63 protein-coding genes, 4 tRNA genes, 2 rRNA genes and 1 pseudogene (2 of these 70 running past the window's edge) are annotated in these 56322 nt (G+C 43.5%); 11 read left to right on the top strand and 59 right to left on the bottom strand.

Going from position 1 to position 56322, the window contains the following annotated elements; translation table 11 throughout:
* Positions 1-100, top strand: the 3' portion of a protein-coding gene (ispB, locus tag AC0L3Y_RS06645; RefSeq protein ID WP_473470032.1) for an octaprenyl diphosphate synthase. The gene continues 881 nt to the left of window position 1, outside the view; only the last 100 of its 981 coding nucleotides appear in the window; its start codon lies beyond the left edge, outside the window; the stop codon is at positions 98-100.
* A 75-nt stretch (positions 101-175) separates the two neighbouring features.
* On the opposite strand, the gene AC0L3Y_RS06640 is transcribed toward ispB, so the two are convergent.
* On the bottom strand, positions 176-1066 hold the full coding sequence (locus AC0L3Y_RS06640; RefSeq protein ID WP_473470031.1) for an alpha/beta fold hydrolase: 891 nt from the start codon (positions 1064-1066) through the stop codon (positions 176-178).
* A 299-nt stretch (positions 1067-1365) separates the two neighbouring features.
* Here AC0L3Y_RS06640 and fabA point away from each other — a divergent pair, with 299 nt between their 5' ends.
* A complete protein-coding gene (fabA, locus tag AC0L3Y_RS06635) occupies positions 1366-1881 on the top strand; it encodes a 3-hydroxyacyl-[acyl-carrier-protein] dehydratase FabA (protein WP_036163180.1) in 516 nt (171 codons plus the stop codon).
* Between the two features lie 27 nt (positions 1882-1908).
* Positions 1909-3123 carry a beta-ketoacyl-ACP synthase I gene (gene fabB / locus AC0L3Y_RS06630; RefSeq protein WP_473470030.1) on the top strand — a complete coding sequence of 405 codons (1215 nt, stop codon included), beginning with the start codon at positions 1909-1911 and terminating at the stop codon, positions 3121-3123.
* An 83-nt stretch (positions 3124-3206) separates the two neighbouring features.
* Here the strand turns inward: fabB and AC0L3Y_RS06625 are convergent, their stop codons facing one another.
* From AC0L3Y_RS06625 to AC0L3Y_RS06605, 5 genes are all read right to left on the bottom strand, one after another.
* The gene (locus tag AC0L3Y_RS06625; RefSeq protein WP_473470029.1) at positions 3207-3962 is read right to left on the bottom strand and encodes a lysophospholipid acyltransferase family protein; all 756 of its coding nucleotides are present in this window, start codon (positions 3960-3962) and stop codon (positions 3207-3209) included.
* A gap of 18 nt (positions 3963-3980) precedes the next feature.
* Positions 3981-5087, bottom strand: coding sequence for a 1-acyl-sn-glycerol-3-phosphate acyltransferase (locus AC0L3Y_RS06620; RefSeq protein ID WP_473470028.1), 1107 nt, complete (start codon positions 5085-5087; stop codon positions 3981-3983).
* A 50-nt stretch (positions 5088-5137) separates the two neighbouring features.
* Positions 5138-8059 carry an insulinase family protein gene (locus tag AC0L3Y_RS06615; RefSeq protein ID WP_473470027.1) on the bottom strand — a complete coding sequence of 974 codons (2922 nt, stop codon included), beginning with the start codon at positions 8057-8059 and terminating at the stop codon, positions 5138-5140.
* Between the two features lie 151 nt (positions 8060-8210).
* Positions 8211-8792, bottom strand: coding sequence for a DNA endonuclease SmrA (smrA, locus tag AC0L3Y_RS06610; RefSeq protein ID WP_473470026.1), 582 nt, complete (start codon positions 8790-8792; stop codon positions 8211-8213).
* Positions 8793-8903: 111 nt separating this feature from the next.
* Positions 8904-9293: a VOC family protein gene (locus AC0L3Y_RS06605; RefSeq protein ID WP_473470025.1), complete on the bottom strand. Its 390-nt coding sequence runs from the start codon at positions 9291-9293 to the stop codon at positions 8904-8906.
* Positions 9294-9418: 125 nt separating this feature from the next.
* Here AC0L3Y_RS06605 and AC0L3Y_RS06600 point away from each other — a divergent pair, with 125 nt between their 5' ends.
* From AC0L3Y_RS06600 to AC0L3Y_RS06590, 3 genes are all read left to right on the top strand, one after another.
* Positions 9419-9613 (top strand): hypothetical protein, encoded by a 195-nt coding sequence (locus AC0L3Y_RS06600; protein WP_473470024.1) that lies wholly within the window; start codon positions 9419-9421, stop codon positions 9611-9613.
* Complete coding sequence (locus tag AC0L3Y_RS06595) at positions 9613-9999, top strand: hypothetical protein (protein ID WP_473470023.1); 387 nt, start codon at positions 9613-9615, stop codon at positions 9997-9999. Before AC0L3Y_RS06600 ends, AC0L3Y_RS06595 begins: the two co-directional genes overlap by 1 nt.
* Before the next feature lie 93 nt (positions 10000-10092).
* On the top strand, positions 10093-10362 hold the full coding sequence (locus AC0L3Y_RS06590; RefSeq protein ID WP_473470022.1) for a hypothetical protein: 270 nt from the start codon (positions 10093-10095) through the stop codon (positions 10360-10362).
* A gap of 201 nt (positions 10363-10563) precedes the next feature.
* Here the strand turns inward: AC0L3Y_RS06590 and ssb are convergent, their stop codons facing one another.
* On the bottom strand, positions 10564-11307 hold the full coding sequence (gene ssb, locus AC0L3Y_RS06585; protein WP_473470021.1) for a single-stranded DNA-binding protein: 744 nt from the start codon (positions 11305-11307) through the stop codon (positions 10564-10566).
* 37 nt (positions 11308-11344) lie between these two features.
* Positions 11345-12703, bottom strand: a complete 1359-nt coding sequence (locus AC0L3Y_RS06580) for an MFS transporter (RefSeq protein WP_473470019.1) — start codon at positions 12701-12703, stop codon at positions 11345-11347.
* A 155-nt stretch (positions 12704-12858) separates the two neighbouring features.
* Between AC0L3Y_RS06580 and uvrA the strand changes: the two genes are divergently transcribed.
* Positions 12859-15681, top strand: a complete 2823-nt coding sequence (gene uvrA / locus AC0L3Y_RS06575) for an excinuclease ABC subunit UvrA (RefSeq protein ID WP_473470018.1) — start codon at positions 12859-12861, stop codon at positions 15679-15681.
* Positions 15682-15822: 141 nt separating this feature from the next.
* Here the strand turns inward: uvrA and rplQ are convergent, their stop codons facing one another.
* From rplQ to AC0L3Y_RS06330, 49 genes and pseudogenes are all read right to left on the bottom strand, one after another.
* Complete coding sequence (gene rplQ / locus AC0L3Y_RS06570) at positions 15823-16200, bottom strand: 50S ribosomal protein L17 (RefSeq protein ID WP_036163156.1); 378 nt, start codon at positions 16198-16200, stop codon at positions 15823-15825.
* Between the two features lie 42 nt (positions 16201-16242).
* The gene (locus tag AC0L3Y_RS06565; protein ID WP_473470017.1) at positions 16243-17247 is read right to left on the bottom strand and encodes a DNA-directed RNA polymerase subunit alpha; all 1005 of its coding nucleotides are present in this window, start codon (positions 17245-17247) and stop codon (positions 16243-16245) included.
* A gap of 33 nt (positions 17248-17280) precedes the next feature.
* The gene (rpsD, locus tag AC0L3Y_RS06560) at positions 17281-17901 is read right to left on the bottom strand and encodes a 30S ribosomal protein S4 (protein WP_473470016.1); all 621 of its coding nucleotides are present in this window, start codon (positions 17899-17901) and stop codon (positions 17281-17283) included.
* 16 nt (positions 17902-17917) lie between these two features.
* Entirely contained in the window at positions 17918-18310 is a 393-nt protein-coding gene (gene rpsK, locus AC0L3Y_RS06555; RefSeq protein WP_012071913.1) for a 30S ribosomal protein S11, read from the bottom strand.
* Between the two features lie 66 nt (positions 18311-18376).
* Positions 18377-18733 (bottom strand): 30S ribosomal protein S13, encoded by a 357-nt coding sequence (gene rpsM / locus AC0L3Y_RS06550; protein ID WP_473470014.1) that lies wholly within the window; start codon positions 18731-18733, stop codon positions 18377-18379.
* A 128-nt stretch (positions 18734-18861) separates the two neighbouring features.
* Entirely contained in the window at positions 18862-18975 is a 114-nt protein-coding gene (gene rpmJ, locus AC0L3Y_RS06545; RefSeq protein ID WP_012071915.1) for a 50S ribosomal protein L36, read from the bottom strand.
* Between the two features lie 24 nt (positions 18976-18999).
* Entirely contained in the window at positions 19000-20328 is a 1329-nt protein-coding gene (secY, locus tag AC0L3Y_RS06540; RefSeq protein ID WP_473470013.1) for a preprotein translocase subunit SecY, read from the bottom strand.
* Entirely contained in the window at positions 20329-20763 is a 435-nt protein-coding gene (gene rplO, locus AC0L3Y_RS06535) for a 50S ribosomal protein L15 (protein WP_473470012.1), read from the bottom strand.
* Between the two features lies 1 nt (position 20764).
* Positions 20765-20950 carry a 50S ribosomal protein L30 gene (gene rpmD, locus AC0L3Y_RS06530; protein ID WP_036163144.1) on the bottom strand — a complete coding sequence of 62 codons (186 nt, stop codon included), beginning with the start codon at positions 20948-20950 and terminating at the stop codon, positions 20765-20767.
* 6 nt (positions 20951-20956) lie between these two features.
* Positions 20957-21457, bottom strand: coding sequence for a 30S ribosomal protein S5 (gene rpsE / locus AC0L3Y_RS06525; protein WP_473470011.1), 501 nt, complete (start codon positions 21455-21457; stop codon positions 20957-20959).
* A gap of 10 nt (positions 21458-21467) precedes the next feature.
* Complete coding sequence (gene rplR, locus AC0L3Y_RS06520; RefSeq protein ID WP_036163139.1) at positions 21468-21818, bottom strand: 50S ribosomal protein L18; 351 nt, start codon at positions 21816-21818, stop codon at positions 21468-21470.
* Positions 21819-21828: 10 nt separating this feature from the next.
* Positions 21829-22362 (bottom strand): 50S ribosomal protein L6, encoded by a 534-nt coding sequence (rplF, locus tag AC0L3Y_RS06515; RefSeq protein ID WP_473470010.1) that lies wholly within the window; start codon positions 22360-22362, stop codon positions 21829-21831.
* 8 nt (positions 22363-22370) lie between these two features.
* Complete coding sequence (rpsH, locus tag AC0L3Y_RS06510) at positions 22371-22763, bottom strand: 30S ribosomal protein S8 (RefSeq protein ID WP_473470009.1); 393 nt, start codon at positions 22761-22763, stop codon at positions 22371-22373.
* A 129-nt stretch (positions 22764-22892) separates the two neighbouring features.
* Positions 22893-23198, bottom strand: coding sequence for a 30S ribosomal protein S14 (gene rpsN / locus AC0L3Y_RS06505; RefSeq protein ID WP_473470008.1), 306 nt, complete (start codon positions 23196-23198; stop codon positions 22893-22895).
* Between the two features lie 12 nt (positions 23199-23210).
* Positions 23211-23750 (bottom strand): 50S ribosomal protein L5, encoded by a 540-nt coding sequence (gene rplE, locus AC0L3Y_RS06500; protein WP_036163132.1) that lies wholly within the window; start codon positions 23748-23750, stop codon positions 23211-23213.
* A gap of 17 nt (positions 23751-23767) precedes the next feature.
* A complete protein-coding gene (rplX, locus tag AC0L3Y_RS06495; protein WP_036163130.1) occupies positions 23768-24085 on the bottom strand; it encodes a 50S ribosomal protein L24 in 318 nt (105 codons plus the stop codon).
* A 17-nt stretch (positions 24086-24102) separates the two neighbouring features.
* Positions 24103-24471: a 50S ribosomal protein L14 gene (rplN, locus tag AC0L3Y_RS06490; RefSeq protein ID WP_473470007.1), complete on the bottom strand. Its 369-nt coding sequence runs from the start codon at positions 24469-24471 to the stop codon at positions 24103-24105.
* A 50-nt stretch (positions 24472-24521) separates the two neighbouring features.
* The gene (gene rpsQ, locus AC0L3Y_RS06485; protein ID WP_473470006.1) at positions 24522-24782 is read right to left on the bottom strand and encodes a 30S ribosomal protein S17; all 261 of its coding nucleotides are present in this window, start codon (positions 24780-24782) and stop codon (positions 24522-24524) included.
* Between the two features lie 2 nt (positions 24783-24784).
* Complete coding sequence (gene rpmC / locus AC0L3Y_RS06480) at positions 24785-24976, bottom strand: 50S ribosomal protein L29 (RefSeq protein WP_024023521.1); 192 nt, start codon at positions 24974-24976, stop codon at positions 24785-24787.
* Positions 24977-25390: a 50S ribosomal protein L16 gene (rplP, locus tag AC0L3Y_RS06475; protein ID WP_036163123.1), complete on the bottom strand. Its 414-nt coding sequence runs from the start codon at positions 25388-25390 to the stop codon at positions 24977-24979.
* Between the two features lie 10 nt (positions 25391-25400).
* Positions 25401-26081 (bottom strand): 30S ribosomal protein S3, encoded by a 681-nt coding sequence (gene rpsC / locus AC0L3Y_RS06470; RefSeq protein ID WP_036163122.1) that lies wholly within the window; start codon positions 26079-26081, stop codon positions 25401-25403.
* A 14-nt stretch (positions 26082-26095) separates the two neighbouring features.
* Positions 26096-26428: a 50S ribosomal protein L22 gene (rplV, locus tag AC0L3Y_RS06465; protein WP_012071931.1), complete on the bottom strand. Its 333-nt coding sequence runs from the start codon at positions 26426-26428 to the stop codon at positions 26096-26098.
* A gap of 14 nt (positions 26429-26442) precedes the next feature.
* Positions 26443-26718 (bottom strand): 30S ribosomal protein S19, encoded by a 276-nt coding sequence (rpsS, locus tag AC0L3Y_RS06460; RefSeq protein WP_036163121.1) that lies wholly within the window; start codon positions 26716-26718, stop codon positions 26443-26445.
* Positions 26719-26733: 15 nt separating this feature from the next.
* Positions 26734-27558, bottom strand: a complete 825-nt coding sequence (gene rplB, locus AC0L3Y_RS06455; protein WP_024023526.1) for a 50S ribosomal protein L2 — start codon at positions 27556-27558, stop codon at positions 26734-26736.
* 14 nt (positions 27559-27572) lie between these two features.
* The gene (gene rplW, locus AC0L3Y_RS06450; RefSeq protein ID WP_036163119.1) at positions 27573-27869 is read right to left on the bottom strand and encodes a 50S ribosomal protein L23; all 297 of its coding nucleotides are present in this window, start codon (positions 27867-27869) and stop codon (positions 27573-27575) included.
* Positions 27866-28471: a 50S ribosomal protein L4 gene (gene rplD / locus AC0L3Y_RS06445; protein WP_473470005.1), complete on the bottom strand. Its 606-nt coding sequence runs from the start codon at positions 28469-28471 to the stop codon at positions 27866-27868. Before rplD ends, rplW begins: the two co-directional genes overlap by 4 nt.
* Before the next feature lie 12 nt (positions 28472-28483).
* Positions 28484-29122 (bottom strand): 50S ribosomal protein L3, encoded by a 639-nt coding sequence (gene rplC, locus AC0L3Y_RS06440; protein WP_473470004.1) that lies wholly within the window; start codon positions 29120-29122, stop codon positions 28484-28486.
* Positions 29123-29249: 127 nt separating this feature from the next.
* Entirely contained in the window at positions 29250-29561 is a 312-nt protein-coding gene (gene rpsJ, locus AC0L3Y_RS06435; protein WP_009834626.1) for a 30S ribosomal protein S10, read from the bottom strand.
* A 207-nt stretch (positions 29562-29768) separates the two neighbouring features.
* Positions 29769-30992, bottom strand: a complete 1224-nt coding sequence (tuf, locus tag AC0L3Y_RS06430) for an elongation factor Tu (RefSeq protein WP_473470002.1) — start codon at positions 30990-30992, stop codon at positions 29769-29771.
* A gap of 35 nt (positions 30993-31027) precedes the next feature.
* Positions 31028-33121, bottom strand: a complete 2094-nt coding sequence (gene fusA, locus AC0L3Y_RS06425) for an elongation factor G (protein ID WP_473470001.1) — start codon at positions 33119-33121, stop codon at positions 31028-31030.
* 21 nt (positions 33122-33142) lie between these two features.
* Positions 33143-33616 (bottom strand): 30S ribosomal protein S7, encoded by a 474-nt coding sequence (gene rpsG / locus AC0L3Y_RS06420; protein ID WP_473470000.1) that lies wholly within the window; start codon positions 33614-33616, stop codon positions 33143-33145.
* A gap of 99 nt (positions 33617-33715) precedes the next feature.
* Positions 33716-34087 carry a 30S ribosomal protein S12 gene (rpsL, locus tag AC0L3Y_RS06415; RefSeq protein ID WP_013659444.1) on the bottom strand — a complete coding sequence of 124 codons (372 nt, stop codon included), beginning with the start codon at positions 34085-34087 and terminating at the stop codon, positions 33716-33718.
* A gap of 137 nt (positions 34088-34224) precedes the next feature.
* A complete protein-coding gene (gene rpoC, locus AC0L3Y_RS06410) occupies positions 34225-38427 on the bottom strand; it encodes a DNA-directed RNA polymerase subunit beta' (protein WP_473469999.1) in 4203 nt (1400 codons plus the stop codon).
* A gap of 65 nt (positions 38428-38492) precedes the next feature.
* Positions 38493-42594, bottom strand: a pseudogene (gene rpoB, locus AC0L3Y_RS06405) (DNA-directed RNA polymerase subunit beta).
* A 187-nt stretch (positions 42595-42781) separates the two neighbouring features.
* Positions 42782-43153 (bottom strand): 50S ribosomal protein L7/L12, encoded by a 372-nt coding sequence (gene rplL / locus AC0L3Y_RS06400; protein WP_473469998.1) that lies wholly within the window; start codon positions 43151-43153, stop codon positions 42782-42784.
* A gap of 81 nt (positions 43154-43234) precedes the next feature.
* The gene (rplJ, locus tag AC0L3Y_RS06395) at positions 43235-43735 is read right to left on the bottom strand and encodes a 50S ribosomal protein L10 (RefSeq protein ID WP_473469997.1); all 501 of its coding nucleotides are present in this window, start codon (positions 43733-43735) and stop codon (positions 43235-43237) included.
* Between the two features lie 233 nt (positions 43736-43968).
* Positions 43969-44670 (bottom strand): 50S ribosomal protein L1, encoded by a 702-nt coding sequence (gene rplA / locus AC0L3Y_RS06390; RefSeq protein ID WP_473469996.1) that lies wholly within the window; start codon positions 44668-44670, stop codon positions 43969-43971.
* Positions 44670-45104, bottom strand: coding sequence for a 50S ribosomal protein L11 (rplK, locus tag AC0L3Y_RS06385; RefSeq protein ID WP_473469995.1), 435 nt, complete (start codon positions 45102-45104; stop codon positions 44670-44672). Before rplK ends, rplA begins: the two co-directional genes overlap by 1 nt.
* A gap of 49 nt (positions 45105-45153) precedes the next feature.
* Positions 45154-45687, bottom strand: a complete 534-nt coding sequence (nusG, locus tag AC0L3Y_RS06380) for a transcription termination/antitermination protein NusG (RefSeq protein ID WP_473469994.1) — start codon at positions 45685-45687, stop codon at positions 45154-45156.
* A gap of 9 nt (positions 45688-45696) precedes the next feature.
* The gene (secE, locus tag AC0L3Y_RS06375) at positions 45697-46065 is read right to left on the bottom strand and encodes a preprotein translocase subunit SecE (protein WP_473469993.1); all 369 of its coding nucleotides are present in this window, start codon (positions 46063-46065) and stop codon (positions 45697-45699) included.
* A gap of 40 nt (positions 46066-46105) precedes the next feature.
* Positions 46106-46181, bottom strand: a tRNA-Trp gene (locus tag AC0L3Y_RS06370).
* 116 nt (positions 46182-46297) lie between these two features.
* Positions 46298-46373, bottom strand: a tRNA-Thr gene (locus tag AC0L3Y_RS06365).
* A gap of 2 nt (positions 46374-46375) precedes the next feature.
* A tRNA-Gly gene (locus tag AC0L3Y_RS06360) sits at positions 46376-46449 on the bottom strand.
* A gap of 3 nt (positions 46450-46452) precedes the next feature.
* A tRNA-Tyr gene (locus tag AC0L3Y_RS06355) sits at positions 46453-46536 on the bottom strand.
* A gap of 74 nt (positions 46537-46610) precedes the next feature.
* Positions 46611-47315, bottom strand: a complete 705-nt coding sequence (locus AC0L3Y_RS06350) for an SPOR domain-containing protein (RefSeq protein WP_473469992.1) — start codon at positions 47313-47315, stop codon at positions 46611-46613.
* Entirely contained in the window at positions 47312-48052 is a 741-nt protein-coding gene (locus AC0L3Y_RS06345; protein ID WP_473469991.1) for a type III pantothenate kinase, read from the bottom strand. The genes AC0L3Y_RS06350 and AC0L3Y_RS06345 overlap by 4 nt, the downstream gene beginning before the upstream one ends.
* The gene (locus AC0L3Y_RS06340) at positions 48036-48989 is read right to left on the bottom strand and encodes a biotin--[acetyl-CoA-carboxylase] ligase (protein ID WP_473469990.1); all 954 of its coding nucleotides are present in this window, start codon (positions 48987-48989) and stop codon (positions 48036-48038) included. The genes AC0L3Y_RS06345 and AC0L3Y_RS06340 overlap by 17 nt, the downstream gene beginning before the upstream one ends.
* Before the next feature lie 27 nt (positions 48990-49016).
* The gene (locus tag AC0L3Y_RS06335; protein WP_473469988.1) at positions 49017-49907 is read right to left on the bottom strand and encodes a phytanoyl-CoA dioxygenase family protein; all 891 of its coding nucleotides are present in this window, start codon (positions 49905-49907) and stop codon (positions 49017-49019) included.
* A 23-nt stretch (positions 49908-49930) separates the two neighbouring features.
* A complete protein-coding gene (locus AC0L3Y_RS06330) occupies positions 49931-51106 on the bottom strand; it encodes an alpha/beta hydrolase (RefSeq protein WP_473469987.1) in 1176 nt (391 codons plus the stop codon).
* A 91-nt stretch (positions 51107-51197) separates the two neighbouring features.
* On the opposite strand from AC0L3Y_RS06330, the gene AC0L3Y_RS06325 reads away from it, so the two are divergent.
* The 4 genes from AC0L3Y_RS06325 to AC0L3Y_RS06310 all read left to right on the top strand — a co-directional run bounded on the left by AC0L3Y_RS06325 (position 51198) and on the right by AC0L3Y_RS06310 (position 54678).
* Entirely contained in the window at positions 51198-51632 is a 435-nt protein-coding gene (locus tag AC0L3Y_RS06325) for a GNAT family N-acetyltransferase (protein WP_473469986.1), read from the top strand.
* Positions 51633-51759: 127 nt separating this feature from the next.
* Positions 51760-53106, top strand: coding sequence for a GH1 family beta-glucosidase (locus AC0L3Y_RS06320; protein ID WP_473469984.1), 1347 nt, complete (start codon positions 51760-51762; stop codon positions 53104-53106).
* Positions 53107-53279: 173 nt separating this feature from the next.
* Positions 53280-54521, top strand: a complete 1242-nt coding sequence (locus AC0L3Y_RS06315) for a uracil-xanthine permease family protein (protein ID WP_473469983.1) — start codon at positions 53280-53282, stop codon at positions 54519-54521.
* Positions 54493-54678, top strand: coding sequence for a hypothetical protein (locus tag AC0L3Y_RS06310; protein ID WP_473469982.1), 186 nt, complete (start codon positions 54493-54495; stop codon positions 54676-54678). The genes AC0L3Y_RS06315 and AC0L3Y_RS06310 overlap by 29 nt, the downstream gene beginning before the upstream one ends.
* A gap of 464 nt (positions 54679-55142) precedes the next feature.
* Here AC0L3Y_RS06310 and rrf read toward each other — a convergent pair.
* Both rrf and AC0L3Y_RS06300 read right to left on the bottom strand, forming a co-directional pair.
* A 5S ribosomal RNA gene (gene rrf, locus AC0L3Y_RS06305) occupies positions 55143-55257 on the bottom strand.
* Positions 55258-55482: 225 nt separating this feature from the next.
* Positions 55483-56322: ribosomal RNA gene (locus AC0L3Y_RS06300) — 23S ribosomal RNA — on the bottom strand (it continues 2057 nt past the right edge of the window).

Here is a 56322-nt window from a genome sequence, read left to right as displayed (position 1 = left end):
AGCTAATTTCGCCATTGCGGCCATTGCCAATCTTGCCGAATCAGAATACAAAGCGGCACTAATAACTTTGGCTCACGCATCAATAAAGCGACGCAATTAAATACATTGAATCAAACACAGAGTATTCTGTGTTTGATTCAAACTCTCTTATCTATTTCACCCTAATTTAATATAATTAGCTTTTCAATATACCCAAAACAGCTTGCGCTGAAGCTGCCGAATCCTGCTGCATAAAGCAATGACCACCATCCACCTCCACCACATGAATATTAGGATTTAATTCAGCAGCAAAACGATAAGCTTCTTTAAAATAATCAAATGTATCCTTACCCTGAACTATGTAAGTAGGCACAGATATTTTAGCAATCGCTCGCCACAACCCTTTTGGATAACTGGAAAAAATAGCAGCTTCCATCCATGAAGGACAACCTAATTTGTATCCACCATTTTCATCAGGTCTGATCGACGAAGAAATATAATCATCTAAACACTCGTCTTCCCAACCCTTGAAAGTCCCTCGCCCAAAAAAGTTTTCTCGCACTTGTTCAAGATCATCCCAATGAGTCCGACGACGACGCGCCTGTCGAGCCAAAGGTATCTGACTCTTCAAACCAGCATACTTCACACCTCGCATCATCCATATTAATCGAGGCGGAAAAAGCGCTGGATCCAATAAAACCATACGATCAAAAACGGGGGTCTTGTGCTGATTCATTAATACAGTCATACAACCACCAAAACTATGCCCCATACCAATGAGTTCAGTCTTAGGTAAAGCCTCACGTTGTATATTTAATGACTCTAAAAAGTTCGATGCCGTAGCATTCCAACCAATAAAGCGCTTCCCAATTGAAGAATCTCCATGACCTGCAGCATCCTGCATAATCAGATTATATCCATCAAGTTGCTTTAAAAAGCGGGAGTAGGTTTTCACAGAAAAGCCATTACCATGAAGGAAATGCACAGTTGGCTTATGATCACATATTTGGTTCACATAACCTTGAATGTGGCCACGGCCAATCTCACTACGCCACGCTCTGAAACTTTCATTACTTTTTAAATCCATATAAGGCACTCAAAAGAAGCTAGATATTACCGAAACACATATGCTAACAGAAAAAACCAATAAATCAGGTAATAACATACATAGCCAAAACTTACGTTCCAAACTCGCAACCTACTAAAATATATAGAAATAACGGAAAAATGATCATTTTTCATGCAGGTAATTTGGTTTTTTTGGCTCAAACGTTCATATTAAGGTTTCAAACCGATATAATCAGCAAGATTTTATACTGAAAACTGGACCACACAAATCCACCAGACTTTTTTGAGTCATCGGCTGGATGTGGATATAGGATTACAATGACTACAGCTTCATCTTTTGAAAAAGACGAACTATTAAAATGCGGCCACGGTGAAATGTTTGGTGCAGGCAATGCCCAACTTCCTGTCGGCAATATGCTAATGATGGATCGCATAACTCACATCTCGGCTGAAGGCGGGGAACATGGCAAAGGCGAAATTATTGCTGAGCTAGATATTAACCCTGACCTTTGGTTCTTTGCATGCCATTTCCCAGGTGACCCAGTTATGCCTGGCTGTCTTGGTTTGGATGCAATGTGGCAATTAGTTGGTTTCTTTCTTGGTTGGAAAGGCAACAAAGGTCGTGGTCGTGCTTTGGGCTCCGGAGAAGTAAAATTCACTGGCCAAATACTTCCAACAGCCAAAAAAGTAACTTTCCATATTCAGCTTAAACGCGTTATTGAGCGCAAGTTGGTTATGGGCATAGCAGACGGAAGCGTTAAAGTTGACGGGCGTGAAATTTACACAGCGAAAGATTTGCGTGTAGGTTTATTCACATCAACTGAAAACTTCTAAAAGATTAAGAATGAAAGAGGCACATTTATGCGTCGTGTAGTAGTAACAGGTCTTGGTATTGTCAGCTGCCTAGGTAATGACAAAGAAAGCGTTCTAAATTCCTTGCACGAAGGCAAGTCTGGCATTCGTTTCGCTGAAGACTATAAAGAATATGGTTTTCGTAGCCACGTTTGTGGTCGTATTGATTTAGATGCCGAAAGCATTGATCGCAAAGTTCGCCGCTTCATGGGCGACGCTGCAACTTATGCTTACGTTTCTATGCAACAAGCGATTCTAGATTCAGGCCTTACAGAAGAACAGGTTTCTAATATTCGTACTGGCTTGGTAGCTGGGTCTGGCGGAGCATCCGCTAAAAATCTCGTTGACTCTGCAGACACACTTCGCGCAAAAGGCGTTAAACGTGTTGGTCCATACCGTGTAACTCAAACTATGGGTAGCACAGTATCAGCCTGCTTAGCGACTCCTTTTAAAATCAAAGGCGTTAACTACTCTATTACCTCTGCTTGTTCTACCAGTGCTCACTGTATTGGTAACGCAATGGAGCTAATCCAACTAGGCAAACAAGATATCGTTTTTGCTGGCGGCGGCGAAGAAGAAAGCTGGACTCAAACTTGTATGTTTGATGCGATGGGCGCTCTATCCTCAAAATACAACGACACACCAGAAAAAGCATCTCGCGCATACGATGCAAACCGTGATGGTTTCGTTATCGCCGGCGGCGGCGGCATGTTAGTGATCGAAGAACTAGAACATGCTAAAGCTCGCGGTGCAAAAATCTATGCTGAACTAGTAGGTTACGGTGCAACATCTGACGGCTACGACATGGTTGCTCCTTCTGGTGAAGGCGCAGTACGTTGTATGCAGATGGCAATGAGTACAATTGATGGCGACATCGATTACATCAACACTCATGGCACAAGTACTCCTGCTGGAGATATGAAAGAACTACAAGCCGTCAATGAAACATTTGGCGATAACATCCCGCTAGTAAGTTCTACTAAGTCTCTATCTGGTCACTCTTTGGGTGCCGCAGGTGTTCACGAAGCAATCTACTGCTTGCTAATGATGGAAAACAACTTCATCACTGCATCAGCAAACGTTGACGAACTAGACGAAGCAGCAGGCAAAATTCCTGTTGTGACAACTCGTAAAGACAACGTTGATCTAAACTTGATCATGTCTAACAGTTTCGGATTTGGTGGTACAAACGCTAGCCTAGTATTCAAAAAATACTCTGCGTAATCCCAACATCTGCTAGACAGTATGGATCACAAAAAAAGCCGCATTTAATGCGGCTTTTTTATTGTCTATAAAATAATTTATCTTCAATCAGAAAACAGAGCATTGCCTTTCGGTAGCTTCGCCATCTCTGCACGCATCCAAGCATCCATCTCGTCATGTAATGTCGATGTCTTCTTACCTTCGGATTCAATCACAGGACCAATGACGACTCGAATAGAGCCCGGAAACTTGCGCCAGCGCTTACCAGGCCAAGTGTAACCCGCATTATGGACAACAGGCAGGATTGGCACATTAGCAGACGTAGCTAACATTGCTGCACCTTTGTTAAAGGCTTGTTCCGCGTTCGGTGCAATTCTCGTCCCTTCAGGAAAAATCAAAACAGAGCGACCATCTTCCAATCGCTCTTTTCCTTGGCTAATAATTTGTTTCAAGGCATTGGTTTTCTGAGAACGATCGATCGCAATAGGTTGAACCATCCGTAAACCCCAACCAAAGAAAGGCACAGCAAGCAGCTCTTTCTTCAGTACCGTAGAAACTGGCGCCATTAACACCTGTAGAACGTAAGTTTCCCATTCGCTTTGATGATTTGCCACCAGCACAACAGGGCGCTTCTTATCTATGTTTTCTCGGCCTATTATTTCAATCTTAACGCCACAGAGAATACGAAACACAAATAACAAGCCCTTGTTATGTAAATTCAATACAGGCTGACGAAAGTTCTTTGGTAACAAGACAGTCGCAAAAGGAGCCAGAATACCAAATAAAATAGTAGAAACAGCGTAATAAATAAAAAATATTGTAGAGGCAATCCATGACCTCAATGATTCCCAGACGCTCATTAATACCTTACTCCTACGTTACTTATTTAAATATTTTTGCTGTTGTATCAATGGATTGGCATACATTGATAACACAGTTTCCTTCAACTCTTCAGGGCAACGCTCAAGATAACTCGAAAAAGCACTATCTGTTGAAGGCAAACCTTGTTGTAGAGCAAACGCTGCTTCGTTTGTTGGTTGAATGGCATAGTTAGTAATAATTTGACGATCTACTTCAGCCACGAATTCTTCCGGCGTTTCGAATCCGTCTTTGATCACATCACCAAACGTCACAACCACTTTACCTTTTTGACCGACAATACCATTTTTGATGCTGTCTATGTCTTCAAATTCAGCTTTTTCATAGCTGCCAGTGGTCGACTTCTGATGTAACTCTTGCGCCTTATCAAAGGCACACGGATCGTATTCATAAGAAATAGAGACAGGAACAATTTTCAAATTCGCCATCGCTTCTGAAAACGGTGTTTTCAGCTTTTTCTGGCTCATGTAAAACATTTTGATAATCGCTGGATCAGTTTGATCCAAGCCGTCTTTTGCTCGACCTTCTTTTTGCGCAATCCAAATATTAGTCTGCTCTTTCATCAAGGATTCCGAAATATAAGCCGACAACTGACCAAACGCCGCCATCATTTCTCGTATACCATTCGCGGAGCGTTTTACAATAAAGCTTTTGTTCAAACGCATCAGATCCGACACAAAAGGACGTCGCAACAAGTTATCACCTATCGCAATACGTACTGTATTCAGTCCTGCCGAATACAATCCATAATTAACAAACGCTGGGTCCATGGCGATATCTCTGTGATTAGACAGAAATAAATAACCGATGTTTTTGTCTAATTTATCAATCCCTCTGTATTCAACATTCGTTGTCGTAGTTTTAATCATGCGCTCCATATAACCAGCAACGCGTGTTTGAAACTCATGAACATTAGAAATATTAGAAATTTGGCGCTTTAAAGCCTGCTTCACACAAAAGGCCAATGGAGCACGTAAAAACGTAGGCCATTTCGCAAAACGAAAACCAATGATTGTATTAATAAAATCCGGAGTATTTACCAGATTAGTCAGCACCTCAGCAACTTCACTGTCATTGTAGGGGCGTATATCGTGAAACTGATCCATTTGATTTTCCGTCAATAAAACTATTTTGTTTTTGGTTATAAAAAGTTGACCTACAACGTCTGAATATCAAAACCTAAAGCTTCTAGCTCTGCTCGTTTTGACGTAGACGTTATGACCGCTGTATTTTCATTTTCTTTTGTTAGATAGGTTTTTGCCACATGCTGTAACTGATCGATCGTGACAGACAATACCTTGGCTCGAAAAACTTCTCGGTACGCTAAACTACGACCATGCAAATATACATAAAAGTCGCTCTGTGCTTCACCTGCTGGTGAACCTGGCTTATCCATAGAACCCACCACGCCAAGAATCGCTTCTTCTAGGGCATCCGCAGTATGAGATTCGTTTAACATCCATTCTATCGAAGCATCAAAATCAGCTAAAGTTTCCGTTAAACGAGGGTCACGATAGGAATAGAAGCGAAATGAACCTGTGCTGCCATCAAAACTTGCACCGCCGCCATATGCACCACCTTGCTCTCGAATCGTTCTATGCAAGAAACCATTACGCAGAAAACCACCCAATACAGTCAATGCTGCAACATCTGGGTGATCACCGAATTCTGTACGAAACGCTTTACTACAGAAACTCACTTGAGTAGACGTTAGCCAAGCCACATTTATTTTTGACTCAACCGCTTCTAAAGAAAATTTAGTCTGTGCTTCACCTTTAGGTAAATCAGCAAAAACGGCTTTAACATCATTCAGAATACTGTCTTCATGTTGAGGCTCAGCAACCAAAAGAAGCTGTTTTTTTGCCTGCAAAAGCTTTTCATGTATGCGCTTAAATACCGCCAACACATTTTCAACCGCACTGTCATCGGCTTTCATCGAGTCATCCAGTGCAATCGCGGAACGAATGCCTGACATGCCGCCCCATTTTTCTTGCTGAGCAGCCAAACCAGACAAAGCACTGGACGCTGATGTCATTGCCAACGAATGACCTTGACCTGTTATAGACTGTTCGCGACGAGCTCGACGCTGCGCCACCAGTTCTTTCACACGGCTCACTTCATCAAAGCGCACATTCAACATAGTGTCTTTGACCAGCTCACTCATTGCGACCACGTTTGGCACCAAGGCTTTTGATGACAAAATAAAGTAACCGTTAACTGCCTGACGATCAGCAATCGTGGCACGAATGGAATTGGAAGCACCCAAGCCGCCACACACTTGTGCCTGACGTTCTTGAACCGCTAAATAGTCTTCACCGCCAACACCCAGCTCTGTCATCATTGAAGAGAACAAAGGCAAGTAATTAATTTCTTCTTCATCCAATTCAGGCAGGTCAATGACCAACTGTTGATAAACCAAACCGTTGGTGCCTTGTGGATAAAAAGTAATGGGTAAATCACCCGCTATCTTTTCGTTATCGTATTGAGGCAAACGCGCAGGCACATCTTCTAAACCAACTTTTGGCAATATGCTCATGTCGTCTACTTGAGACTGACGCGCTTTCAACGCTGCACTGCGTGCAATGATCTGCTCTTTCTCTGCATCCGACAAAGCCGCTTTGATTTTACTCAAACGATCTGTTTCTGCTTGGTTACGACGCGCTTCAAGTGCATCGTCAGGGCTCAATGTGATCGTGACTCGGTGAGCATTAGACAACAACAATTCTTTGATCAAATTAGGAATGTATTGAGTGTCTTTAACTTTCTCACGCATAGCCTCAATCACAGGATCAAGATCCAACTGGGCAATCACATCACCGGAATGAACCGCAGTGGATAGACCCGCAAGAATCAATTGCAAACCATAAGGATAACTGCCACCACCGATTTCACGCTGGCTCAATTCTAATTGATGCAACATAGCGTCAACGGATTCTTGTGGCACACCTTTCTCTGCAATGTCTTCTAGCGTAGATAAAACAAGCACTTCTACTTTTGCCGTGTCTTCACGTTTCACGCCTTCCAGACCGCACATAAAGCTCATTTCTTTATTGCTGTCTTCAAGGCCACATAATGGCGACGGTGCACGACCTAAATCACTGTTTTCCAATACGCGAAGTAATGGTGAAGCACTGTTATCCAACAGAACACTCGACAATAACTGCGCTTCGAACTGCTGGTTCAAATCGGTACTTTCACCCAACAACCAACCAACAACCACGTGACTGCCGTCTTCTTTCACTTCTTCTGCGGCGTAACCTTCTTCCACTCGTACTGGAGAGAAGTAACGTTTCACGTTCGGCACACTAACTTGCGTCTCTAAACGTTCAAATCGACTTAATACTTTATCTTCAAATTCTGCTTGCAAGGTTTCAGCAGGAATATCACCAAACGTCATAAAAACCGCATTAGAAGGATGGTAATGGGTGCGGTAAAACGCCAATAGATCTTGGTAAGACAAATCAGGAATATCACTTGGCTCACCGCCTGAATTAAAATGGTAAGTGTTATTTGGGAATAAATATTTTGTCAGCGTTTGCCACAAGACGGATGTGGTTGAACTCATCGCACCTTTCATTTCATTAAACACAACACCTTTAAAGGTCAAATCAGATTCCGCATTTTCTGGTTCTGCGAACTCTAAACGATGGCCTTCTTGGGAAAAGTCCAATTCATCTAGACGGGAAAAGAACACTGCATCTAAATACACACCCAAAAGATTATGGAAATCTTTCTTGTTCTTACTCGCAAACGGGTAAGCCGTCCAATCTGAAGACGTAAACGCATTCATGAAGGTATTCAATGAACGGCGAATCATCATAAAGAAAGGATCACGAACAGGAAAACGCTCAGAACCACACAACACAGTATGCTCAAGAATATGCGCAACGCCACAAGAATCGGTTGGAACGGTTTTTAAACCCACCAAAAAAACGTTTTCGTCGTTGTCGGATGCGATGTGAAAATGCTTAGCACCTGTTACTGTATGTTCGAATTCTTGAACGGTCACGTTAAGCGCATTGATAAACTCACTGCGAAGAAACGTAAACGCAGGATGATGTGCGGTGCGGTTTGCCATTCTCTACCTCGATAAAATTAGAATACGATGACTGTATGTTTGGGGCAGCTTGATTAAACTCAAGACAGCAAAGTGGCGGGATTATAGCAAAAACGAGGCATTTACCCTACGAAATAACACCAAAGAAAGCGTTTTAAAGTAAAAAGAAAGGCTATCGCTTTTGATGCTTCTCCCAATCCTCCAATCGTACTTTCTCTGTTTTTTTGAATAAAATATACACAGCGCCTAAACCACCATGATGTCTTTGTGCACTATGAAACGCCATAACAGGGTCTAAATCCCGCAACCATTTATTAATATGGCTCTTCAGCATGGCTTGGCTTTCTGGGTCTGGCGAGCGGTCACCTTTACCATGAACCAAAATCGACACGCGAATGTCATTGCGCATGCAATCATTCACAAACTGGTACACCTGCTCACGCGCCTGCGCCACAGTATGATTGTGTAAATCTAACCTCGCCTCAATACCGTACTTACCTTGGCGTAATCGTTTGAAAACACCGTCCTGCACACCAGAACGCTTATATTGCAGCACATCGTTAGGATCGACTTTTTCCACATAATCATGGGACAAGTGATTTCTATCGGCTTCTACCGCGATCATCGCCGCCTTCTGGCGTTCATCGTAATCTACCTGCGGACCTTTCTTAGCAAGATACACTTCGCTTTTCTCAAGCCGTTTAATGCCTGCTACTTCCTGAGCAAACAAAGACGTTTCATCTTCGTCATCCACCAGCCAACACCTCTTACATTCAACTATTAACCGTGATTATATGAGCACCAACAAAAAAAGGCTTCTATAAATAGAAACCTTTTCTTTTCAGTCTATGATTTAAGCGCTCACTTAAGCATTACTTTGAGAGCGACCCTCATGTACAACATGCAATTTATTACCATCAATATCTCGACAATAAGCGCCAAAATAATGAGGTCGATATCGGTAACCCGGTGCGCCTTCATCTGAGCCACCTAGCGCTAGAACAGTGCGATAAAACGCTTCGACTTCCTCATTATTCGACGCTTGAAACGAAATTTGCACACCATTACCGACGGTTGCAGGTTCTTTATTAAAAGGAGTCAGAACCCAAAAACAACTCTCGCCGCCAGCAACACCGTATCCAATTTCGCCTTCCACCTCCATCGTACGAACCATATTTATCGTGCGTAAAAGTCCATCGTAAAAAACACCCGCCTTCACGAGATTATTGGTTCCGAGCATAGCACCTAAAAGCATAGGTTTTTTCCTGTTGCTAAAGTCATTAATAAAATCATTTAAAACAAATTTTAAATCTATTTCAAAGCTGAAGACAGTCTCTTCCGATATACTTATTTTAATATTATTTAGAACAGGACGTATAAATGATGCAAACTAATGTTTGGTTTATTGCAATTCTTGCTTGGTTATTTACTTTCGGTTTCACCAATAATGGAGCCGTTGCCACAACGGTATCAATTTTTATACTGGCCACCTTTCACCTTAAAAAAGGATTCAGCGAAAACGCTATAAAAACAGTGATTTTAGTGAGCAGCAACTGCAAGAAATTGAGAAGGTAATGAGAGAGCCAAAAGGCATTGAAATCTCGGCATACGAAGAACGAATTCGTAGAAACTTATTAGTCGTTTCTTTCTTCGCCTTGGCCTTTATATGTTTAGACCTTCAAATTGATTCCAACTCAAAATTTCTAGGTGGAATGACATTTGCCAATCTAACACCAAATAAGGTTTATATTCTGCTACTTCTCATAATTGGATATGAACTAACCCATTATTTGTGGAATTTAAAAACCAGCTTTATGTATTGGAGGATTCGCTTCACAGGTATAAGCCATACTGAAAACCGAGGAAATAGAGGCCCCAGCTTCGGCTCTAAAAATATATCTTCAGATGATTATTCAGGTAAAGATGAAAACTCTAATTTATATGTCTGGATGTTTGAGTAAGTATTGTTACCTAAAGACACCAATTTAAGTTTACAAGCAACATCCTCTACCTTAAAAAGGGTGGTAGAGGAAATACAAAATAGCGAACAGCTAATGACAAATAATCTACAACTATCGAGTTCACTAAAACAACTTGAAAGTCATATTCAAACGCTTTCTAGCAATACAGAAAAACTTACCGAATTCGCCGAACACATACGAATTAATGGTTCTCTACTTCGTTTCGATCAATGGTTCAGCCTTTTGATAGATAGCCAAAACATACGCTGGCTATTCCTTGATGTGATCCTTCCTCCTTCACTCGCCTTGATAGCAATTAGCTTACTATCATTAAAAATAGATGTTTCAACGCTCTCCTTATAATGAAAAGACTCGTTTCTATTTCTATCGCCTTAATGTGTGTCAAAGTATCACCACGAGCAGAGGTCAAACGATAGTGTCGATGCGAGGGTGATGCTTTGATACAACACCAAGCGATAGCCTTACCATCCCAATAAACCCAAGGCACAAAAAAGCCCCGCTATGCGAGGCTTTAAGTATGTCTTCAACGAGTTAAATCACTTCCTAGAAAGGAATGTCATCGTCGAAGTCATCAAAGTTTGGTGCTTGTTGTGGTTTTGGCGCTGCTGCTGGCTGCTGAGGTGCTGCTCGTGATGGTTGAGGAGCACGCTGCTGTGGGGCGGCTTGAGCTGGCGCTTGTTGTGGTGCATTTCCCCAGCTACCGAAAGATTGCGGTGCTGCCTGAGGAGCCGCTTGCTGAGGTGCGGCCTGTTGTGGTGCAGCTGGACGAGCTGGCGCTTGATATCCGCCTTGAGGTTGGTTAAAACCTTGTGGCGCTGCCTGCGGTGCAGCTTGCGCTGGCGCCTGACCATAACCGCCTTGTTGAGGAGCTGCTGGTGTCTGTCCGTAACCACCTTGACCCGCTGAATCATATCCGCCTTGCTGGCCATTACCACCATCATTACGGCCATCTAACAATTGCATTTCATTGGCAACGATTTCAGTTGTATAACGCTTGATACCGTCTTTTTCCCATTCACGGGTGCGCAATGAACCTTCTACATAAACTTTTGAGCCCTTCTTGATGAAATCACCAGCGATTTGCCCAAGACGGAAGTTACCACGATCCATAAACGCCACACGGTGCCATTCTGTACGCTCTTGCATTTGTCCAGTTTGCTTGTCACGCCAGCTTTCTGAGGTTGCTAGGTTCACGTTTGCTACTGCTGCACCAGATGGCATAAAGCGCACTTCGGCATCATTACCAGCATTACCAATCAAGATTACTTTGTTTATTCCACGCGCCATGACGTTGTTCTCCAACTAAAAATTAAATAATGTTTTTCTAAAGAGCCACTTGCGGCGCTAAGCGCGCTAAGGTTTCTTTGTCTAATACGGTCTTATCGACTTTAAGATAAGCTGTTTGCTCATCTTTGAAAATTTGCATACCTTCCACTCCTTGGATTTCAGAAAGTTGATCAGCCAACTTCGTTATTTCATCTTCTGTCATATTGGGTAAGCTAAACGCCATACTGCTTAATTGACGAGGTGCTGGTTGCGTGAGGCCAACAAGCGACCAAGTCAAAAACACAACACCAACCACCCAGAACACACCATTACTTGAGTAGTTTTGTAGCAGCCATCCGCCACCGACACCGCCCAAGAAAGAGCCAATAAATTGATGGGTAGAAAAAACACCCATTGCTGTGCCGCGATAACCCACTGGCGCCAGTTTACTAATTAATGAAGGCAACGTTGCTTCCAATGCATTAAAGCCTACAAAGTAGACCCACAAGAAGACGCTAAACAGCCAAACATGAGACGTCCATTGTAACAATAATGCACTCATTCCTAATAGGAGAAGTACAACAAATAATACACCTTTCATTTTGCCTTTTGACTCGGCAATAATCACTAATGGTAGCATACCTACAAACGCAAAACCCATGACACCTAGGTAAAGCCAACTGTGTTCTGCCAGTGGTAAATCAAACTGTTTAATCAATAAATTCGGAATCGTAATAAACAACGCAGTTAAGCTTGCATGCAGCAATAACACGCTCACATTTAGGAAACGAAGTTTTGAATCTTTTAGGACAAGGCCAAGCGCTAACAGGCTCGGAGTCGTGTCTCTTCGAAAAGTATGCTGTACGATATTAGGCACAGCAAAAATGATCAATGCGATGCCCAGTAAAGATAACGCAAAAGAGAGATAGAAAAGCCCAGACAACCCCACTAAGGCAAAAATCCACGGCCCTAATACCAGAGATATCATGAAGGATGCACCAATACTCACGCCGACAATAGCCATTGCTTTAGTGCGATTTTGTTCTCGCGTTACATCACTCAAAAGCGCCATCAAAGTACTAGCAATGGCTCCTGCACCTTGAACTGCACGGCCAATAATCAATACCATGATATCATCTGCGTTTGCGCAAATAAGGCTACCTACTGCAAAAAGCAAAAGACCGATTATAATAACCCGTTTACGGCCGATTTTATCAGACCACATTCCCATCGGGATCTGTAAGCTGGCTTGAGTGAGTCCGTATATACCAATAGCCGTACCAATCAAGGCGGCATCTGCACCCGTTAAGCCGTCAGCAGCAATGCTAATGACGGGCATAATAAGAAATAGGCCTAGCATTCTGAACAGATAGATCAGTGCTAAAGCAAGAACAGAACGACGTTCAAGTAGATCCATAAGGAAGTTACAACCACTTAACTTAGGGGTTAAGAAAAAAGATGTCCATTTTACAAAAAATACCGTTGAAGCTCCATTTCAACTACTGTAAAAATAGACAGTTATTTAATTTACTGGCAGATTCTTTCTGTTGATCAATTTTACATTGGAGACTCATGGATACCATTACCATACGCGGAGCCCGCACCCACAATTTAAAAAATGTGGACCTAGACATCCCAAGAGACAAACTTGTGGTGATAACTGGTCTGTCTGGCTCCGGTAAATCCTCTCTTGCCTTTGATACTTTGTATGCCGAAGGCCAACGTCGCTATGTAGAATCACTGTCTACTTATGCGAGACAGTTTTTATCTATGATGGAAAAACCTGATATCGACCATATTGAAGGTCTTTCTCCTGCCATCTCTATTGAACAGAAATCAACGTCTCACAATCCTAGATCAACAGTAGGCACAATAACAGAAATATACGATTACCTAAGATTGCTATTTGCACGAGCAGGACAACCTCGCTGCCCAGATCATGGTGAACCTTTAGAGGCGCAAACCATATCACAAATGGTCGATAAAATTATATCTCTACCTGAAGAAACTAAGATGATGTTGCTTGCACCTATCGTCAAGGATAGAAAAGGTGAGCACTTACACACTATCAGTGATTTACTATCAAAAGGCTTTATCCGCGCACGTATAGATGGCATCGTTGTGGATTTAGATGATGCACCAGCGTTAGAAAAAAATAAAAAACATACCATAGAAGTTGTCATTGACCGTTTCAAAGTAAGAGCAGATTTACAGTTGCGTCTTGCTGAATCTTTCGAGACTTGCTTGGCATTGTCTGATGGCATCGCAAAAGCCATCAACATGGATGATAACAAAGAAGAATACATTTTCTCCAGTAAGTTCGCTTGCCCAGTTTGTGGCTATAGTTTGACCGAGCTTGAGCCTAGACTTTTCTCATTCAATAATCCAAATGGCGCTTGTCAAACCTGTGATGGTTTAGGCACGCACCAAATGTTTGATCCAGACCGCATTATTCAAGATGAAACTCTGACGTTAGCCGAAGGCGCTATTCGTGGTTGGGGAAGACGCAGTATCTTTTACTATCAGCAACTAAGCGCGCTTGCGAAACACTATGATTTTGATATTGAATCTAAGTACAAAGATATCCCTAATGAGTTTAAAAAGCGCATATTAGAAGGCTCTGGTAAAGATAAGATAGATTTTATCTACATCAATGAGCGCGGCGATAAAATGATTCGCTCGCACTCTTTTGAAGGCGTTATCCCTAACTTACAACGTCGCTATCATGAAACAGAATCCGATAGTGTACGTGATGATCTATCACAGTACATTAGTGTTCAGCCTTGCCCAGAATGTCATGGAGCTCGCCTGAACCGTTCAGCACGCAATGTCTTCATCAGTGAGCAAACTTTACCTGAAGTTGTTACTTACCCTATTGCCGATTGTTTAAAGTATTTTGAAACTCTTGATTTACCCGGCGCTCGCGGTGAAATAGCCTCAAAAATATTGAAAGAAATCCGTGACAGGCTGACTTTCTTGGTAAACGTTGGCTTAGACTATCTTACTCTAGACAGAAAAGCTGATTCTTTATCGGGCGGCGAAGCACAGCGTATCAGATTAGCCAGTCAAATTGGCGCTGGCCTTGTTGGCGTCATGTACATACTTGATGAGCCATCTATCGGCTTACATCAGAGAGATAATGAGCGACTAATAGCCACCCTTACTCGATTACGTGATCTGGGTAACACAGTTATCGTTGTTGAACATGATGAAGACGCCATTCGTATTGCTGATTTTGTTGTCGATATTGGCCCTGGCGCAGGCGTTCACGGCGGACAAATCATCGCCAGCGGCACACCTCAAGATATTATGGATTGTCCAGAATCTGTGACAGGACAGTATCTAACAGGAAAGCGCAAAATAGAAATTCCAGCCATTCGTAACAAAGCCAAAGACGGTAAATCACTTAATCTAATAGGCGCAACAGGCAATAACTTAAATACGGTCGATTTGAAAATTCCAGTAGGTGTTATGACCTGTGTGACCGGCGTTTCTGGCTCAGGTAAATCAACTTTAGTAAACGGCACCTTATACCCTCTTGCTGCGACTGCATTGAATGGTGCAACAACTCTAAAAGCAGCGCCTCATGATAGTATTGAAGGACTGGACTTGTTTGATAAGTGTGTTGATATAAACCAGAGCCCTATCGGCCGCACACCAAGATCAAACCCTGCGACCTATACTGGCATTTTCACTCCTATGCGTGAGCTATTCTCAGCTACACAAGAAGCTCGCTCTCGTGGCTATAAACCGGGCCGGTTCAGTTTCAATGTAAAAGGTGGGCGCTGTGAAGCTTGTCAAGGCGATGGCGTTATCAAGGTCGAGATGCATTTCCTTCCTGATGTGTATGTACCATGTGATACCTGTAAAGGTAAGCGCTATAACCGTGAAACATTAGAAATTCATTACAAAGGCAAGAACATTCACCAGTGCCTTGAAATGACAATTGAAAACGCCCGTGAATTCTTTGATGCTGTTCCTTCTATTGCCCGTAAACTGCAGACACTCATGGATGTAGGTTTAGGCTACATTCGTTTAGGACAAGCAGCTACTACGCTATCAGGGGGTGAAGCGCAGCGAGTTAAGCTGGCCAAAGAACTTTCTAAACGCGACACAGGAACAACTTTGTATATTCTTGATGAGCCAACCACTGGTTTGCATTTTGCGGACATCGAACAGTTACTTAAAGTACTTCACAGACTGCGAGATCACGGTAATACCGTGGTAGTCATTGAACATAACTTGGATGTCATCAAAACAGCGGATTGGGTTGTCGACTTAGGTCCTGAAGGCGGAAGTGGTGGTGGTTTTATCATTGCAGAAGGCACGCCTGAAGAGGTGGCTCAATCCGAGAAATCTCATACTGGAAGGTTCTTAAAAGGAATGCTGAACTAAAGATTCTTTCAAATAAGAAACAAAAATGGCTGATAAAATTCATTTCATCAGCCATTTTTTATCTGCACTTTGATTAAGTAACCCAATTTTTAGTGCAAAAAAAGCCGAGCAGAAGCTCGGCTTTTTAATTACAAACTGATATTACTCAGCGGCTTCAGCAACTGGTCGATCGACCAATTCAACATAAGCCATAGGTGCATTGTCACCAGTACGGAAACCACATTTTAGAATGCGGATATACCCACCAGGACGAGATTGGTAACGAGGACCAAGCTGCGTAAACAATTTACCTACTGCATCTTTGCTACGAGTACGAGCAAAGGCAAGACGACGATTCGCAACGGAATCAATTTTCGCCAATGTGATTAACGGCTCAGCAACACGACGTAATTCTTTTGCTTTAGGCAACGTAGTTTTAATAACTTCGTGCTCAAACAAAGAAGCAGCCATATTTTTAAACATCGCTTTACGATGTGAGCTAGTACGGTTTAAGTGACGTCCACTCTTACGATGACGCATTTTACATTCCTTACCAAACTACGGTGGTCAGGGAACAATGACCTAGCGAGCTAGAACTTTGCTATCGTCTTTTAAACTAGCTGGTGGCCAGTTTTCTAGACGCATTCCCAAAGACAAACCACGCTGTGCTAAAACATCTTTGATTTCAGTTAACGACTTTTTACCTAGGTTAGGCGTCTTAAGAAGCTCAACCTCAGTACGTTGAATCAAATCACCGATGTAATAAATGTTCTCTGCTTTTAAACAGTTAGCACTGCGAACGGTTAACTCAAGATCATCAACCGGGCGTAGCAAAATTGGATCAATCTCATCCTCTTCTTCTTCAACAGGTGCTTCGCTTTCGCTTTCAAGGGCGACAAAAACAGCGATTTGTTGTTGAAGAATAGTCGCTGCGCGACGGATAGCTTCTTCAGGATCGATCGTACCATTGGATTCGATGTCTAAGACTAGCTTATCCAAATCTGTACGTTGCTCTACACGAGCATTATCGACACTATAAGCCACACGGCGAACAGGGCTGAATGAGGCATCAAGCTGCAAGCGACCAATTGGACGAGTCTCATCGTCGCTAGCAACACGAGCATCAGCAGGCTCATAACCACGACCACGAGCGACTTTGATCTGCATATTTAACTCTGCAGTGTCATCTAAGTGCGCAATTACATGATCTGGGTTAGCGATCTCTGCATCAGCAACCAACTGGATATCACCAGCTGTTACGATTCCAGGACCTTTTTTACTTAGAGTAAGAGTTGCTTCATCTTGCCCGTGTAGAGCGATCGCAACTCCTTTCAGGTTAAGAAGAATCTCAATTACATCTTCTTTAACCCCTTCGATTGCGCTGTATTCGTGTAATACACCGTCGATTTCAACTTCAACAATCGCACAACCTGGCATAGAAGATAAAAGAATACGACGTAATGCGTTACCTAAAGTATGACCAAAACCACGTTCTAGTGGTTGTAGGGTAACTTTAGCACGGCAATTGCCTAACTCTTGAACTTCAATGTTGCGTGGGGTTAACAATTCGCTCACTGAACGCTGCATAGATCCACCTATTTCTTAATCCTAATCACCAACTTACTTAGAGTAAAGTTCGACAATTAGGTTCTCATTAATTTCAGCTGATAAATCGGCACGTTCTGGAGCAGCTTTAAAAGTAGCTTCCAGTTTAGTTGAATCAACTTCGATCCAATGGATCGGTGCGCGACCTTTAGATAGCTCTAGTGCGTTTTGAACACGCAATTGCTTCTTAGCTTTTTCACGGATAGACACAACATCACCAGCTTTAACTTGGTAAGATGCAATGTTAACCGTAGCGCCATTTACTAGAATGCCTTTATGGCCAACTAATTGGCGAGCTTCCGCACGTGTAGAACCAAAACCTGCGCGATAAACAACGTTATCTAAACGTGATTCCAAAAGTTGTAACAAGTTTTCACCCGTTGCGCCTTTGAAACGAGCAGCAGATTTGTAGTAATTACTAAATTGCTTTTCAAGTACTCCGTACATACGACGTACTTTTTGTTTCTCACGTAATTGTAAGCCGTAATCAGAAAGACGACCGCGACGTGCACCGTGCACACCAGGAACCGTATCTGCTTTACATTTTGACTCAAGAGCGCGTGAACCGCTCTTCAATTGCAAGTCGGTACCTTCACGACGAGACAACTTACAAGTTGGACCTATATAACGAGCCATGTATCTGTCTCCTCAGTTAAACGCGACGTTTCTTAGGTGGACGGCAACCGTTGTGCGGGATTGGCGTCACATCTGTGATGTTATTAATACGCAAGCCCAATGCATTTAATGCACGAACTGCGGACTCACGACCAGGGCCAGGACCCTTGATCATTACGTCGACGTTTTTAAGGCCAAATTCTTGTGCGACAGTACCGGCACGTTCCGCTGCTACTTGAGCTGCGAAAGGAGTACTTTTACGAGATCCGCGAAAACCAGAACCACCTGCAGTAGCCCAAGACAAAGCATTGCCTTGGCGGTCGGTGATAGTCACGATCGTATTATTAAATGACGCGTGTACATGAGCAACACCGTCGACGACCGTCTTTTTGACTTTTTTCTTGGTATTGCGCGTAGCTGGCTTAGCCATATTGCACTTTCCTATTTAATGCTCAGCTCTAGCCTAACTTTGTGGCTAGAGCGAAACGCGTTTAAATTACTTACGAATAGGCTTACGAGGGCCTTTTCGTGTACGAGCGTTCGTTTTGGTACGTTGACCACGAACTGGTAGGCTGCGGCGATGACGAATCCCGCGATTACAACCTAGGTCCATCAAGCGTTTGATAGACATACTGACTTCACGACGTAAGTCACCCTCTACAGTGTACTTAGCAACTTCACCACGAAGTTCATCAAGGATATCATCACTTAATGAACCGATTTTCGCAGTTTCAGCAACACTCGTAGCAGCGCAAATAGCGCGTGAACGAGTGCGACCAATTCCGAAGATGTAAGTCAGAGAAATGACCGCATGTTTATTGTCAGGAATATTGACACCGGCTATACGAGCCATTCATTTTACTCCGTTGTTATTGATGATTAACTGATAATTCATCACTTTACTTTCATGAGGGCGGCTGATTATGCCTATCTTTAGGACATAAATCAACCACCCTTTCCTATCATCGAGCAGACTCGTTATTAACCTTGACGTTGTTTATGACGAGGCTCAACACAAATCACTCGAACTGAACCGTTACGACGAACGATTTTGCAGTTACGACAGATTTTCTTTACAGATGCACGTACTTTCATGTTCAACTCCAAAACCTATGTTTATCACATAAGGCCATTCGGACCATAACCAGTCAGATTAGATTTCTTCATTAATGACTCGTATTGCTGACTCATCAGATGACTTTGTACCTGGGACATAAAGTCCATGACAACCACAACTACGATCAACATAGAAGTACCGCCAAAGTAGAATGGAACATTCCACGCAACAACAAAGAACTGAGGCATCAGAGACACTAGAGTGATGTACAAAGCACCAAACAATGTCAAACGGGTCATTACACCATCAATATATCGAGCTGTATGATCACCTGGACGAATACCCGGCAAAAATGCACCGGACTTTTTCAAGTTATCTGCCACATCTTTAGGGTTGAACACTAGAGCTGTATAGAAAAAGCAAAAGAAAACAATTGCGATCGCAAACAACAGCACATAGAGCGGTTGCCCTGGAGCTAGAGCCAAAGAGATATTTTGCAACCATTCCATTCCATCACCTTGACCGAACCATTGACCGATCGATGCAGGGAAAAGAAGGATACTTGAAGCAAAGATAGGCGGTATTACACCAGCCATATTTACTTTAAGCGGCAAATGACTCTTTTGTGCGGCAAACACTTTTTTGCCTTGTTGACGCTTAGCATAATTAACCGTTATACGACGTTGACCACGTTCGATGAAAACAACGAAAGCGATTGTCGCAATAGCCATTATACCAATAAGCAACAAAGCTAAAATATTGATATCACCTTGACGGGCCGATTCAAATGAGCGAGCTAAAGCAGATGGCAGACCAGCAACAATACCTGCAAAGATTAGAATGGATATACCATTACCAATACCTTTTTCAGTAACCTGCTCGCCTAACCACATCAAAAAGACAGTACCAGCAACAAGAGTCACAACAGCAACAGCATAGAATTCTATACCACTACTAAAAGAGATACCTTGACTTGCAAGACCAACCGCCATACTGGCAGATTGGACAAGAGCAAGAAGAACCGTACCATAACGAGTGTATTGAGTAATCTTACGACGACCCGCCTCACCCTCTTTTTTCAACTGCTCTAGCTGCGGACTCACGACCGTCAATAACTGCATAATAATAGAGGCAGAAATATAGGGCAAAATACCAAGCGCAAAAATACTCATTCGCTCGAGTGCGCCCCCTGAGAATACGTTAAATAAACTCAGAATTGTGCCTTCATTTTGATCAAATAATGCAGACAACCTGTCAGGGTTAATACCCGGAACAGGAATATGCGCACCGATTCGGTATACAATAATTGCTAAGAACACAAAACGGATACGAGACCAAAGCTCGCCTAATCCTTTTTGCATCCCAGCAGGTAGTGAGCCACGCTTTGCCATTTATTCCTCGACTTTTCCGCCAGCTGCTTCAATTGCTGCACGAGCACCTTTAGTCACTTTAAGACCACGTACTGTAATCGCTTTGTCGATAGAACCAGACAAGATTACACGAGCCGTCTTAATTTGATGACCAAGAATGTCGGCGCCTTTAAGAGCAGCCAAATCTACAACTTCAGCATTTACGGCAGCAAGTTCGTTCAAACGAACTTCAGCAACATATTTTGCCTGACGTGAAGTGAAACCAAATTTTGGCAGACGTTTCTGCAAAGGCATTTGACCACCTTCAAAACCAGGTTTTACTGAGCCACCAGAACGAGACTTAAGACCTTTATGGCCACGTCCACCGGTTTTGCCCAAGCCGCTACCAATACCGCGACCAACACGTTTAGGAGCATGCTTGCTACCTTCGGCAGGACTAATTGTATTTAAAAACATATTACTCTCCTACCACTTTAACCATGTAATAAACTTTATTAACCATGCCACGTACAGCTGGAGTATCTTCCAGCTCACGAGTTTGGCCAACTTTACGCAAACCCAAGCCTTTAACAGTTTCACGGTGCTTTGGAAGACGACCGATCGGGCTACGGGTTAGTTGAACTGTGATGGTATTATTCGCCATAACACATTACCCCAAAATTTGATCGACTGACTTACCGCGTTTTGCCGCGATTTGTTCAGGTGCTTTCATATTCTGCAAACCTTTAATCGTAGCGCGAACTACGTTTACTGGGTTTGTAGAACCGTAACATTTAGCCAGTACGTTGTGAACGCCAGCGATTTCAAGAACCGCACGCATTGCACCACCGGCGATAATGCCAGTACCTTGTGAAGCAGGCTGCATGTAAACATTAGATGCCCCATGGTTAGCTTTAACAGGATACTGAAGAGTATCACCATCCAATCTAACAGAGACCATGTTACGACGAGCTTGCTCCATAGCTTTTTGAATAGCTTGTGGAACTTCACGTGCTTTGCCGCGACCGAAGCCAACTTTGCCATTTCCATCACCGACAACTGTCAAAGCAGTGAAAGAGAAGATACGACCACCCTTTACAACTTTAGCAACTCGGTTTACTTGAACTAGCTTCTCTTGGAGGTCGCTAGTTTGTTGATCATTAACTGCCATTTGCTACCCCTTAAAACTCTAGACCGGCTTCACGTGCAGCGTCAGCAAGAACCTGAACGCGACCGTGGTATTTAAAGCCAGAACGGTCAAAAGCGACCGCAGTGACACCTGCTTCTTTAGCGCGAGTAGCAATCAAAGTACCGACTTCTTTAGCCGCTGCTTTGTTACCTGTCGCTGTAGCACGTAGAGCTTCTTCAAGAGTAGAAGCACTAGCAAGTACTTTACTACCACAAGGAGAAATCACTTGAGCATACATATGGCGTGGTGTGCGATGTACAGTAAGACGATTCGCACCTAACTCACGAATATGTAAGCGCGCACGACGTGCACGACGAATCCGAGATTGTTTTTTAGTGTTCATGAATGCCTACCTACTTCTTCTTAGCTTCTTTACGACGAATAATTTCGTCAGCATAACGAACACCTTTACCTTTATAAGGCTCTGGTGGACGGAAACCGCGAACTTCTGCAGCTACCTGACCAACGGCTTGTTTATCAATACCTCTGATCACGATTTCTGTTTGAGAAGCACATTCAGCTGTTATGCCTTCAGGTAATTCATAATCTACTGGATGAGAAAAACCCAGAGATAGGTTAAGCACATTGCCCTTAAGAGCAGCACGGTAACCAACACCTTGAAGAAGCAATCTTTTCTCGAAACCTTGGCTTACACCAACAACCATGTTGTTGACTAAGGCACGAGTTGTACCAGCTAAGGCACGGCTTTGTTTTGCACCATCGCGTGCAGCGAAGGTAATAACATTTTCTTCTTTAGCCACTTGAACGCTTGTGTGGACATTAAACTCTAAAGAACCTTTACCGCCTTTTACGACGACAGTTTGGCCATTTAAAGTCAAATCTACACCACTAGGAAGCGTCACGGGACTATTAGCAACTCGAGACATACTAACTCCTAGAATACAGTGCAGATTACTTCGCCACCAATACCAGCAGCACGAGCTGCACGGTCTGTCATCACACCTTTAGAGGTAGAGATGATTGCAACACCAAGACCAGCTTCTACTTTAGGTAGAGACGCTGTACCTTTGTATTGACGCAAACTTGGGCGCGATGCGCGTTTAATTTGTTCGATAACCGGCTTACCTTCGTAGTATTTCAACTCGATAGTAAGGGTCGGTTTCACTGCTTCGTCTACAGAGAAGTTACCTACGTAACCTTCTTCGCGTAGAACTGCAGCGACAGATGCTTTCATTTTTGATGAAGGCATACTCACAGATGTCTTTGAAGCCATCTGCGCATTACGAATACGTGTGAACATATCCGCAAGGGTATCTTGCATACTCATTTAAGAGCTCCTAATTTAAAAACCATTGTGCAGCAAATAGAGCTCGCGCATAGTACACAGCAGCGAGCGGAATGTCCAGCTTTTAGACACCCCACCCACTGCTATGTATTATGACCGCGCTCTACTTGCTTACCAACTAGCTTTCTTCAAGCCTGGTACATCACCGCGCATAGCTGCTTCACGCAGTTTGATTCTTGATAAACCAAACTTACGATAAACACCATGTGGACGACCCGTTACTTGGCAACGGTTACGCTGGCGAGAAGAAGATGAATCGCGTGGAAGCGCCTGTAACTTAAGTGATGCTTCCCACTTTTCATCGTCCGATGCATTAACGTCGCTAATGATCGCTTTTAGAGCAGCACGCTTTTCAGCATACTTAGCCACTAATTTAGTACGTTTTGCTTCGCGCTGAATCATTGAGATTTTAGCCATGATTCCTACCTCTTATTTCTTGAAAGGGAAATTAAAGGCTGCTAACAAAGCACGACCTTCTTCATCGGTACGAGCAGTCGTTGTAATGGTAATATCCATACCACGTACACGGTCTACTTTATCGTAATCGATTTCAGGGAAGATGATTTGCTCTTTAACACCCATGCTGTAGTTACCACGACCATCGAAAGACTTTGGATTAAGTCCTCGGAAGTCACGGATACGTGGAATAGCAACATCAACCAAACGGTCGAAGAAATCCCACATACGCTCGCCACGTAGAGTTACTTTACAACCGATCGGGTAACCGTCACGGATTTTAAAGCCTGCTACTGACTTACGAGCCTTAGTTACTACAACTTTTTGGCCGCTAAGTGCTTCTAGATCATTTACCGCATGTTCAAGAAGTTTCTTGTCTGCGATAGCTTCACCAACACCCATATTCAATGTGATTTTAGTGATTTTCGGCACTTGCATCACATTTTGGTAGCTGAACTCTTCAGTAAGAGTCGCTACTACTTTATCTTTATAAACTTGCTTAAGTCTCGCCATGGCTATAATTCTCGCTCTTAGGCGTCGATCGCTTCACTATTTGATTTAAAGATACGCACTTTCGTACCATCTTCGTTCAATTTAAAGCCGACGCGATCCGCTTTACCAGTAGCATTGTTAAAAATGGCTACATTCGAAACCTGGATAGGTGCTTCTTGTTCAACGATACCACCAGTTGAACCCTTCATAGGGTTTGGTTTTTCATGCTTCTTAACAGTATTAATGCCAGAAACTAGAACTCGGTTTTCGTCAACTACCTTAACAACCTTACCGCGTTTGCCTTTATCTTTCCCAGCAATCACAATAATTTCGTCGTTACGTTTGATTTTACGCATAAATGTCCCCTTCCCTCTTACAGCACTTCAGGTGCAAGAGAAACAATTTTCATGAATTGCTCTGTACGCAATTCACGTGTTACAGGGCCAAAGATACGAGTACCAATCGGCTGTCCTGAAGCATTCAATAAAACCGCTGAGTTAACATCAAAACGGATTACTGAACCATCTGGACGACGAACACCTTTCTTAGTTCTAACGACTACGGCGTTAAGAACCTGCCCTTTTTTAACACGACCACGAGGGATCGCTTCTTTAACCGTGACCTTAATGATGTCACCAATAGCAGCATAACGACGGTGTGAGCCACCCAGCACTTTAATACACTGAACACGTTTTGCGCCGCTGTTATCAGCAATATCAAGCATCGATTCTGTTTGAATCATAACTGCTCTCCAATCAAATTAGATAACAAGTCTCACGAGGAAATAGCAGCTTATACAGCTGCTGCTTTCTCAACAACTTGAACCAAGTTCCAAGTCTTAGACTTAGAATAAGGGCGTGTTTCCACAACCTTTACGGTATCACCGATCTGGCATTCATTGTTTTCATCGTGAGCGTGTAATTTAGTTGAACGACGTACAAACTTACCGTAAAGAGGATGTTTTTCTGTACGTTCAACTAGTACTGTAATGGTTTTATCCATTTTGTCGCTGACTACTTTACCAGTAGCTGTACGCGCATTTGTTTCTGCCATCTTTAGTTACCTGCCTTATCATTAAGCACGGTTTTAACACGTGCGATATTGCGGCGGACTTGCGAAAGCAAATGAGTTTGCGCCAGCTGACCAGTAGCTTTCTGCATGCGCAATGTAAATTGCTCACGTAGAAGCTCAATCAAGGTCGCTTGTAGCTCTGCTACAGACTTTTCTTGCAGTTCTTTTGCTATCATCTACATCACCGTACGCGTTACGAAAGTTGTGGACAAAGGAAGTTTAGCAGCAGCCAATGCGAAAGCTTCGCGTGCTAGTTGCTCTGAAACGCCCTCAACTTCATAAAGCATCTTACCAGGTTGAATCTGTGCAACCCAGTATTCTACATTACCCTTACCTTTACCCTGACGAACCTCAAGAGGTTTCTGAGTAATCGGCTTATCAGGGAACACACGAATCCAAATTTTACCACCACGTTTGATGTGACGAGTCATTGCACGACGCGCCGCTTCAATTTGACGAGCAGTAAGACGACCACGCTCTGTGGACTTTAATCCGAATTCACCAAAGCTAACTTGGTTTCCGCGTAATGCAAGACCACGATTACGGCCCTTCATCATTTTGCGGAATTTAGTACGTTTCGGTTGTAACATGACTTACCCCCTACTTAGACTTCTTCTTTTGTGCGCCTTTATCAGCACGCACTTGTTCAATACCGCCCAAGATTTCGCCTTTAAAGATCCACACTTTCACGCCAATAATGCCGTAAGTTGTGTTTGCTTCATAAGGAGCGTAGTCGATGTCAGCACGAAGTGTATGCAAAGGCACACGACCTTCACGGTACCACTCAGCACGTGCAATTTCTGCACCGCCTAGACGACCACTAACCTGAACCTTGATACCTTTCGCTCCAGCACGCATAGCGTTTTGTACTGCACGCTTCATAGCTCGACGAAACATAACTCGACGCTCAAGTTGGCTTGCGATATTTGCCGCAACCAATTTAGCATCCATTTCAGGTTTACGAATCTCTTCAATGTTGATGTGGACAGGTACGCCCATCATTTCAGAAACTGCATTACGTAGTTTCTCAACATCTTCGCCTTTCTTACCAATCACAATACCCGGACGGGCAGTATGAATTGTAATACGGGCGCTTTGAGCAGGACGTTGAATCTCGATACGAGACACAGAAGCCTGGACCAATTTTTTCTCCAAGTACTCACGAACCTGAAGATCATTTAATAGTAGCTTAGAGTAGTTTTGATTATTAGCATACCAAGTAGAAGTATGATCTTTAACTATCCCTAGGCGTATACCAGTTGGATGAACCTTCTGACCCATTGGGTTTCTCCTAATTAGTCAGCGACTTTAACTGTTATATGGCAACCGCGTTTTAAAATACGGTCAGCACGGCCTTTGGCACGTGGCATTATACGCTTCAGAGTCATAGCCTCATCAACATACGCCGTAGAAACACGCAAGTCATCTACATCAGCACCTTCGTTATGCTCAGCGTTAGCTATAGCAGACTCTAGTACTTTCTTGACAATTACTGCCGCCTTCTTAGGACTGAACGTTAAAATGTTCAGTGCTTCGCTAACAGATTTGCCGCGGATTTGATCTACAACCAAACGGGCCTTCTGCGCTGAGAGGCGAGCACCCTTCAATGAAGCTTTTACTTCACTCATGTTAATACCCCTTATTACCGTTTGGCTTTCTTGTCCGCAGCATGACCACGATATGTACGGGTCGGAGCGAACTCACCCAATTTATGACCGACCATATCTTCAGTTACTAGAACTGGAACATGCTGGCGACCATTATGGACAGCGATAGTCAACCCTACAAAATCAGGGAAGATAGTAGAACGGCGCGACCAAGTTTTAATTGGACGACGATCTTTTTTCTCTACCGCAGCCTCTACCTTTTTCAACAAATGAAGGTCGATAAAAGGACCTTTTTTTAGTGAACGTGGCACAGTCGTTTCCTCTTATTACTTAGTACGGCGACGTACAATAAGTTTATCAGTACGCTTGTTGCTGCGTGTTTTGTACCCTTTAGTAGGCACACCCCATGGTGTAACTGGGTGACGACCACCTTTGCTACGACCTTCACCACCACCATGTGGGTGATCAACTGGGTTCATCGCCGAACCGCGAACGGTAGGACGAACACCACGCCAACGCGTAGCACCAGCTTTACCAAGAACTCGTAAGCTATGCTCAGAGTTTGATACTTCACCCAAAGTAGCACGACATTCAGTCAATACTTTACGCATTTCACCTGAACGCAGGCGAAGAGTAACGTAACGACCCTCACGAGCAACTAGCTGAGCAGAAGTTCCGGCAGAACGTGCAATCTGTGCACCCTTACCAGGCTTAAGCTCGATACAGTGAACCGTACTACCAACAGGAATATTTTGCAGAGGCAAAGTATTACCAGCTTTGATAGGCGCATCTGCACCACTAAAAACAACAGCACCAGCCACCATACCTTTGGAAGCGATAATGTAACGACGCTCACCATCAGCATATTTAATCAATGCAATATTTGCAGAACGGTTTGGATCATACTCCAAACGCTCAATTACCGCAGGAATTCCGTCTTTGTTACGACGAAAATCAACCATACGATAATGCTGCTTATGACCACCACCTACGTGACGCGTAGTGATGCGTCCGTTATTGTTACGTCCACCAGATTTGCTTTTCTTTTCAAGCAAAGGTGCATATGGTGCGCCTTTGTGCAAATCGTTGTTGGTAACTTTAACAACGTGACGACGGCCTGCAGACGTTGGCTTACTTTTTACAACAGCCATTGACCTATCTCCCCTTATTCAGCGACCATGAAATCAATGTCTTGGCCTTCAGCCAAACGTACGTACGCTTTTTTCACGTCACTACGTTTACCTAGACCACGAACTGTACGCTTTGTTTTACCTTTTTGGTTCAACGTGCGGACAGACTCAACTTTGACTTCAAAAAGCGCTTCGATAGCTTGTTTGATTTCAGGTTTCGTTGCATCACCAGTTACACGAAAAACATACTGACCATTGCCATCGGCTACGATCGTTGCTTTTTCGGAAATGTGTGGACCCAACAGAACTTTATAAATGCGTTCGCCGATCATGCTAGTGCCTCCTCAACTTGTTTCAGAGCACCAACTGTCACCAACACTTTGTCGTAAGCAATCAAGCTAACAGGGTCGATAGACGCTGCATCACGCACATCTACGTTAGGAATGTTGCGAGCCGCTAAAAATAAATTGTCATCCAAATCATTGGAAACAATCAAAGCGTTCTCAATATTCAATTCTGCCATTTTCGCTATGAATAGCTTAGTCTTCGGAGCTTCCAATGTAAGCTCTTCAACTACAACAAGACGGTCTTGGCGTACAAGCTCAGACCAGATGGTGCGCATTGCTGCACGGTACATCTTCTTGTTCACTTTCTGAGAGTGATCTTGCGGTTTTGCAGCGAAGGTAACACCACCAGAGCGCCATAAAGGGCTACGGATAGTCCCTGCACGAGCACGACCAGAACCTTTTTGTTTCCAAGGTTTGCGTCCACCGCCAGCTACTTCAGAGCGTGTTTTTTGAGCACGTGAGCCTTGACGAGCGCCAGCCAAGTAAGATGTAACTACTTGGTGAACCAACGCTTCGTTATATTCACGAGCAAAGGCTACATCAGAAACTTCTACAGTTCCTTCAGTGCCTGTTAGATTCAAGTTCATTGTCTACCCCTCTTAGCGAGCTTTAACAGCTGATTGAAGAATAACGTCACCATTCACTGCACCAGGTACGGCACCTTTCACTAGGATAAGGTTACGTTCTGTGTCTACACGAACCACTTCTAGTGATTGAGTAGTTACTTGTGCAGCGCCCATATGGCCAGCCATCTTCTTGCCTTTCCAAACACGACCAGGTGTTTGACATTGACCGATAGAGCCAGGAGCACGGTGAGACAACGAGTTACCATGTGTAGCGTCTTGCATACTGAAATTGTGACGCTTAATGGCACCTTGAAACCCTTTACCCTTTGATTGACCAGTTACATCAACCATTTGGATAGATTCGAAATCAGCAACAGTTAGCTCATCACCAACATTGATTTCTTTTTCGTCACCTGCCAGGCGGAACTCCCACAAACCACGACCTGCTTCAACATTCGCTTTTGCATAATGACCCGCAGCAGCTTTGTTAACGCGGCTCGAACGGCGAGCACCAACAGTTACTTGAATAGCTTGATAGCCATCAGTTTCTGCTGTTTTCACCTGAGTAACGCGGTTCGGTTCAACCTCGATGACGGTTACTGGCACGGATACACCATCTTCAGTGAAGATACGTGTCATTCCGGCTTTGCGTCCGACTAATTGAATAGTCATTTTTTACCTCATTTGCCAGTTGTGTATGGGGCTATCACCCGCTACGGCTGACCATTCCAGATCATTCCACTAATGTGCATAAGCCGACTGATATCCAGTCGGTTCTCGCACCCCAAACTTTAAGCTATTAACCTAAAGAAATTTGTACTTCCACGCCTGCCGCAAGATCTAGTTTCATTAGAGCATCAACTGTTTTTTCAGTTGGCTCAACGATGTCTAGTACGCGTTTGTGTGTACGGATTTCATACTGATCACGCGCATCTTTGTTTACGTGTGGTGAAATCAATACTGTATAACGCTCTTTGCGAGTAGGAAGTGGAATCGGTCCACGTACTTGCGCACCTGTGCGTTTCGCTGTTTCCACAATTTCTTGTGTTGAAGCATCGATCAGACGATGATCAAACGCTTTCAAACGAATACGGATTTTTTGGCTTTGCATTTCCAACTCCAAATACAATGTTTTATATGGCTTAACTGTACATTTATTAAACCACAATCCTTTTTTAAGGACGGCGAATATTAGCCATTCGAAAACTGGTTGTCAAGTAACCAATTTATGAAGGATAAAAATAAACAACAAAATAAAAAGGCCACCCAATACGGGCAGCCTTTTCCAAATCTCAAACAATTAAATATGAATATCTAATTATTTAATGATTTTAGCTACAACACCAGCACCAACTGTACGACCACCTTCACGAATCGCGAAACGTAGACCTTCGTCCATCGCGATTGGGTGAATTAGCTCAACAGACATTTGAATGTTATCACCAGGCATAACCATTTCTACGCCTTCAGGAAGAGAACATGCACCAGTTACGTCAGTTGTACGGAAGTAGAACTGTGGACGGTAACCTTTAAAGAATGGTGTATGACGACCACCTTCATCTTTACCCAACACATAAACTTCTGCTTCGAATTCTGTGTGAGGTGTGATAGAACCAGGCTTAGCCAATACTTGACCACGCTGAACATCTTCACGCTTAGTACCACGTAGCAAGATACCACAGTTCTCACCAGCACGACCTTCGTCAAGAAGCTTACGGAACATCTCAACACCAGTACAAGTTGTTTTAGTAGTATCAACGATACCAACAATTTCAACTTCTTCTTGGATGCGGATGATACCACGCTCAACACGACCAGTAACAACAGTACCACGACCCTGGATAGAGAATACGTCCTCGATCGGCATTAGGAATGCACCATCGATAGCACGCTCTGGCTCAGGAATATATTCGTCAAGAGTTTCAACAAGTTTCTTAACAGCTGTAGTACCCATTTCGTTAGCATCTTCGCCATTCAACGCCATAAGCGCAGAACCTGGGATAATTGGAGTATCATCACCTGGGAAGTCGTATTCAGAAAGAAGGTCACGCAATTCCATTTCAACCAACTCTAGCATTTCAGCGTATTCTTCAGAATCCGCACCACCACAGTCTTCAGCCAACAAGTCAGCTTTGTTTAGGAAAACTACGATGTAAGGAACACCTACTTGACGAGAAAGCAAGATGTGCTCACGAGTCTGAGGCATAGGACCGTCAGTCGCACCACAAACAAGGATAGCGCCATCCATTTGAGCCGCACCAGTGATCATGTTTTTAACATAATCGGCGTGACCAGGACAGTCTACGTGTGCATAGTGACGAACAGGAGAATCATACTCAACGTGAGAAGTTGAGATAGTGATACCACGCTCGCGCTCTTCAGGAGCATTATCGATACCGTCAAAAGCAACAGCGGTTCCGCCGAATACTTCTGCACATACACGAGTCAATGCTGCAGTTAGAGTTGTTTTACCGTGGTCAACGTGACCGATAGTACCAACGTTAACGTGTGGTTTATTACGTTCGAATTTACTCTTTGCCATGATACATACACCTTAAGAATTAGTAAGTATGATGATTAATCTTCATTTTTGATGATCGCGTCTGCCACACTAGCCGGTGCTTCAGCGTATTTCTCAAACTCCATCGCATAACTTGCACGCCCTTGCGACAAGCTACGCACATCAGTTGCATACCCAAACATCTCCCCTAAAGGAACTTCTGCTCGAATAATTTTTCCCGATGGGGAATCGTCCATCCCCTGAACAATACCACGACGACGATTCAGGTCACCCATCACATCACCCATGTATTCTTCTGGGGTTACAACTTCCACTTTAATTACAGGCTCAAGAACACAAGGATCAGCATCAGCCGCTCCTTTTCTTAATCCCTGAGAAGCTGCAATTTTAAAGGCCATTTCATTAGAGTCAACATCATGGAATGAACCATCGAACAGCACTACCTTGATACCCAACAAAGGATACCCAGCAATAACGCCATTCTTCATTTGCTCTGAAACACCCTTCTCTATTGCAGGGATGTATTCTTTAGGAATAGCACCACCAACAATCTCGTTAACAAACTCAAGCCCATCTTTATCAGTTGGGATTAACTTCATCACGACGTGACCGTATTGACCACGACCACCAGATTGACGCACAAATTTGTGATTAATCACCACTTCTTTGCGAATTTTTTCGCGGTAGGAAACTTGAGGCTTACCAATGTTAGCCTCCACCTTAAACTCGCGACGCATACGGTCAACAAGTATATCAAGATGCAGCTCACCCATACCGGAAATAATTGTTTGCCCTGTTTCCTCATGTGTTTCCACACGAAAAGACGGGTCTTCTTGCGCCAGTTTACCTAACGCAACACCCATTTTTTCCTGATCAGCTTGAGACTTAGGCTCAACCGCCACAGAAATAACAGGCTCTGGAAACTCCATACGCTCCAGCACAACAACATCATTCATATCACAAAGTGTATCACCTGTAGTTACATACTTCATACCTACAGCAGCAGCAATATCTCCTGCCAAAACTTCTTTGATCTCTTCACGATTATTTGCATGCATCTGAACCATTCGACCAATACGTTCACGCTTCTGCTTAACAGAATTATAAACCGCATCACCAGAACGCAACATCCCAGAATACACACGAATAAATGTCAGTGTACCGACAAATGGGTCCGTCGCTATTTTGAAAGCCAATGCAGAGAACGGAGCCTCATCATCAGCAATTCGAGTAACGACAGTTTCACCATCTTCAAGCGTCCCCTCTATCGCTTTGACTTCAAGCGGAGAAGGCATATATTCAACAACAGCATCCAGAACAGCTTGCACACCTTTATTCTTAAAGGCAGAGCCACATGTAACTAAGACTATGTCATTAGCTAAAGTACGAGCCCGCAAACCGCTCTTAATTTCCTCAACAGACAACTCACCCTCTTCAAGGTATTTATCCATTAACTCATCATTTGCTTCCGCAGCAGCTTCAACCATCTGCTCTCGCCACTCTAACGCAGTATCAAGAAGCTCAGCAGGAACATCCTCTAAAGAGAACGTCATTCCATGATCTTCTTCATTCCACATTATCGTCTTCATCAAAACTAGATCAACAACACCTCTGAAATCTTCTTCGGTGCCGATATTAATTTGAATCGGAACAGCATTCGCGCCAAGACGCTCTTTTAACTGACGAACTACTGAAAAATAATCAGCACCTGTACGGTCCATTTTATTAACGAACACCATACGAGGAACTTCATACTTATTAGCCTGCCGCCAAACTGTCTCAGTTTGAGGTTGAACGCCAGAAGAACCACAAAGCACAACAACTGCACCATCCAAGACCCGCAAAGAACGTTCTACTTCAATAGTAAAATCTACATGCCCTGGTGTATCTATAATATTGATACGATGCTGTTCAAACTGTTTACTCATACCACTCCAGAAACAAGTTGTTGCTGCTGAAGTTATAGTAATACCGCGCTCTTGCTCTTGCTCCATCCAATCCATTGTTGCTGCACCATCGTGCACTTCACCAATTTTATGGGACAAACCAGTATAGAAAAGAACGCGTTCAGTTGTCGTCGTTTTACCTGCATCAACATGCGCACAGATACCGATATTACGGTAGCGGTTGATAGGTGTTTTACGTGCCACTGGGTATACTTCTCCGGATGATTAGAAACGGTAGTGAGAGAATGCTTTGTTAGCTTCTGCCATGCGATGAACGTCTTCACGTTTCTTAACAGCAGAACCTTTATTTTCAGCAGCATCTAAAATCTCGCCCGCTAAACGCAAAGCCATAGATTTTTCACCACGCTTACGAGAAGCATCAACCAACCAACGCATAGACAATGCTGCGCGACGAGCTGGACGAACTTCAACAGGAACTTGATAAGTAGCACCACCAACACGGCGAGACTTAACCTCTACCATTGGCTGGATAGATTCTAGTGCTTTTTCGAATACAGCCATAGGCTCATCTGTTTTAGCACGCTCTGAAACAGTTTGAAGCGCATTATAAACAATGCTCTCTGCAACAGATTTTTTACCACTAACCATTACGTGGTTAATGAATTTAGCGAGTAGCTGGCTTCCGTGTTTAGGATCCGGAAGGACATCACGCTTAGCGACGACGCGTCTTCTTGGCATATCTATACCCTCTTCAGGTTCGCCCGAGACAATTAAATGATTGCTCGGCCTTACTGTATTACAAAATTATGTCTAAACGATGAACTAAGTAGCATTAGCTTACTTAGGACGTTTAGTACCGTATTTAGAACGACCTTGCTTACGATTTTGTACGCCTGAAGTATCTAAACTACCGCGAACTGTGTGATAACGAACACCTGGCAAATCTTTTACACGACCGCCACGGATCAATACGACACTATGTTCTTGTAGGTTATGACCTTCACCACCAATGTAGGAAGTTACTTCAAAGCCGTTAGTCAAGCGAACACGACATACTTTACGCAAAGCCGAGTTAGGCTTTTTAGGTGTAGTAGTATATACGCGAGTGCAGACACCGCGGCGTTGCGGACAAGCTTGTAACGCAGGAACGTCACTCTTTGCCACTTTACGTTTACGTGGTTTACGAACCAACTGGTTAACGGTTGCCATTAGACAAGCTCCACAAATCCAATTCTTATGACGGAAATCGCCAAAATTAAGGAGGCGCAAGTTTAATTTGCGCCTATAAAACAGTCAATAGGGAGGCGACTAAAAAATCACCTCCCTCGCGATTTAACAACAAATAACTAGTCTTTCAGTGCTGCACTCAATGCTTCTTCCACATCTGATGCACTCACTGTCGCACTTACTTCATTTGCTGCTAGCGCAAGCTCTTTCTTCCTCTTGCGCTCATTATGGTAAGCCAAACCTGTACCAGCTGGTATCAAGCGACCTACTACAACGTTTTCTTTCAAGCCACGTAAGTGATCTTTCTTACCAGTAACGGCACCTTCCGTAAGAACTCGAGTAGTCTCTTGGAAAGATGCTGCTGATATAAAGGACTCAGTAGCCAATGATGCTTTTGTAATACCTAGAAGCACACGTTCATACTTGGCAGGGAATTTACCCTCTGCTTCCGCTTTTTCGTTTGCATCTAGAAGTTTAGTCAATTCAACTTGGTCACCTTGGATTAGATCCGTATCACCAGATTCACCAACTTCTACTTTACGTAACATCTGACGAACGATAACTTCAATGTGCTTATCGTTAATCACAACACCTTGTAAACGGTAAACCTCTTGAACTTCATTACCGATATAATCAGCCAAAGCCTCTACACCTTGAAGACGCAAAATATCATGAGGGCTTAAAGGACCATCGGCAATGATTTCACCTTTCGCCACTTCTTCACCATCAAATATGTTGATTTGACGCCATTTTGGAATCAATGTTTCAACAGGGTCACTGCCGTCTTGCGGCGTAATAACCAAACGAATCTTACCTTTTGTTTCTTTACCAAAACTCACTACACCCGTTGTTTCCGCCATAACAGCTGGATCTTTCGGACGACGAGCTTCGAATAAATCGGCCACTCGTGGCAAACCACCGGTAATATCTTTGTTACCAATAGATTCTTGTGGAATACGAGCAAGAACCTCACCTGACTTAACTGTCGCACCATGATCTAGGCTCAACAATGCTTTTTCAGGAAGCATATACTGTACAGGAGAATCAGTACCAGGGATCAACACAGGATTACCTTCTGCATCCACAACAGCAATCATAGGACGTAAATCTTTACCTGCTGCCGGACGATCTCGAACTTCTAATACTTCAATGGTAGTAAGACCCGTCATTTCGTCCGATTGACGGCGAATAGTAACGTTTTCTTCCATGCCACTAAATTCTAGACGACCCTGCATCTCTGAAACGATTGGATGTGTATGCGGATCCCAGTTTGCAACGATTTGACCCGCTACAACAGAATCACCTTCACGCACACTCAATACTGCACCGTAAGGAAGCTTATAACGCTCTTTCTCACGGCCAGCTTCATCAGCTATAGCCAATTCAGATGAACGAGAAGCCACAACCAAATGACCCGTATCACGCTCGATACTCTTCATTTTATGGAAACGTACAGTACCAGCACTCTTAACTTGAACGCTATCAACAGCAGATGCACGAGATGCAGCACCACCGATGTGGAATGTACGCATCGTTAACTGAGTACCAGGCTCACCGATAGATTGGGCAGCAACAACACCGATTGCTTCACCAATGTTAACCTGATGACCACGAGCCAAATCACGCCCGTAACACTTAGCACACACACCATGACGCGTATCACAAGTGATAACAGAACGGATCAACATCTCGTCAACACCTGCCGCTTCGATTGTACGAACATTATGCTCATCAATCAGAACACCAGCTGGAAGCACTAAATTACCTTTAGTATCAATCACATCTTGAGCCACTACACGACCCAAAACACGATGACCTAAAGGAACAACTACATCACCACCTTCGATCATTGCGTTAACAACGATACCATTTGAAGAGCCACAATCGACTTCAGTAATTACCAAATCTTGTGCCACGTCAACTAGACGACGAGTCAAGTAACCAGAGTTAGCTGTTTTCAATGCTGTATCGGCAAGACCCTTACGCGCACCGTGTGTAGAGGTAAAGTACTGAAGTACTGATAAACCTTCACGGAAGTTTGCAGTGATCGGTGTTTCAATGATGGAACCATCTGGTTTTGCCATCAAACCACGCATACCACCCAACTGACGCATCTGCGCAACACTACCACGGGCTCCAGAGTCAGCCATCATATATACAGAGTTGAAAGATTGCTGCTCAACCGTTTCACCTGCTTTATTGACAGTTGTCTCTTTTGCCAAGTTTTTCATCATAGCTTCGGTAACAGTTTCGTTTGTACGAGACCACAAATCGATTACCTTGTTGTACTTCTCGCCTTGCGTTACAAGACCATCCGCATATTGGTATTCGATTTCTTTTACTTCCGCTTCTGCTTTCGCAATGATTTCAGCTTTTTCTGGAGGGATAACAAAGTCATCAACACCTACAGAAGAACCCGACGCAGTCGCATAGGCAAAACCTGTATACATCAACTGATCAGCAAAAATACAACTCTCTTTCAAGCCAACCTTACGGTAACATTCGTTGATTAAATTAGAGATTGCTTTTTTCTTCATGGTTTGGTTAACCACAGAGAACGGTAGGCCATCAGGAACAATATCAAACAATAAAGCTCGACCAACGGTTGTATCAGCAATAAAAGTAGACGGCACTTTATCACCATCAAGTGTTGTATCAACCTGACTAATGCGCACTTTTACTTTGGCTTGTAAATCAACTTGTTTCGCACCATACGCACGATGTACTTCTTTGATGTCAGAAAACGCCATGCCTTCACCCTTGGCATTGATTCTCTCACGAGTCATGTAGTACAGACCCAATACAACGTCCTGAGAAGGAACAATGATAGGCTCGCCGTTTGCTGGAGATAAGATGTTGTTCGTAGACATCATCAAAGCACGCGCTTCTAGCTGAGCTTCAATTGTCAACGGAACGTGAACCGCCATTTGGTCTCCATCGAAATCGGCGTTATAGGCCGCACACACAAGTGGGTGCAACTGAATCGCTTTACCTTCGATCAACATAGGCTCAAACGCTTGGATACCCAAACGGTGAAGTGTTGGTGCACGGTTCAACATCACTGGATGTTCACGGATAACCTCATCAAGGATATCCCACACTTCAGGTGTTTCACGCTCAACCATTTTCTTAGCAGCTTTAATTGTCGTCGCCATGCCACGAAGCTCAAGCTTAGAGAAAATGAATGGCTTGAATAACTCAAGCGCCATTTTCTTCGGTAGACCACACTGATGCAGGCGCAAAGATGGACCTACAGTAATTACAGAACGACCCGAGTAATCAACACGCTTACCTAGCAAGTTCTGACGGAAACGACCTTGCTTACCTTTGATCATGTCTGCCAAAGATTTAAGAGGACGCTTGTTAGAACCAGTAATAGCGCGACCGCGACGACCATTATCAAGCAAGGCATCTACAGACTCTTGCAACATACGTTTTTCGTTACGTACGATAATATCTGGAGCCGAAAGCTCAAGTAGGCGCTTTAGACGATTATTACGGTTAATAACTCGACGATACAAATCGTTCAAATCAGACGTCGCAAAACGGCCACCTTCAAGAGGTACCAACGGACGAAGATCTGGTGGAAGAACAGGCAATACATCCAACACCATCCATTCAGGATTGTTGCCAGAGTGAAAGAATGCTTCAACCAATTTAAGACGTTTAGACAACTTCTTAATACGAGTTTCAGAATTCGTGCTGTTTAGTTCTTCGCGCATGCGATTGATTTCTTCAGGCATATCTAAATCACGCAACAACATTTGAACAGCTTCAGCACCCATGCGGGCATCGAATTCGTCACCGAACTCTTCTAGCGCTTCAAAATATTGCTCATCATTCAACAACTGCCCTTTATCAAGCGTAGTCATACCTGGATCAATCACAATGAAAGATTCAAAATACAACACTCGCTCAATGTCACGTAAAGTCATATCCATGATAAGACCAATACGAGACGGAAGAGATTTTAGGAACCAAATGTGTGCAACAGGCGATGCAAGCTCAATGTGTCCCATGCGTTCACGACGCACCTTAGACAGAGCCACTTCAACGCCACACTTCTCACAGATAACTCCACGGTGTTTCAAACGCTTATATTTACCACATAAGCATTCATAGTCCTTAATAGGACCAAAGATTTTTGCACAGAACAAGCCGTCACGTTCAGGTTTGAACGTACGATAGTTGATGGTTTCCGGTTTCTTAACTTCACCGTAAGACCATGAACGAATCATATCTGGTGATGCCAAGCCGATACGGATCGCATCAAACTCGTCAGATTGTCCTTGTGATTTTAGAAGACCTAATAAGTCTTTCATGTGTATTCGCCCCACTCGTAAGGCCGGGGAGTCTTGCTCCCCAGCAGGTCAAATGTGATTCGTGCTTATTCGGTTTCCAACTCGATATCGATACCAAGAGAACGGATCTCTTTAACCAATACGTTGAAGGACTCAGGCATGCCAGGTTCCATACGATGATCACCATCGACGATGTTTTTATACATCTTCGTACGGCCATTTACGTCATCGGATTTCACTGTCAACATTTCTTGGAGAGTGTAAGCGGCACCGTATGCCTCTAGCGCCCATACTTCCATCTCACCGAAACGCTGACCACCAAATTGAGCTTTACCGCCCAATGGTTGCTGAGTTACCAAGCTGTAAGAACCAGTAGAACGTGCATGCATCTTGTCATCAACCAAATGGTTCAACTTAAGCATGTACATGTAACCGACCGTTACAGGACGCTCAAAAGCATCACCAGTACGGCCGTTAAACAATTTAACTTGACCGCTTTCGTTGATACCAGCTAGGCGCAACATACGTTTGATCTCAGACTCTTTAGCGCCATCAAAGGCACCAGACGCCATAGGAACACCACCTTTCAGGTTATGAGCCAATGTTAGAATTTCTGCATCTGTAAAGCTGTCTAAATCCTCTGTACGTGCACAGCGCAAGTCACCTTCATAACCATTGTAGATTTCATCTAAGAAAACACGTAGTTCAGCAACTGCTTCTGCTTTTTCACGTTCAACGGCTAGCATCTCATTAATCTTACGACCCAACCCTTTAGAGGCTGCACCTAAGTGAGTTTCCAGTACCTGACCAACGTTCATACGTGAAGGAACACCAAGCGGGTTCAACACGATATCAACTGGGTCACCGTTTTCGTCATACGGCATATCTTCCACAGGCATAATCTTAGAAATTACACCCTTGTTACCATGACGACCGGCCATTTTATCACCAGGCTGTATGCGACGTTTGATTGCCACGTAAACTTTAACGATTTTCAATACGCCAGGCGCAAGATCATCACCCGTTTGTAATTTACGCTTTTTATCTTCGAATTTCGCATCAAGCTCTTTGCGACGCTCAACCAATGCAGCCTGCGCTTTTTCAAGCTGATCGCTCGTTTCCTCATTAGCAACACGAATTTTAAACCACTCTGGGTGATCTAAGTTTGCTAAGTATTCTTCAGTAATTATTGCGTTACGAGCTAAACCAGGGCCACCCTCAGCTTGCTGACCAACTAGCGCATCAGCTAAACGTTCGAATGTCGCTTTTTCAACGATACGGAACTCTTCATTCAAATCTTTGCGGACTTGATCAAGTTGCGATTTTTCAATGAACTTCGCACGTTCGTCTTTCTCAATACCATCACGGGTAAACACCTGAACATCAATAACGGTACCACGAGTACCAGTCTTAACGCGTTGTGACGTATCTTTCACATCAGACGCTTTTTCACCGAAGATAGCTCGCAAAAGCTTCTCTTCAGGCGTCAGCTGAGTTTCACCTTTAGGCGTTACTTTACCGACCAGAATATCACCAGGTTCAACTTCTGCACCGATATAAACGATACCGGATTGATCAAGCTTAGAAAGTGCACCTTCACCCACGTTAGGGATATCTGATGTAATCTCTTCAGGCCCAAGCTTAGTATCACGAGCCACACAAGTTAATTCTTGAATGTGGATAGAAGTAAAACGATCTTCTTCAACAACGCGCTCAGATACTAAGATCGAGTCTTCGAAGTTAAAACCATTCCAAGGCATGAAAGCAATACGCATGTTTTGGCCAAGTGCCAAATCACCCATATCTACAGAAGGGCCATCTGCCATAATATCGCCAGAAGCAACCTTCTCACCTTTCATAACCAAGGTACGCTGATTAATACAGGTATTTTGGTTCGAACGAACGTATTTAGTCAGGTTATAGATATCTACACCCGCTTCACCCGCTATCGTTTCTTCAGAGTTAACACGCACAACGATACGACTTGCATCAACAGACTCAATAACACCACCGCGATTAGCAACGATACATACACCAGAGTCTTTAGCTACATTTCGCTCCATACCCGTACCAACAACAGGCTTATCAGCCTTAAGTGTCGGTACAGCCTGACGCTGCATGTTAGATCCCATCAAGGCACGGTTAGCATCATCGTGCTCAAGGAACGGAATCAAAGATGCCGCAACCGAAACAACCTGACGAGGTGACACGTCCATTAGGTTTACTTTTTCTTTTGGAATCAAAGTGGTTTCGTGCATATGACGCACCTGAACCAACTCATCTACCAAGCGACCTTCTTCATCAACATTCGCAGAAGCCTGTGCGATAACGTACTTAGCTTCATCAATTGCTGAGATATAAACAGTCTCATCCGTCATCTTGCCGTCAATGATCTTACGGTATGGCGTTTCTAAGAAACCATAGCTATTCGTACGAGCATAAGTTGACAGAGAGTTAATCAAACCGATGTTTGGACCTTCCGGCGTTTCGATAGGACACACACGGCCATAATGAGTGGCATGTACGTCACGCACTTCAAAGCCTGCACGCTCACGAGTAAGACCACCGGGCCCTAATGCAGAAACACGACGCTTGTGCGTTACTTCAGAAAGCGGGTTGTTTTGGTCCATGAATTGAGACAATTGGCTTGAACCAAAGAATTCTTTGATCGCAGCAGCAACTGGCTTCGCATTCAGAAGATCTTGAGGCATCAGACCATCAGCTTCTGCCATCGACAAACGCTCTTTAACAGCACGCTCAACACGAACTAGGCCAACACGGAATTGGTTCTCGGCCATTTCACCAACAGAACGAACTCGACGGTTACCCAAGTGATCGATATCATCAACCATGCCATTACCATTACGGATATCTAGCAAAGTTTTCAGTACAGAAACGATATCGTCATTATCTAGAACGCCAGCACCAGTATCTTCTTCACGACCTAAACGACGGTTGAATTTCATTCGACCAACGCCTGACAAATCGTAACGATCTTCAGAGAAGAACAAACCTTGGAATAAGCCTTCAGCCGATTCTTTGGTTGGCGGCTCGCCAGGACGCATCATACGATAGATTTCTACCAATGCTTCCAATTGATTACTCGTCGGATCGATGCGAAGCGTATCAGAGATGAATGGACCGTTATCCAAATCATTTGTATAAAGCGTTTCCAACTCTGTAACACCCGCAGAAACTAAAGCTTCTAGCAGATCAACAGATAATTCTGTGTTTGCTTCAGCAATCAGTTCACCCGTAGAAGGATGAACTAGATTTTTCGCCGTCACTTTACCAAGCATGTACTCAAGCGGTACAGATAAGCGCTCAAGGCCTGCTTTCTCCATAACGCGAATATGCTTAGCCGTGATACGACGACCTTCTTCAACAATAAGCTCGCCATTTGCATCAGCAATATTAAACAGCGCAGTTTCACCGCGAAGACGGTTAGCAACAAGATCCATTTCAAAACCATCACGCTTCAAATAGAAACGCGTAGAGTCGAAGAAAGTATCTAGAATTTGTTCTGTTCCGTAACCTAGTGCAGCGCAACAGGATTGTTGCAGGCAGCTTACGACGACGGTCAATACGAACAAACACGCAATCTTTCGGATCAAACTCGAAGTCCAACCAAGAACCACGATAAGGAATAATTCGGGCAGAATGTAGTAACTTACCTGAAGAGTGCGTTTTCCCACGATCATGATCGAAGAACACACCAGGAGAACGATGCAATTGAGAAACAATTACACGCTCAGTACCGTTAATTACAAACGTACCATTATCTGTCATGAGCGGTATCTCACCCATGTAGACTTCTTGCTCGCGAATGTCTTTGATTGCCTTGTTAGATGACTCTTTATCATAAATGATAAGTCGCACACGAACACGCAAAGGTGCCGCGTAAGTAACGCCACGTAACTGACATTCTTTAACATCAAATACAGGCTTGCCTAAACGGTAATCGACGTATTCAAGCGCCGCGCTACCAGAAAAGCTAACCATTGGAAAGACAGATTTAAAAGCCCCATGCAGACCTAATTCCCCACGCTCTGCAAGGCTTTTACCTTCTTGCAGAAAATTACGGTAGGATTCAAGCTGAATTGCCAGCAAGTATGGCACATCCAAAACGGGCGGCAGTTTACCGAAATCCTTACGGATACGTTTTTTCTCAGTGTATGAGTAAGCCATCAGCATTCCCCAGCTTGTGCACATTGACGCAAAAGGCCCAAATCAGGCCTTACCATATATGGGAGCATAATCTCCCACTTGAAAATTCTTTTAAGTTTTATTTGAGTTTTAGAAACCCAAAAAGGCCGGTGACAAAAGTCACCAGCCATTTCGACTTATTGGTCGAAATCTGGAAATACAAGTATCATTACTTGACTTCGACAGATGCACCAGCTTCTTCAAGAGCTGCTTTAAGAGCTGCAGCATCTTCTTTAGAAACAGCTTCTTTAACAGCCATTGGAGCGCCGTCAACGATAGCTTTAGCTTCTTTCAAGCCTAGACCAGTCGCTGCACGAACAGCCTTGATTACGTTTACTTTCTTATCGCCAGCGGCAGTAAGAATAACGTCAAATTCAGACTGCTCTTCAGCAGAACCTGCAGCGTCAGCTGCTGGGCCTGCAGCTACAGCCGCTGCTGCAGATACGCCAAATTTCTCTTCCATTGCTGAAATTAGTTCAACAACGTCCATCACAGACATTTCTGCTACTGCATTGATGATATCTTCTTTAGTTAGAGCCATGACTCAGATTCCTAGCATTTTTATAATTACCCAAAGGTAATAAAACAAAATATTTATCAAGAAGGACTACGGTAATCCGTATTATGCCGCTTCTTGCTCTTTTTGATCGCGAACCGCTGCAAGAGTACGTACAAACTTGCTTGTTGCGCCCTGAATAACACTCATCAGTTTCGCAATAGCTTCTTCGTATGTAGGCAGTGTTGCCAAACGATCAATGTCGCCAGCTGGGATCAACTCACCGTTGAACGCCAACGCCTTCACTTCAAACTTGCTGTTTTCCTTTGCGAAAGTTTTCAACAAACGAGCGGCCGCACCTGGGTGCTCGTTAGAGAAAGCGATCAACGTAGGACCAACAAAGCTTTCAGCTAGACATTCGAAGTCAGTGCCTTCAACTGCACGGCGAGCCAATGTATTACGTACAACACGTACATAAACACCCGCTTCACGAGCTTCTTTACGAAGCGCAGTCATGCTGCTCACGGTAACTCCGCGAGAATCAGCTACGACTGCAGACAATGCAGTTTTAGCAACTTCGCTAACTTCGGCGACAATGGCTTTTTTGTCTTCTAGACCTAATGCCATTGGTTTTCTCCTGGATTAGCAGGGAATAAATTCCCCTATTTTTTTACCAACTCTTCGATTACTCGAAGTACTTGCTGGTGAGTTAGATCCAGTAAATCTGAATCGGGCCACACCATCTGCGCAGGACAAACATTTTTCAACGTTTCATTAAACCTTCTAGAGGTTCCTGCGGTCTTTGACGACCTGCTCAACAAACTAATGCAGGCAGACCCCAAAGCGCATGATCTAAATACTTACTTAACCGAGCTAAGTGTACTTAAATCAATTTGTAGACCAGGACCCATTGTAGAGGACATGGTCACTTTCTTCATGTAGACACCTTTAGAAGACGCTGGTTTAGCTCGACGCAAGTCGGCCAAAAGTGCTTCAAGGTTGCCTTTGATAGATTCAGCTGCAAACTCAACAGAACCGATTGCAGCATGAATAATACCATTTTTATCTGTACGGTAACGAGCTTGACCTGCTTTTGCATTTTTAACTGCAGTAGCAACATCAGGAGTCACAGTGCCAACTTTAGGGTTAGGCATTAGACCACGCGGACCTAAAATCTGACCAAGTTGACCAACAATGCGCATTGCATCTGGAGATGCAATCACAACGTCAAAATCAAGGTTACCAGCTTTAACTTGTTCAGCTAAATCTTCAAAACCTACAACATCTGCACCAGCTTCTTTCGCAGCTTCAGCATTTGCACCTTGCGCAAACACAGCAACACGAACATCTTTACCAGCACCATTAGGCAAAACTGTAGAACCACGTACAGCCTGATCAGACTTACGAGGATCAACGCCTAAATTAACAGATACATCAATAGATTCTTTAAACTTAACAGTAGAAAACTCAGACAAAAGAGCAACAGCTTCTTCTACAGAATACAACTTAGCTGCATCTACTTTTTCTGCGATCAAACGAGCGCGCTTAGTTAATTTAGCCATTAGTTCACACCCTCAACATCTAGACCCATAGAGCGCGCACTACCAGCGATAGTACGAACTGCCGCATCCATATCTGAAGCAGTCAAATCAGTCTGCTTAGCAACAACAATCTCTTCTAGCTGAGCACGAGTAATCGTACCAACTTTCTGAGTGTTTGGACGTGGAGAACCACTCTTCAAACCAGCAGCCTTCTTAAGAAGAACAGAAGCAGGAGTAGATTTAGTTTCAAAAGTGAAACTACGATCACTGTATACAGTAATAATAACTGGCGTAGGAAGACCTGGCTCAACACCTTGTGTTTTGGCATTAAACGCTTTACAGAATTCCATGATATTCACACCATGTTGACCAAGTGCTGGACCAACTGGTGGACTTGGGTTCGCTTGACCCGCTTTAACTTGTAGCTTGATATAAGCTTGGACTTTCTTAGCCATTTTATAACTCCAATTGGGTCACCGCCCGAAGGCTACCCGTTCAACAAAATCAGGCTTTTTCAACCTGACTAAACTCCAAATCAACAGGTGTCGAGCGCCCAAAAATAAGCACCGCCACTTTGATTCGGCTTTTATCGTAATCGACTTCTTCAACAACACCGTTGAAATCAGCGAATGGACCTTCGTTAACACGAACAACCTCACCCACCTCAAACAACGTTTTAGGACGCGGCTTATCAACCCCATCACTAACGCGCTGCAAAATAGCATCAGCTTCACGTGTCGTTATTGGTGATGGTTTATCTTTCGTACCACCAATAAAACCCAACACACGAGACGTCGCCTTAACTAGATGCCAAGAAGCGTCATTCATCTCCATTTGAACCAATACATAGCCCGGATAGAATTTTCGTTCGCTCTTGCGCTTTTTGCCATCTCGGATTTCAACCACTTCTTCGGTTGGCACCAAGATATCGCCAAAATTTTCTTCCTGCCCCATAACCTGCACCCGCTCAATAAGCGAACGCATTACGTGCTTTTCGTACCCTGAGTACGCCTGTACTACATACCATCGTTTGGTCACGAGCAACTCCTAACTAATTACCGAGGAAACGACCCAACCAAGGAACGAATCCACTCCCCACAGTACGAGAGACATAAAAACAACAACCGCCAATACAATCAAAGTTGTTTGCATAGTTTCCTGTCTAGTCGGCCACACAACCCTGCGAATTTCTGTTTTAGCTTCTTTTGCCAAAGTAAAAAAAGCCTTACCCTTCACAGTTTGTAACGCAACAAAACCAGCAACACCAGCCAACACCAAGATAGCAATTAAGCGATACAATAGTGACTCAGCAGAATAATAGTTATTACCAATTACGCCTAACGCAACCAGTAAAATAACAATCGCCCACTTAAACACATCTCCGCGAGATGCTTGAGCTTCAGCATTAGAACTCATACTTCAGGTGATCCCTAACTAAAAAATAGGTTACGAAAGATGGCAGGCCAAGAGGGACTCGAACCCCCAACAGCTGGTTTTGGAAACCAGTGCTCTACCAATTGAACTATTGGCCTACATTCGTATGGGCGGAGGATGATACCTAAACAAGCCAAGTTTAGCAAGGGTACCTGCCCAAAAAACAGACAATAAAAAAGGCGGCTAAAACCACCCATCTTTTGCTTTGATAAGCTGGAGCTCATGAGCAGATTTGAACTGCCGACCTCACCCTTACCAAGGGTGTGCTCTACCAACTGAGCTACATGAGCATTGGAGCGGGTAGCGGGAATCGAACCCGCATATTCAGCTTGGAAGGCTGACGTTCTACCACTGAACTATACCCGCAAATGGTGGAGGGAGGTGGATTCGAACCACCGAAACTTTCGTGGCAGATTTACAATCTGCTCCCTTTGGCCACTCGGGAACCCCTCCACGTACTCAACGCTGCAACGCAACACCCCAAAAGGTGGGAGCCATTATATGAATCGCCTTCTTAATTGCAAGCACTAGCAAGGATTTTTTTCTAATTTTATCATCATCTTGGCAAGATCAAAGCTGGAAAGAAATTGCTCCCAGTCTTTTTCATCAACAGGCTGTGCTATATCAATCTGTTGAAGCGGTACATTTCGCATATGCTCATACACATCAACACTGTAACCTGACAATTTCTGAATCCTCAATTTTGCTTGTTGAGCCCTATCCATTGAAGAGTATAAACCCAATGAAATTCGATTTTTCATCTCATCACGATGAATGACAAAACTTTCAATTGACTTATCTGCTAACTCTTTCACTATCCGACTAGCAATAGCTGGCGTTTCAGGCGCTGCAATATACAACCAAAATTTTGGTCTTTTACCTGTCACCTCTTTTACCTGATAACCCCAATCAAAATCCTTTAAAACTTGTACAATCTGTTTTTTATCATTCTCACGCTCAACTTCGATACGAGGGCAGAATAGCTCAGGAGCATCAATACTTGCTTGACCAATAGCACTATTGAGCGCTTCCTCTAAATTATCATTAGACTCAATTCCAGCCACATAATCTTGCTCGGTGACGGCCGGAGCCTCTGAAAGCAAATGAATTCTTTCACTAATAGGCGGCCCATATACTGATTCTTTAACTTGTTCAGGCTTATCTTGAATAAAACTATGCCAACTAAAAAAAGTAGCATTTAACAACACCACAAAAAGGAACAGCCACTTCATTTATTGCCTCTTCTTTGTTCATCACCCACTAACTTCGCGCCCAATGCGACAAGATCCGGCTGACACTCTATTGATACACCAAGCAAACTCAGCAACACCTGCGCATCACCTCCAGTGGCAATCCACTTGTAATCGGGATAACGCTGATAAATACGCTCCAAAAAACCTAGCGCCATCTCTGAACAACCTTCAGACACGGCTCTAGCTGTTGAGTTTGGCAACCCCTGCCCTTCAACGACTTCTTTAGGGCTATATCGAATTCGTGCCGTCTTTGATAACAGCGAATCCTCCATCATAACTAACCCTGGAGCAATATACCCACCTAAATGAAGACCTTTTTCATCAACTACATCCACTTTAATTGCTGTACCAGCATCCACCACAACAACATCACACTTCATAACATGATGCGCAGCAACCACTCCAAGCCAACGATCAACCCCCAATCGCTCAGGCTCAACATAAGCATTATTAACCCCACAGGCAGAGGATTGGCTATTCAATATAAAGCATCGGCTTCCGGGAAACTGCATCTGGATGTCCGAATACAGCAAAGCTGTATCCTCACTAGAGCGTACACTGGCAAAATAAACCGCATCGGGAACAAAACCGATAGCATCTAAGTCGCTCTCGTCACGTTTAGTCCACAAAATTTCATTATTTTCAAATAATGTAAACTTGATACTTGTATTACCAGCATCAACAACTAGAACCCTCCCCCTATCCTCGGCGAACACTTATTTCCCCTCCATGCAAAGCGATCAATTCACCATCTTCCTCTAGCAATAAAGCACCCTTGTGATCAATTCCTCTAGCAATACCTTGCCGTTGCTGAGCAATAGAACTGACAGTAACTAATTGATTAAATAACACATCGTAAGCTTGCCAATGATGCTGAAAATGCTTCATCCCATGACCATCCTCAAACAGCTTACATACCTCAATTAACTCTTTAGATAGTTCGGCTAAAATATAATTCCGACTTGGCCTAGGCTTAACCCTAGAAACAAGATCAGTCCAAGGTTGATCAACATCCGTCATAACAGCATCATCCATCTCAACATTTAAACCAATACCTATGATGACATGACATACATCTTGATCAGCAACCATCTCCAATAAAATACCACACACTTTCTGACCATCAATCTGAATATCGTTTGGCCATTTCAACCCTGGATTAGGAATTCCTATTTTCTTAAGTACTCTAGCAACAGCAACACCTGCCGCCAGACTTAGACCTTCAACAACACCAGGCCCATTATCAAAACGCCAAGCGAATGAAAATGTAAGATTTTTAGCTACGCCAGATTCCCATTGACGCCCTCGACGACCTTTACCGTTAGTCTGACGCTCCACAGAAATCAATACAGGCAAAGGCTTTCCTTCATTTATATAACGCTTGGCGTCTTGGTTGGTAGACGCCGTCTCAAAAGTCAATTCTGTGTTTACAGTATTGGGTAAACCATACTCTCGCAAAGAAACCTCAGATAAAAGCTCAATAGGTGAAGGCAGTCGATAACCTCGACCTTTCACTGAATGCACCGTCACTCCAATGGCTTCAAGTTTTTTCAACTTTTTCCATACCGCTGCACGAGTTACACCCAATGCAGCACCTAACTCTTCACCTGAGTGAAACTCATTATCAGTAAGCAAAGCTAAAACGGTCTGCATTACAACCCTCTCATTCGGTTAAAGGCTTCAAGATGCATCTTGAAACGATGGAAATTCTCGACCAGTACTCGGCTGAAGCCAATTCAACTCTGGGTACTCACAGGTTTTATCGACAGCATGTAAGGCATAAGCGTGACGAGACTTTGTTGAGCGGTTGGCATAACTAAGATGCGGGAACTCACCATTAAGAATAACCAAAGACCCTTTAGGAACTGGTAAAGCAACCAATTCGTCTTGACGCCATTGATGCTCTTTTAACGTCACCATTTTAGTTTCTATAGAGTCTGGTGTAACACGCTCAAACTGCTTTAGAAGACCAACATTGTGCCCCTTTGGAATCCCCCAAAGACAGCCGTTTTCAAGAGTGGCGTCTTCAATGGCAAACCAAAGACCAATGACACTCATAGGTGTCGTATAAAGAAACGTACTGTCTTGATGACAAGTCACTTCGCCGCCAATTTCAGGTTGTTTGAAAATATACATAGACTGCGCCGCTCGTGGTTCTGCCATACCTAATTGGTGAAGCAATTCGCCCCAAACCGATGATAAAGAAAACTCTCGAAACACATCGTCCTTAACATGAAGCCCATGTCCTACTTTATTGATAGACGCATCCAGTGATTGCTTCAAATTACCATCTTCATCAAAGGCTTCTTCTTCAAAAAAGAAAGACACGTCTTCCGCCGATTCCATAAAATAACGATCCGTATGGCGAGACTGTTCATTTGTCGTAAAAACAGAACGTACAGATTCAGGATCAAACGTCTCCATTAAAGCAGCCATTCTCGTTTTTAATGCATCACATACGTTCGCAGCAACCAAAGACTCTAATACAAGATAACCATCTTGATGATACTGATCTATTTGCTGTTGAGTGAGCACCACTTTAATTAAACTAAACGGCGTCCTACTTATCATAAAATCCCCCTAATGATAGATTGTTATTGCGCATTAGTTTTTGTGAAAGAAACAATATCCTGCATAAGCAAATCGAAATTTGGGTTCCAAGATATTCTTGCCGCGTGAGGGCTTTTTGCAAGCAAACCATCAGAATACTCGCCAAACCAATTATCTTTATCAGCAAAACAAGTCCGATATAAAGATTCGTCCTCAAGATGCCAAGCACAAATCCGATATTCCCCCATCTCACCATAATACGTATTAGCCGGACTACCATGAACAGCCATATGAGACAGCCCTAATATTCTGAACTGAGGCCAATCAGTATTATAAACCTTGACTCGCTCTCGGCTTTCACTTTTCTGCTCTTTACTATAAATCGTCATCCTACTGCTTGAACCAATCATGCCACTTTCAAATACTTTTTCCGTTACCGAGGAGTCTACCGTCTGGTCATCTTGTGACATTGCAATATAAACAGGCAACTCCTTAGAGTTATCTAAAATTAAACCTCGTACTTCTTTCGATAATTTATAGACTTCTGCGATAGCAGGAACAGGAATAGACGCATATTTAGCGAAATCATCTGTTGCATAAAAATCCAGCCAATCTTTTACCAGCGCCAACCAAGGAGAAAGCCAATCTATACCGCTATTAATTTTAAAGGAAGGTGAGAAAAGTATTGCGCCAGCTACCTCTGAAGAATTTTTCCAAGCGTACTCTGCCGCCAATGTGCCTCCAGTAGAAAAACCACCAACATAGAGCACATCAACCTCTTTGCTAAATTGATCTGCAGCATTCCGAAACGCATCTCGCCAATCATCCCTAGACACACTTAATAAATCTTCCATTTTTGTGCCGTGACCCGGCAACAAGATAACGCGCACATGATAACAGGCGGCCTGAAGAGCATAGGCAGGATCCCTCATAGAGAAAGGCGAATCTGACAAGCCATGAGATAACAATATCCCCACTCGCTTACCTTCTTTACAGACATCAGTGTCAGGCAACAACTCAAACGGCATAACCGCATCAAGCTCTCGAGCCTTGTTTATTTCATTAACCCATAACTTTCTTTCGTTTAAGTACTTTTCAGCCCTCGCCATGTAATGAAAAAAAGTTTCATCTTGCTCAAAAACAAACTCTGACCGTTTTTCATTGGCAAACGCTGGCAATGCTAAAATAGATAGACATAGAAACATTATTATTTGCTGCATGATAACCTCTCATCACCACTAATTTATTATGCCTAAAACCTTCATTTCATTATGCTATCATCGAGTATTCAATCACTACATACAATAGACAATGAAACCACCTTATCCTAACGCAGAACTAGTTCCCTCTCTTTGGTTTCCACTTGTAAAAAAATTTTATAAGGAATATTACCCTAGCGGAAAACCCAACAAAGCGGATCCAATTTGGGCAATACGTCACAATGGGAAAGTCATCTGCGCTGTACGATTAAAAAAAATAGGTAATGAACAACTTCTCACAGCCATGGTGACAGATCCCGCCTATCGAAATACAGGACTCGGAAGCCATCTAATTAACGACATCCAACCGGCACTTAATCAAACACCAAGCTATTGCTTTGCATTAACACATCTAGTTTCCTTTTATACTGCAAATCATTTCTCAGCCATATCACCAGACTTGCTATCTGAAGAGCTTAAGAAGCGTTTTACCTCTTATTACTTGCAGGGGCGAAAAATCACGCCTATGCGCTATTTACCCACTTAAAAAGTACTTAAATATTCTTAAATCACTAAAACAGATAACTCTTTATTGACCCTTTTCGATATCCTCCAGTACCTTTGACCACCACGATAACCTTTCCATTAAAATAAATAAAAAGACTGAGGACATTATGTCTATTACCTTACCATCTAACTCTAAAATGCTGACGTCAGATTTTATTTTTGGTGTCGCTACTGCAGCCTTCCAAATAGAAGGCGCAACAAGTGCCGATAATCGTCTACCGTCTATTTGGGATACATTTTGTGCAATACCAGGTAAGGTAAAAAATCAAGACAACGGCGAAGTCGCTTGTGATCACTACCATTTATGGGAACAAGACGTAGATCTCATAAAAAGCCTAGGCGTAGATGCTTATCGTCTATCTATAGCTTGGCCTCGCGTCATGAATGAAAAAGGCAAAGCTAATCAAGCAGGCCTTAACTTCTACCGCAACCTCCTAAAGAAACTTAAATCCGAAGGTTTGAAAGTCTTTGTAACTCTTTATCATTGGGATCTACCTCAGTACTTAGAGGACAAAGGCGGCTGGCTAAACAGAGAAACTGCATATCAATTTGAAAAATATGCCGACCTAGTCACTTCCGAGTTCGCAGAATGGGTCGATAGCTGGGCAACATTTAATGAACCATTTTGCGCGGCAATTGTAAGTTATGAACTAGGTATTCATGCTCCAGGATTAAAGAAGCCTCAATATGGCAGACAAGCCGCTCATCACATCCTACTCGCACATGGACTAGCATTACCGACTATTCGCAAGAATGCCCCTCAAACACCGGTTGGCATTGTTCTAAATATGAATAAATCTTACCCAGCGAGCGAAAAAGCAGAAGATCAATTTGCCGGTTTAATGCGTGAAACATTAGACAATCAGTTCTTTATTGAGCCATTAATGAAAGGACAATACCCACAAATACTGAAGACAGTGGCGCCTCATTATTTACCGGCTGTATTGCCAGGAGATATGGAAATCATTTCAAGGAAAATTGATTTTCTTGGTATGAACTTCTACACCTGCAACCACAACGCCTACGATACAGACGAACTATTTAAAGATGTTAAAAACAGCAAAACTGTCGAATACTCAGATATTGGCTGGGAAATAGCACCTCAAGCTTTTACTGAGCTCCTTGTGAACTTAAATAAGCAATACGACTTACCTCCTATGTTTATTACAGAGAACGGCGCCGCCTGTGCTGATGAAATCATTGATGGAAACATTAACGATGAACAACGTGTCCGCTATCTAAACGGTCATATCAACGCAGTAAACGATGCAATTGAATCCGGTGTCGACATCCGAGGGTATTTTGCATGGAGCCTAATGGATAATTTTGAATGGGCAGAAGGCTATAGTAAACGTTTCGGACTGTGTTATGTGGATTATAAAACACAAGAACGTACTGTAAAACAAAGTGGTCATGACTATCGTGTATTATTAAATAGCAGACCTCGTAATTAATTCGACACTAATTAAATAACCTAGGGATAGAAGAGTCATTCTTCTATCCTTTTTTATGACCTCTATTCAAACACATCTAAAATCATCAACCTTTAATTTCCTTAGATTTCTAGCGTCATTGAATATAAGCCGATAAAATTCCACGCACTCAGTAAACAACACAGGAAGAACAGATGAAAAATGCCCTTTTAGGTATACAAATGCTATTTGTTGCATTTGGAGCCTTGGTCCTTGTACCGCTCCTTACAGGACTTGATCCAAATGTTGCTCTTTTTGGTGCTGGTATCGGCACACTTTTATTCCAATTTACTACCCGCCGCTCAGTTCCAATATTTCTTGCATCATCATTCGCCTTTATTGCTCCGATTATGTATGGAGTACAAACATGGGGAATTCCAGCAACTATGGGTGGCCTAATGGCTGCTGGTGTTGTTTATGTGTTTATAGGAGCACTGATTCGCCTTAGAGGCGCTGGGTTCATCCATACGTTATTACCTCCAGTTGTTATTGGCCCAATCATCATGGTCATCGGTCTTGGTTTAGCACCTGTCGCAGTAAATATGGCTTTAGGTAAAACCGGTGATGGATCAATACAAATCATAAATGCTGATATTGCTATTTGGATCGCCATTGCCTCATTATTAACGACCGTTCTTATTAGCGTTTATGCCAAAGGGTTATTTAAATTATTACCAGTGTTTGGTGGTATTGCAGTGGGATATATATTAAGCCTATTCTGCGGAATTGTTAGCTTCGACTCTGTGCATAATGCAACATGGTTTGCAGTACCTAACTTTACCGCACCAGAATTCAACATAAACGCCATTCTATTCATGCTCCCTGTTGCGATCGCTCCAGCAGTTGAACATGTTGGTGATATTCTATCTATTTCTAATGTGACAGGTAAAAACTACCTTAAGAAACCTGGGCTACACCGCACTATTACTGGCGATGGAATTGCAACAATTGCAGCCACTATGGTTGGCGCACCGCCAAATACAACCTACAGTGAAGTAACTGGTGCAGTTATGTTAACGAAAGCGTTTAACCCAATCATAATGACATGGGCAGCCATTGCAGCCATTATTCTTGCTTGGGTCGGTAAACTTGGCGCTGTATTACAAACTATCCCTTTGCCAGTTATGGGCGGCATTATGATTCTATTATTTGGATCCATCGCTGCTGTCGGCTTAAATACGTTAATTAAAAACCAAGTCGATCTGCATAAATCACGTAATCTCATTATTGTTGGCGTAACGCTAGTGTTTGGTATTGGCGGTATGGCATTTGGTATTGGTGAGTTTAGCTTACAAGGCATCAGCTTATGCGGAATCGTTGCTATAACCTTAAACCTTATCTTGCCAAAAGACATTGGTGATAACCATATTGTCGACAACGCTCAAATGGAAGATTAAGCATTCTTTGTATGAAGAAAACCCAAAAGAACAGGCTGGCGGAAAAGCTCATACACACACTCAACGTATTCTAGACATTCAACCTGAAGCTATCCACCAACGCGTAGCCGTTATACTCGGAGCCGCAAACGAAGTGGATAAGTGCTTAAGTTATTAACAACTCAAGCGTTATTAGATTTCTGCATTCTGTATAACTAAAAGCCCTGATAGGTTCTCCTATTAGGGCTTTTTCTATTCTTAACCTAATATCACGGAATCTAATGAGATCACTTCCTTGCCTTTCGATCACACTAATACCTTAAACGATGTGGTGTTGTCTTTCATTGACGCAGACGCGTCGAGGCACGAGACAGGCGCAAGTAAATGACAACCAAGACGCTCTCGTTTCCAAATAGGCCAGAACGAAAAAAACCCACACAGCGTTGGCTATGTGGGGCTCTTAGTATTATAAGCTTGACGACTTAGTGTTCTCACATGCTTATCTGCAATAAAAAACCCCACACAGCGTTCGCTATGTGGGGCTCTTAGTATTATAAGCTTGACGACGACCTACTCTCACATGCGTGTTTGCAATAAAAAGCCCCACACAGCGTTGGCTATGTGAGGCTCTTAGTATTATAAGCTTGACGACGACCTACTCTCACATGGGATCTCCCACACTACCATCGGCGATGACGCTTTTCACTTCTGAGTTCGGGATGGGATCAGGTGGTTCAACGTCTCTATGATCGTCAAGCAATTCGGTTGCGTTCGTTCTGGTGGCTTTCTTTCGTTGGCCTTACCAAAACACGCGAAGACATGCTTGGATCTTTAACAATTCGTTTTGAAATAACGTCAATCAAGTATTAAACCGATGCTCATCATTGCTGATGCTTTATCGTAATATGTGTCTCTTTCTGATGATCTATTAGAGTCTTTTTCATTCTCTCTTCATATCCATCCAAAACCACTTTGGTGTTATATGGTCAAGCCTCACGAGCAATTAGTATTGGTTAGCTCAATGCCTCACAGCACTTACACACCCAACCTATCAACGTCCTAGTCTCGAACGGCTCTTTAGGGGACTTATGTCCCAGTGAGATCTTATCTTGAGGGAGGCTTCCCGCTTAGATGCTTTCAGCGGTTATCCCGTCCGAACGTAGCTACCCGGCAATGCCACTGGCGTGACAACCGGAACACCAGAGGTTCGTCCACTCCGGTCCTCTCGTACTAGGAGCAGCTCCTCTCAAATCTCAAACGTCCACGGCAGATAGGGACCGAACTGTCTCACGACGTTCTAAACCCAGCTCGCGTACCACTTTAAATGGCGAACAGCCATACCCTTGGGACCGGCTTCAGCCCCAGGATGTGATGAGCCGACATCGAGGTGCCAAACACCGCCGTCGATGTGAACTCTTGGGCGGTATCAGCCTGTTATCCCCGGAGTACCTTTTATCCGTTGAGCGATGGCCCTTCCATACAGAACCACCGGATCACTAAGACCTACTTTCGTACCTGCTCGACGTGTCTGTCTCGCAGTTAAGCGTGCTTTTGCCTTTACACTCTATGCATGATTTCCGACCATGCTGAGCACACCTTCGTGCTCCTCCGTTACTCTTTGGGAGGAGACCGCCCCAGTCAAACTACCCACCACACAGTGTCCTCGATCCAGATAATGGACCTGAGTTAGAACCTCAAACATACCAGGGTGGTATTTCAAGATTGGCTCCAATAGAACTGGCGTCCTATCTTCAAAGCCTCCCACCTATCCTACACAAATAGGTTCAAAGTTCACTGTGAAGCTATAGTAAAGGTTCACGGG

It is taken from the genome of Marinomonas sp. GJ51-14 (assembly GCF_055808695.1).
The sequence above is the reverse complement of the archived record's forward strand: the minus strand, read 5'-3'. Positions and strand labels throughout refer to the sequence as shown.

What these genes read in the sequence shown, in the direction of transcription:
- AC0L3Y_RS06640 (WP_473470031.1), bottom strand. Translation starts at nt 1,066, where the DNA reads ATGGATTTAAAAAGTAATGAAAGTTTCAGAGCGTGGCGTAGTGAGATT.
- fabA (WP_036163180.1), top strand. Translation starts at nt 1,366, where the DNA reads ATGACTACAGCTTCATCTTTTGAAAAAGACGAACTATTAAAATGCGGC.
- fabB (WP_473470030.1), top strand. Translation starts at nt 1,909, where the DNA reads ATGCGTCGTGTAGTAGTAACAGGTCTTGGTATTGTCAGCTGCCTAGGT.
- AC0L3Y_RS06625 (WP_473470029.1), bottom strand. Translation starts at nt 3,962, where the DNA reads ATGAGCGTCTGGGAATCATTGAGGTCATGGATTGCCTCTACAATATTT.
- AC0L3Y_RS06620 (WP_473470028.1), bottom strand. Translation starts at nt 5,087, where the DNA reads ATGGATCAGTTTCACGATATACGCCCCTACAATGACAGTGAAGTTGCT.
- AC0L3Y_RS06615 (WP_473470027.1), bottom strand. Translation starts at nt 8,059, where the DNA reads ATGGCAAACCGCACCGCACATCATCCTGCGTTTACGTTTCTTCGCAGT.
- AC0L3Y_RS06605 (WP_473470025.1), bottom strand. Translation starts at nt 9,293, where the DNA reads ATGCTTTTAGGTGCTATGCTCGGAACCAATAATCTCGTGAAGGCGGGT.
- AC0L3Y_RS06600 (WP_473470024.1), top strand. Translation starts at nt 9,419, where the DNA reads ATGATGCAAACTAATGTTTGGTTTATTGCAATTCTTGCTTGGTTATTT.
- AC0L3Y_RS06595 (WP_473470023.1), top strand. Translation starts at nt 9,613, where the DNA reads ATGAGAGAGCCAAAAGGCATTGAAATCTCGGCATACGAAGAACGAATT.
- AC0L3Y_RS06590 (WP_473470022.1), top strand. Translation starts at nt 10,093, where the DNA reads ATGACAAATAATCTACAACTATCGAGTTCACTAAAACAACTTGAAAGT.
- ssb (WP_473470021.1), bottom strand. Translation starts at nt 11,307, where the DNA reads ATGGCGCGTGGAATAAACAAAGTAATCTTGATTGGTAATGCTGGTAAT.
- AC0L3Y_RS06580 (WP_473470019.1), bottom strand. Translation starts at nt 12,703, where the DNA reads ATGGATCTACTTGAACGTCGTTCTGTTCTTGCTTTAGCACTGATCTAT.
- uvrA (WP_473470018.1), top strand. Translation starts at nt 12,859, where the DNA reads ATGGATACCATTACCATACGCGGAGCCCGCACCCACAATTTAAAAAAT.
- rplQ (WP_036163156.1), bottom strand. Translation starts at nt 16,200, where the DNA reads ATGCGTCATCGTAAGAGTGGACGTCACTTAAACCGTACTAGCTCACAT.
- AC0L3Y_RS06565 (WP_473470017.1), bottom strand. Translation starts at nt 17,247, where the DNA reads ATGCAGCGTTCAGTGAGCGAATTGTTAACCCCACGCAACATTGAAGTT.
- rpsD (WP_473470016.1), bottom strand. Translation starts at nt 17,901, where the DNA reads ATGGCTCGTTATATAGGTCCAACTTGTAAGTTGTCTCGTCGTGAAGGT.
- rpsK (WP_012071913.1), bottom strand. Translation starts at nt 18,310, where the DNA reads ATGGCTAAGCCAGCTACGCGCAATACCAAGAAAAAAGTCAAAAAGACG.
- rpsM (WP_473470014.1), bottom strand. Translation starts at nt 18,733, where the DNA reads ATGGCTCGTATAGCCGGTGTCAATATTCCTGACAATAAACATGCGGTC.
- rpmJ (WP_012071915.1), bottom strand. Translation starts at nt 18,975, where the DNA reads ATGAAAGTACGTGCATCTGTAAAGAAAATCTGTCGTAACTGCAAAATC.
- secY (WP_473470013.1), bottom strand. Translation starts at nt 20,328, where the DNA reads ATGGCAAAGCGTGGCTCACTACCTGCTGGGATGCAAAAAGGATTAGGC.
- rplO (WP_473470012.1), bottom strand. Translation starts at nt 20,763, where the DNA reads ATGTTTTTAAATACAATTAGTCCTGCCGAAGGTAGCAAGCATGCTCCT.
- rpmD (WP_036163144.1), bottom strand. Translation starts at nt 20,950, where the DNA reads ATGGCGAATAATACCATCACAGTTCAACTAACCCGTAGCCCGATCGGT.
- rpsE (WP_473470011.1), bottom strand. Translation starts at nt 21,457, where the DNA reads ATGGCAGTTAATGATCAACAAACTAGCGACCTCCAAGAGAAGCTAGTT.
- rplR (WP_036163139.1), bottom strand. Translation starts at nt 21,818, where the DNA reads ATGAACACTAAAAAACAATCTCGGATTCGTCGTGCACGTCGTGCGCGC.
- rplF (WP_473470010.1), bottom strand. Translation starts at nt 22,362, where the DNA reads ATGTCTCGAGTTGCTAATAGTCCCGTGACGCTTCCTAGTGGTGTAGAT.
- rpsH (WP_473470009.1), bottom strand. Translation starts at nt 22,763, where the DNA reads ATGAGTATGCAAGATACCCTTGCGGATATGTTCACACGTATTCGTAAT.
- rpsN (WP_473470008.1), bottom strand. Translation starts at nt 23,198, where the DNA reads ATGGCTAAAATCTCAATGATTCAGCGCGAAGCAAAACGTACTAAATTA.
- rplE (WP_036163132.1), bottom strand. Translation starts at nt 23,750, where the DNA reads ATGGCGAGACTTAAGCAAGTTTATAAAGATAAAGTAGTAGCGACTCTT.
- rplX (WP_036163130.1), bottom strand. Translation starts at nt 24,085, where the DNA reads ATGCGTAAAATCAAACGTAACGACGAAATTATTGTGATTGCTGGGAAA.
- rplN (WP_473470007.1), bottom strand. Translation starts at nt 24,471, where the DNA reads ATGATTCAAACAGAATCGATGCTTGATATTGCTGATAACAGCGGCGCA.
- rpsQ (WP_473470006.1), bottom strand. Translation starts at nt 24,782, where the DNA reads ATGGCAGAAACAAATGCGCGTACAGCTACTGGTAAAGTAGTCAGCGAC.
- rpmC (WP_024023521.1), bottom strand. Translation starts at nt 24,976, where the DNA reads ATGATAGCAAAAGAACTGCAAGAAAAGTCTGTAGCAGAGCTACAAGCG.
- rplP (WP_036163123.1), bottom strand. Translation starts at nt 25,390, where the DNA reads ATGTTACAACCGAAACGTACTAAATTCCGCAAAATGATGAAGGGCCGT.
- rpsC (WP_036163122.1), bottom strand. Translation starts at nt 26,081, where the DNA reads ATGGGTCAGAAGGTTCATCCAACTGGTATACGCCTAGGGATAGTTAAA.
- rplV (WP_012071931.1), bottom strand. Translation starts at nt 26,428, where the DNA reads ATGAGTGAAGTAAAAGCTTCATTGAAGGGTGCTCGCCTCTCAGCGCAG.
- rplB (WP_024023526.1), bottom strand. Translation starts at nt 27,558, where the DNA reads ATGGCTGTTGTAAAAAGTAAGCCAACGTCTGCAGGCCGTCGTCACGTT.
- rplW (WP_036163119.1), bottom strand. Translation starts at nt 27,869, where the DNA reads ATGATCGGCGAACGCATTTATAAAGTTCTGTTGGGTCCACACATTTCC.
- rplD (WP_473470005.1), bottom strand. Translation starts at nt 28,471, where the DNA reads ATGAACTTGAATCTAACAGGCACTGAAGGAACTGTAGAAGTTTCTGAT.
- rplC (WP_473470004.1), bottom strand. Translation starts at nt 29,122, where the DNA reads ATGACTATTCAATTAGTCGGACGCAAAGCCGGAATGACACGTATCTTC.
- rpsJ (WP_009834626.1), bottom strand. Translation starts at nt 29,561, where the DNA reads ATGCAAAGCCAAAAAATCCGTATTCGTTTGAAAGCGTTTGATCATCGT.
- tuf (WP_473470002.1), bottom strand. Translation starts at nt 30,992, where the DNA reads ATGGCAAAGAGTAAATTCGAACGTAATAAACCACACGTTAACGTTGGT.
- rpsG (WP_473470000.1), bottom strand. Translation starts at nt 33,616, where the DNA reads ATGCCAAGAAGACGCGTCGTCGCTAAGCGTGATGTCCTTCCGGATCCT.
- rpsL (WP_013659444.1), bottom strand. Translation starts at nt 34,087, where the DNA reads ATGGCAACCGTTAACCAGTTGGTTCGTAAACCACGTAAACGTAAAGTG.
- rpoC (WP_473469999.1), bottom strand. Translation starts at nt 38,427, where the DNA reads ATGAAAGACTTATTAGGTCTTCTAAAATCACAAGGACAATCTGACGAG.
- rplL (WP_473469998.1), bottom strand. Translation starts at nt 43,153, where the DNA reads ATGGCTCTAACTAAAGAAGATATCATCAATGCAGTAGCAGAAATGTCT.
- rplJ (WP_473469997.1), bottom strand. Translation starts at nt 43,735, where the DNA reads ATGGCATTAGGTCTAGAAGACAAAAAAGCCATTGTCGCCGAAGTTAGC.
- rplA (WP_473469996.1), bottom strand. Translation starts at nt 44,670, where the DNA reads ATGGCTAAATTAACTAAGCGCGCTCGTTTGATCGCAGAAAAAGTAGAT.
- rplK (WP_473469995.1), bottom strand. Translation starts at nt 45,104, where the DNA reads ATGGCTAAGAAAGTCCAAGCTTATATCAAGCTACAAGTTAAAGCGGGT.
- secE (WP_473469993.1), bottom strand. Translation starts at nt 46,065, where the DNA reads ATGAGTTCTAATGCTGAAGCTCAAGCATCTCGCGGAGATGTGTTTAAG.
- AC0L3Y_RS06350 (WP_473469992.1), bottom strand. Translation starts at nt 47,315, where the DNA reads ATGAAGTGGCTGTTCCTTTTTGTGGTGTTGTTAAATGCTACTTTTTTT.
- AC0L3Y_RS06340 (WP_473469990.1), bottom strand. Translation starts at nt 48,989, where the DNA reads ATGCAGACCGTTTTAGCTTTGCTTACTGATAATGAGTTTCACTCAGGT.
- AC0L3Y_RS06335 (WP_473469988.1), bottom strand. Translation starts at nt 49,907, where the DNA reads ATGATAAGTAGGACGCCGTTTAGTTTAATTAAAGTGGTGCTCACTCAA.
- AC0L3Y_RS06330 (WP_473469987.1), bottom strand. Translation starts at nt 51,106, where the DNA reads ATGCAGCAAATAATAATGTTTCTATGTCTATCTATTTTAGCATTGCCA.
- AC0L3Y_RS06325 (WP_473469986.1), top strand. Translation starts at nt 51,198, where the DNA reads ATGAAACCACCTTATCCTAACGCAGAACTAGTTCCCTCTCTTTGGTTT.
- AC0L3Y_RS06320 (WP_473469984.1), top strand. Translation starts at nt 51,760, where the DNA reads ATGTCTATTACCTTACCATCTAACTCTAAAATGCTGACGTCAGATTTT.
- AC0L3Y_RS06315 (WP_473469983.1), top strand. Translation starts at nt 53,280, where the DNA reads ATGAAAAATGCCCTTTTAGGTATACAAATGCTATTTGTTGCATTTGGA.